Annotated in this window: 50 protein-coding genes, 1 tRNA gene and 3 pseudogenes (2 of these 54 running past the window's edge); 23 read left to right on the forward strand and 31 right to left on the reverse strand. The window is 47.0% G+C overall.

Annotation, left to right across the window (positions count from 1 at the left end; genetic code table 11):
- The 5 genes from AYY17_RS00815 to AYY17_RS21975 form a co-directional block, all read right to left on the reverse strand.
- Positions 1-488: the 5' portion of a DmsC/YnfH family molybdoenzyme membrane anchor subunit gene (locus tag AYY17_RS00815; protein ID WP_067420513.1), read on the reverse strand. It extends 373 nt beyond the left edge of the window; the window shows 488 of its 861 coding nt (coding positions 1-488); the start codon lies at positions 486-488; its stop codon lies beyond the left edge, outside the window.
- On the reverse strand, positions 489-1,106 hold the full coding sequence (locus tag AYY17_RS00820; RefSeq protein ID WP_067420515.1) for a DMSO/selenate family reductase complex B subunit: 618 nt from the start codon (positions 1,104-1,106) through the stop codon (positions 489-491).
- A gap of 10 nt (positions 1,107-1,116) precedes the next feature.
- Complete coding sequence (gene ynfF / locus AYY17_RS00825; protein ID WP_067420517.1) at positions 1,117-3,540, reverse strand: selenate/tellurate reductase subunit YnfF; 2,424 nt, start codon at positions 3,538-3,540, stop codon at positions 1,117-1,119.
- Positions 3,541-3,927: 387 nt separating this feature from the next.
- The gene (locus AYY17_RS00830; protein ID WP_235845225.1) at positions 3,928-4,566 is read right to left on the reverse strand and encodes a leucine-rich repeat domain-containing protein; all 639 of its coding nucleotides are present in this window, start codon (positions 4,564-4,566) and stop codon (positions 3,928-3,930) included.
- Positions 4,509-4,802, reverse strand: coding sequence for a leucine-rich repeat domain-containing protein (locus tag AYY17_RS21975; RefSeq protein WP_235845226.1), 294 nt, complete (start codon positions 4,800-4,802; stop codon positions 4,509-4,511). The genes AYY17_RS00830 and AYY17_RS21975 overlap by 58 nt, the downstream gene beginning before the upstream one ends.
- 142 nt (positions 4,803-4,944) lie before the next feature.
- Here AYY17_RS21975 and AYY17_RS00835 point away from each other — a divergent pair, with 142 nt between their 5' ends.
- Complete coding sequence (locus AYY17_RS00835; protein ID WP_067420519.1) at positions 4,945-5,664, forward strand: hypothetical protein; 720 nt, start codon at positions 4,945-4,947, stop codon at positions 5,662-5,664.
- 163 nt (positions 5,665-5,827) lie between these two features.
- On the opposite strand, the gene AYY17_RS00840 is transcribed toward AYY17_RS00835, so the two are convergent.
- Positions 5,828-6,754 (reverse strand): LysR family transcriptional regulator, encoded by a 927-nt coding sequence (locus tag AYY17_RS00840; protein WP_067420521.1) that lies wholly within the window; start codon positions 6,752-6,754, stop codon positions 5,828-5,830.
- A 135-nt stretch (positions 6,755-6,889) separates the two neighbouring features.
- Between AYY17_RS00840 and AYY17_RS00845 the strand changes: the two genes are divergently transcribed.
- Complete coding sequence (locus AYY17_RS00845) at positions 6,890-7,600, forward strand: SDR family NAD(P)-dependent oxidoreductase (RefSeq protein ID WP_067420523.1); 711 nt, start codon at positions 6,890-6,892, stop codon at positions 7,598-7,600.
- Positions 7,601-7,801: 201 nt separating this feature from the next.
- On the opposite strand, the gene uhpC is transcribed toward AYY17_RS00845, so the two are convergent.
- The 3 genes from uhpC to rimJ all read right to left on the reverse strand — a co-directional run bounded on the left by uhpC (position 7,802) and on the right by rimJ (position 11,837).
- On the reverse strand, positions 7,802-9,139 hold the full coding sequence (gene uhpC / locus AYY17_RS00850; RefSeq protein ID WP_067420525.1) for an MFS transporter family glucose-6-phosphate receptor UhpC: 1,338 nt from the start codon (positions 9,137-9,139) through the stop codon (positions 7,802-7,804).
- Between the two features lie 503 nt (positions 9,140-9,642).
- Positions 9,643-11,178 carry a murein biosynthesis integral membrane protein MurJ gene (gene murJ, locus AYY17_RS00855; protein WP_067420527.1) on the reverse strand — a complete coding sequence of 512 codons (1,536 nt, stop codon included), beginning with the start codon at positions 11,176-11,178 and terminating at the stop codon, positions 9,643-9,645.
- Positions 11,179-11,252: 74 nt separating this feature from the next.
- The gene (rimJ, locus tag AYY17_RS00860) at positions 11,253-11,837 is read right to left on the reverse strand and encodes a ribosomal protein S5-alanine N-acetyltransferase (RefSeq protein ID WP_067421272.1); all 585 of its coding nucleotides are present in this window, start codon (positions 11,835-11,837) and stop codon (positions 11,253-11,255) included.
- 166 nt (positions 11,838-12,003) lie between these two features.
- Here rimJ and mdtH point away from each other — a divergent pair, with 166 nt between their 5' ends.
- The 3 genes and pseudogenes from mdtH to AYY17_RS22610 all read left to right on the forward strand — a co-directional run bounded on the left by mdtH (position 12,004) and on the right by AYY17_RS22610 (position 15,592).
- Positions 12,004-13,209 (forward strand): multidrug efflux MFS transporter MdtH, encoded by a 1,206-nt coding sequence (mdtH, locus tag AYY17_RS00865; protein WP_067399976.1) that lies wholly within the window; start codon positions 12,004-12,006, stop codon positions 13,207-13,209.
- A 183-nt stretch (positions 13,210-13,392) separates the two neighbouring features.
- Positions 13,393-13,950, forward strand: coding sequence for a lipoprotein (locus AYY17_RS00870; RefSeq protein WP_067420529.1), 558 nt, complete (start codon positions 13,393-13,395; stop codon positions 13,948-13,950).
- A gap of 330 nt (positions 13,951-14,280) precedes the next feature.
- Positions 14,281-15,592, forward strand: a pseudogene (locus AYY17_RS22610) (CitMHS family transporter).
- A 64-nt stretch (positions 15,593-15,656) separates the two neighbouring features.
- Here the strand turns inward: AYY17_RS22610 and AYY17_RS00880 are convergent.
- Together AYY17_RS00880 and ghrA are read right to left on the reverse strand one after the other, a co-directional pair.
- Positions 15,657-16,259 (reverse strand): TorD/DmsD family molecular chaperone, encoded by a 603-nt coding sequence (locus AYY17_RS00880; RefSeq protein ID WP_067420531.1) that lies wholly within the window; start codon positions 16,257-16,259, stop codon positions 15,657-15,659.
- Positions 16,260-16,322: 63 nt separating this feature from the next.
- Entirely contained in the window at positions 16,323-17,264 is a 942-nt protein-coding gene (gene ghrA / locus AYY17_RS00885) for a glyoxylate/hydroxypyruvate reductase GhrA (RefSeq protein ID WP_067420533.1), read from the reverse strand.
- A gap of 335 nt (positions 17,265-17,599) precedes the next feature.
- Between ghrA and AYY17_RS00890 the strand changes: the two genes are divergently transcribed.
- The 3 genes and pseudogenes from AYY17_RS00890 (at position 17,600) to AYY17_RS00900 (ending at position 20,153) form a co-directional block, all read left to right on the forward strand.
- Positions 17,600-17,688, forward strand: a tRNA-Ser gene (locus tag AYY17_RS00890).
- 195 nt (positions 17,689-17,883) lie between these two features.
- A pseudogene (dauA, locus tag AYY17_RS00895) lies at positions 17,884-19,604 on the forward strand (C4-dicarboxylic acid transporter DauA).
- A gap of 99 nt (positions 19,605-19,703) precedes the next feature.
- Positions 19,704-20,153: a methyltransferase family protein gene (locus AYY17_RS00900; RefSeq protein ID WP_067421274.1), complete on the forward strand. Its 450-nt coding sequence runs from the start codon at positions 19,704-19,706 to the stop codon at positions 20,151-20,153.
- On the opposite strand, the gene mnmL is transcribed toward AYY17_RS00900, so the two are convergent.
- The 6 genes from mnmL to hemA all read right to left on the reverse strand — a co-directional run bounded on the left by mnmL (position 20,104) and on the right by hemA (position 26,064).
- Entirely contained in the window at positions 20,104-21,057 is a 954-nt protein-coding gene (mnmL, locus tag AYY17_RS00905; RefSeq protein ID WP_067420534.1) for a tRNA modification radical SAM protein MnmL/YtqA, read from the reverse strand. The genes AYY17_RS00900 and mnmL overlap by 50 nt on opposite strands.
- A 6-nt stretch (positions 21,058-21,063) precedes the next feature.
- A complete protein-coding gene (gene kdsA, locus AYY17_RS00910; RefSeq protein ID WP_067420536.1) occupies positions 21,064-21,918 on the reverse strand; it encodes a 3-deoxy-8-phosphooctulonate synthase in 855 nt (284 codons plus the stop codon).
- Between the two features lie 125 nt (positions 21,919-22,043).
- A complete protein-coding gene (gene sirB1, locus AYY17_RS00915; RefSeq protein ID WP_067420538.1) occupies positions 22,044-22,850 on the reverse strand; it encodes an invasion regulator SirB1 in 807 nt (268 codons plus the stop codon).
- Positions 22,847-23,683: a peptide chain release factor N(5)-glutamine methyltransferase gene (gene prmC / locus AYY17_RS00920; protein ID WP_067420540.1), complete on the reverse strand. Its 837-nt coding sequence runs from the start codon at positions 23,681-23,683 to the stop codon at positions 22,847-22,849. Before prmC ends, sirB1 begins: the two co-directional genes overlap by 4 nt.
- A complete protein-coding gene (gene prfA / locus AYY17_RS00925; protein ID WP_067420542.1) occupies positions 23,683-24,765 on the reverse strand; it encodes a peptide chain release factor 1 in 1,083 nt (360 codons plus the stop codon). Before prfA ends, prmC begins: the two co-directional genes overlap by 1 nt.
- Before the next feature lie 36 nt (positions 24,766-24,801).
- Complete coding sequence (gene hemA / locus AYY17_RS00930) at positions 24,802-26,064, reverse strand: glutamyl-tRNA reductase (RefSeq protein WP_067420544.1); 1,263 nt, start codon at positions 26,062-26,064, stop codon at positions 24,802-24,804.
- A gap of 290 nt (positions 26,065-26,354) precedes the next feature.
- Here hemA and lolB point away from each other — a divergent pair, with 290 nt between their 5' ends.
- The 3 genes from lolB to prs all read left to right on the forward strand — a co-directional run bounded on the left by lolB (position 26,355) and on the right by prs (position 28,872).
- Complete coding sequence (gene lolB, locus AYY17_RS00935; protein WP_082981209.1) at positions 26,355-26,984, forward strand: lipoprotein insertase outer membrane protein LolB; 630 nt, start codon at positions 26,355-26,357, stop codon at positions 26,982-26,984.
- Positions 26,969-27,847, forward strand: coding sequence for a 4-(cytidine 5'-diphospho)-2-C-methyl-D-erythritol kinase (gene ispE / locus AYY17_RS00940; RefSeq protein WP_067420546.1), 879 nt, complete (start codon positions 26,969-26,971; stop codon positions 27,845-27,847). The genes lolB and ispE overlap by 16 nt, the downstream gene beginning before the upstream one ends.
- Positions 27,848-27,924: 77 nt before the next feature.
- Complete coding sequence (prs, locus tag AYY17_RS00945; RefSeq protein WP_150384674.1) at positions 27,925-28,872, forward strand: ribose-phosphate diphosphokinase; 948 nt, start codon at positions 27,925-27,927, stop codon at positions 28,870-28,872.
- Between the two features lie 189 nt (positions 28,873-29,061).
- On the opposite strand, the gene AYY17_RS00950 is transcribed toward prs, so the two are convergent.
- The gene (locus AYY17_RS00950; protein WP_067420548.1) at positions 29,062-29,331 is read right to left on the reverse strand and encodes a stress-induced YchH family protein; all 270 of its coding nucleotides are present in this window, start codon (positions 29,329-29,331) and stop codon (positions 29,062-29,064) included.
- Between the two features lie 316 nt (positions 29,332-29,647).
- Between AYY17_RS00950 and pth the strand changes: the two genes are divergently transcribed.
- Both pth and ychF read left to right on the forward strand, forming a co-directional pair.
- Positions 29,648-30,238, forward strand: coding sequence for an aminoacyl-tRNA hydrolase (pth, locus tag AYY17_RS00960; RefSeq protein ID WP_067420552.1), 591 nt, complete (start codon positions 29,648-29,650; stop codon positions 30,236-30,238).
- 107 nt (positions 30,239-30,345) lie between these two features.
- The gene (gene ychF, locus AYY17_RS00965; protein ID WP_067400012.1) at positions 30,346-31,437 is read left to right on the forward strand and encodes a redox-regulated ATPase YchF; all 1,092 of its coding nucleotides are present in this window, start codon (positions 30,346-30,348) and stop codon (positions 31,435-31,437) included.
- A 291-nt stretch (positions 31,438-31,728) separates the two neighbouring features.
- Here ychF and AYY17_RS00970 read toward each other — a convergent pair whose 3' ends face one another.
- The 7 genes from AYY17_RS00970 to AYY17_RS21410 all read right to left on the reverse strand — a co-directional run bounded on the left by AYY17_RS00970 (position 31,729) and on the right by AYY17_RS21410 (position 39,309).
- The gene (locus AYY17_RS00970) at positions 31,729-33,531 is read right to left on the reverse strand and encodes a response regulator receiver domain (RefSeq protein ID WP_067420554.1); all 1,803 of its coding nucleotides are present in this window, start codon (positions 33,529-33,531) and stop codon (positions 31,729-31,731) included.
- Positions 33,524-34,039, reverse strand: coding sequence for an ATP-binding protein (locus tag AYY17_RS21995; RefSeq protein ID WP_235845230.1), 516 nt, complete (start codon positions 34,037-34,039; stop codon positions 33,524-33,526). The genes AYY17_RS00970 and AYY17_RS21995 overlap by 8 nt, the downstream gene beginning before the upstream one ends.
- Before the next feature lie 28 nt (positions 34,040-34,067).
- Positions 34,068-35,762: a histidine kinase gene (locus AYY17_RS22000; protein ID WP_235845231.1), complete on the reverse strand. Its 1,695-nt coding sequence runs from the start codon at positions 35,760-35,762 to the stop codon at positions 34,068-34,070.
- A 74-nt stretch (positions 35,763-35,836) separates the two neighbouring features.
- Complete coding sequence (locus AYY17_RS22005; RefSeq protein WP_235845232.1) at positions 35,837-36,493, reverse strand: ATP-binding protein; 657 nt, start codon at positions 36,491-36,493, stop codon at positions 35,837-35,839.
- Positions 36,490-37,701, reverse strand: a complete 1,212-nt coding sequence (locus tag AYY17_RS00980; RefSeq protein ID WP_067421278.1) for a DNA cytosine methyltransferase — start codon at positions 37,699-37,701, stop codon at positions 36,490-36,492. Before AYY17_RS00980 ends, AYY17_RS22005 begins: the two co-directional genes overlap by 4 nt.
- 105 nt (positions 37,702-37,806) lie before the next feature.
- Positions 37,807-39,102 (reverse strand): hypothetical protein, encoded by a 1,296-nt coding sequence (locus tag AYY17_RS00985; RefSeq protein ID WP_067420556.1) that lies wholly within the window; start codon positions 39,100-39,102, stop codon positions 37,807-37,809.
- 27 nt (positions 39,103-39,129) lie between these two features.
- The gene (locus tag AYY17_RS21410) at positions 39,130-39,309 is read right to left on the reverse strand and encodes a hypothetical protein (RefSeq protein WP_156656601.1); all 180 of its coding nucleotides are present in this window, start codon (positions 39,307-39,309) and stop codon (positions 39,130-39,132) included.
- Positions 39,310-39,608: 299 nt separating this feature from the next.
- On the opposite strand from AYY17_RS21410, the gene AYY17_RS00990 reads away from it, so the two are divergent.
- The 9 genes from AYY17_RS00990 (at position 39,609) to AYY17_RS01030 (ending at position 49,848) form a co-directional block, all read left to right on the forward strand.
- On the forward strand, positions 39,609-40,994 hold the full coding sequence (locus tag AYY17_RS00990; protein ID WP_412779002.1) for a TrkH family potassium uptake protein: 1,386 nt from the start codon (positions 39,609-39,611) through the stop codon (positions 40,992-40,994).
- 176 nt (positions 40,995-41,170) lie between these two features.
- The gene (gene yedE, locus AYY17_RS00995; protein ID WP_235845233.1) at positions 41,171-42,247 is read left to right on the forward strand and encodes a YedE family putative selenium transporter; all 1,077 of its coding nucleotides are present in this window, start codon (positions 41,171-41,173) and stop codon (positions 42,245-42,247) included.
- Positions 42,240-42,491 carry a hypothetical protein gene (locus AYY17_RS01000; RefSeq protein WP_067420560.1) on the forward strand — a complete coding sequence of 84 codons (252 nt, stop codon included), beginning with the start codon at positions 42,240-42,242 and terminating at the stop codon, positions 42,489-42,491. The genes yedE and AYY17_RS01000 overlap by 8 nt, the downstream gene beginning before the upstream one ends.
- A 203-nt stretch (positions 42,492-42,694) precedes the next feature.
- Entirely contained in the window at positions 42,695-43,204 is a 510-nt protein-coding gene (locus AYY17_RS01005) for a YbaK/EbsC family protein (protein ID WP_067420562.1), read from the forward strand.
- A gap of 513 nt (positions 43,205-43,717) precedes the next feature.
- Positions 43,718-44,692 carry a substrate-binding domain-containing protein gene (locus tag AYY17_RS01010; RefSeq protein WP_067420564.1) on the forward strand — a complete coding sequence of 325 codons (975 nt, stop codon included), beginning with the start codon at positions 43,718-43,720 and terminating at the stop codon, positions 44,690-44,692.
- Between the two features lie 81 nt (positions 44,693-44,773).
- Entirely contained in the window at positions 44,774-46,267 is a 1,494-nt protein-coding gene (locus tag AYY17_RS01015) for a sugar ABC transporter ATP-binding protein (RefSeq protein WP_067420566.1), read from the forward strand.
- Entirely contained in the window at positions 46,260-47,255 is a 996-nt protein-coding gene (locus AYY17_RS01020) for an ABC transporter permease (protein ID WP_067420568.1), read from the forward strand. Before AYY17_RS01015 ends, AYY17_RS01020 begins: the two co-directional genes overlap by 8 nt.
- Complete coding sequence (locus AYY17_RS01025; protein ID WP_067421280.1) at positions 47,255-48,202, forward strand: ABC transporter permease; 948 nt, start codon at positions 47,255-47,257, stop codon at positions 48,200-48,202. The genes AYY17_RS01020 and AYY17_RS01025 overlap by 1 nt, the downstream gene beginning before the upstream one ends.
- A gap of 11 nt (positions 48,203-48,213) precedes the next feature.
- A complete protein-coding gene (locus AYY17_RS01030; protein ID WP_067420570.1) occupies positions 48,214-49,848 on the forward strand; it encodes an FGGY-family carbohydrate kinase in 1,635 nt (544 codons plus the stop codon).
- Between the two features lie 198 nt (positions 49,849-50,046).
- Here the strand turns inward: AYY17_RS01030 and AYY17_RS01035 are convergent, their stop codons facing one another.
- From AYY17_RS01035 to AYY17_RS01055, 5 genes are all read right to left on the reverse strand, one after another.
- Complete coding sequence (locus tag AYY17_RS01035) at positions 50,047-51,162, reverse strand: ABC transporter substrate-binding protein (protein ID WP_067420572.1); 1,116 nt, start codon at positions 51,160-51,162, stop codon at positions 50,047-50,049.
- Positions 51,159-52,040: a PepSY-associated TM helix domain-containing protein gene (locus AYY17_RS01040; protein WP_067420576.1), complete on the reverse strand. Its 882-nt coding sequence runs from the start codon at positions 52,038-52,040 to the stop codon at positions 51,159-51,161. Before AYY17_RS01040 ends, AYY17_RS01035 begins: the two co-directional genes overlap by 4 nt.
- Before the next feature lie 5 nt (positions 52,041-52,045).
- Positions 52,046-54,220 (reverse strand): TonB-dependent siderophore receptor, encoded by a 2,175-nt coding sequence (locus AYY17_RS01045; protein ID WP_082981212.1) that lies wholly within the window; start codon positions 54,218-54,220, stop codon positions 52,046-52,048.
- Between the two features lie 124 nt (positions 54,221-54,344).
- Complete coding sequence (locus tag AYY17_RS01050) at positions 54,345-55,190, reverse strand: helix-turn-helix domain-containing protein (RefSeq protein ID WP_067420580.1); 846 nt, start codon at positions 55,188-55,190, stop codon at positions 54,345-54,347.
- Positions 55,191-55,442: 252 nt separating this feature from the next.
- Positions 55,443-55,907: an Lrp/AsnC family transcriptional regulator gene (locus tag AYY17_RS01055; RefSeq protein WP_067362781.1), complete on the reverse strand. Its 465-nt coding sequence runs from the start codon at positions 55,905-55,907 to the stop codon at positions 55,443-55,445.
- A 192-nt stretch (positions 55,908-56,099) separates the two neighbouring features.
- Here AYY17_RS01055 and AYY17_RS01060 point away from each other — a divergent pair, with 192 nt between their 5' ends.
- The gene (locus tag AYY17_RS01060; RefSeq protein ID WP_067420581.1) at positions 56,100-56,708 is read left to right on the forward strand and encodes a LysE family translocator; all 609 of its coding nucleotides are present in this window, start codon (positions 56,100-56,102) and stop codon (positions 56,706-56,708) included.
- Positions 56,709-56,777: 69 nt separating this feature from the next.
- On the opposite strand, the pseudogene AYY17_RS01065 reads toward AYY17_RS01060, so the two are convergent.
- A pseudogene (locus AYY17_RS01065) lies at positions 56,778-57,671 on the reverse strand (aminotransferase-like domain-containing protein) (it continues 524 nt past the right edge of the window).

The following is a 57,671-nucleotide window of genomic DNA, read 5'->3' on the forward strand; positions in this document are numbered from 1 at the left end:
GGCCCGGCTATCAGACTGGTCAGAATAAACTGAAGGCTGGTATAGTGATTAAACCAGGTCGGGACGGTTTCAATCTGATACACCCGGGAAATTGCGTAAATAAAGATAACGGCCAGAACGGATACCAGAAGAAGAAACGGCTTATCCGCCGCACGCGGTAATTTTTTCAGCGCACTGAGCAGCCAGTAAAAACCACCGGCGGCAAAAAATACCGAGCCGCTGACAATCTCATTACTCAACGCGGAATGCCCGAAACGGAGCATTGAATTAAACGCCCGCAGTGGTGAACCCATGTGCATCATAGATAACATGAAGCCAACACCCATCAGCGCCCATAATCCGAACATACTCAGTGTAATTTTATAGCGTTGCCCTTGCGGCATGGCACTGCATAACAGCACCGCCGTCATCAGGATAAACGCCCCTGCCACACTCTGCCCGATAACCGTAAAAAACATCAGCGGCCATTCATGTAATCCTGCCCCCATTTACACTTCCTCCGGATTCGCCAGGTAACCTGTGGTATCTCCGACAGGACGGCAATTTGCATTTAAATTAAGGATGATATTTGGTTTGGTATAGTGTGCCGCCGGTAACGGTGCAACTTCATTGATAGTGCCGTATTTTGCGCGCAGCTCCTCAACGGGTCCGAAATCCAGTGCACGTAACGGACAGGATTCTACGCAAATCGGTTTCAGTCCTTCTGCCACCCGTTCATAACAACCATCACATTTAGTCATGTGACCTTTAACTTCATCAAACTGCGGCGCACTGTACGGACACGCCATATGACAGTAGCGGCAGCCAATGCAAATATCCTCATCCACCACGACAAACCCGTCTTCACGTTTATGCATCGCACCGCTCGGACACACTTTGGTACAGGCCGGATCTTCACAGTGATTGCAGGATATGGACAAATAGTATGAAAAAACATTCTGATGCCAGGCACCATCCTGCTCTGTCCAGTCACCACCCGCGTATTCATAGATGCGGCGGAAATGCACACCGGCGGATAAATTTTTAAAGTCTTTACAGGCTAATTCGCAGGTTTTGCAGCCCGTACAGCGATTTGTATCAATATAAAAACCATATTGCTGAGACATCACGGGCTCCTTACAGTTTGGCGATTTCAACTAAGTTAGTATGCTGCGGGTTCCCTTTCGCCAGCGGCGAAGGACGCTGGGTTGTCAGAACATTAATACTGCCGCCTTTATCAATTTTATCGCCGAACATATCCGCATCCAGCCAGGCGCCCTGTCCCATTGCCGTCACACCGGGAATAATCCGCGGCGTGACTTTTGCCGCAATATGCACTTCACCACGGTCATTAAAGACCCTGACCATATCACCCTGCTTAATATTCCGCTTTTTGGCATCAATCGGGTTAATCCAGATTTCCTGACGACAGGCCTGCTTCAGCACATCAATGTTGCCGTAACTGGAGTGTGTGCGGGCTTTGTAATGGAAACCAGTCATCTGTAACGGGTATTTTTCATTCAATTTATCGCTGTAGCCTTCAAAACCTGCCGCATACACCGGCAGCGGATCGATAACATCATCTTCTGCCAGCTCCCAGGTTTCAGAAATCTCAGCCAGACGTTCCGAATAAATCTCAATCTTACCGGACGGCGTATTCAACGGATTAGCCTGCGGATCATCACGGAAAGCCTTATAGCCGATTACATGCTCATCCGGACATTTATGTTTGAAAATACCGGTGGTTTTCAGTTCTTCGTACTCCGGCATATCCGGGAAGCGCTCACGGCTTTTTTCACACAGGTATTTCACCCATTCGTGTTGTGTCCGGCCTTCAGTAAAACGCTGCTCAACATCCGGCCCCAGGCGTTTTGCAATTTCAGAGAGGATTTCATAGATAGGTTTGCGTTCAAATTTTGGCGTAGTCGCAGGCTGACCCAGGATCATGTAAGACATATTCCCGGCTGACTCACTCGGAATAAGATCTTCCTGCTCAGTCGGCATCAAATCAGGCAGCAGAATGTCACAATATTTGGCTGAGGCTGTCATAAAATGATCAATACCCACAATCATTTCACACTTGCTGTCATCCTGAAGGATTTCATGAGTCCGTGCGATATCACCATGCTGATTTATCAGGGTATTACTGGCATAACACCATAAAAATTTGACAGGAACATCCAGTTTATCTTTCCCTTTAATACCATCGCGGATAGCGGTCATTTCAGCACCACGCTCAATGGCATCCGTCCAGGTAAACACAGAAATCTGGGTTTTAACCGGATTATCCAACATAGGGAACCATTCAACACCTGAATCATAAGTCCCTTCACGGCAACCTGAATTTCCACCGCTGATGCCGACATTACCGGTGATAATCGCCAGCATGGCAATCGCACGAACCGTTTGTTCCCCGTTCGCATGACGCTGCGGCCCCCAACCCTGAACAATACAGGCCGGTTTTGCCTGACCTATTTCGCGTGCCAGCTTAATGATTTTATCCGTCGGGACGCCGGTGATTTTTGAGGCCCATGCCGGTGTTTTTGCTATTGCGTCTTTGCCATCACCCAGGATATAGGCTTTATAATGACCGTTACGCGGGGCGGAGGCCGGTAAGGTTTTTTCATCGTAACCTACACAGTATTTATCCACGAAGGCCTGATCAACCATACCTTCTGTAATAATAACGTAGGCAAGTGCTGCTGCCAGAGCACCATCAGTCCCCGGACGCACAGGCAGCCATTCATCTTCACGACCTGATGCAGTATCGTTATAACGCGGATCAATAATAATCATGCGGGCATTTGAGCGTTCCCGCGCCTGCTCCACATAATAAGTCACACCGCCGCCGCTCATACGGGTTTCTGCCGGGTTATTACCAAACATCACCACCAGTTTAGTGTTGGCAATATCATCCGGACTGTTGGCTTCCTGACCGCCGTACAAATAATTCATACCTGCACGGATTTGGGCGGTACTGTAACTGCCGTAACGGCTGAGAAAACCGCCGCAGGCATTCATCAGGCGATAAGGTACGTTGGAGTTGGTAATATTGCCGCCATCCACACCAGTGCCGTACAATACATGTACCGCTTCATTACCGTAATTTTTCAGTACATCACGCAGACTGTCCCCGACTGTATCCAGCGCTTCCTGCCAGCTTATCCGTTCAAATTTACCTTCGCCCCGCTTACCTGTCCGTTTCATCGGATATTTTAATCTGTCCGGATGATTCATCCGGCGGCGGATAGAGCGCCCGCGTAAACAGGCGCGCACCTGATGATTACCGTATTCATCGTTACCTGTATTGTCAGACTCAACCCAATATACTTCATCATCACGGACATGCAGGCGCAGCAGACAGCGACTGCCGCAGTTTACTGTACAGGAGCTCCAGACGGCTTTTTCTTCAGGTGATGATTTTGATTGTGCTGCCAGTGCCACGTTGGTGAATGGCAGTGAAATACCACCGGCTGCGGCAAGTAAGCCACCTGTGGCACCTGCCTTTATGACATTGCGTCGCGATACATTGCTCTTTAATACGTTATTTTTAATATTCATAGGTATTATCCGCTATTCCCATACAAAGGATATGGGTTATCACGGTTATCCTATCGGCGAATACCCCTGTTATATTTGCGGAATATCAAAAAATGACGACAAATGCAGTTACCCACATAAAATAAACAATAAACCAACATGATATTATTTATGTTGTTGAAATTTAATGTTAAATATTTATTTTGTAAGTCGTCATTGTTGTAATTATGTTTTATTTTTGATGTTTTTATGGCCTTTTTTATTAATTAAAGAAAATTATTCTCTTTTATTTATCTCAAACGCTATCCGGCGAAAAATTATTCCAGATATCGCGTAAAATAATATTTATTTTCTACTGTGATTTTTTATTCTTTATTTAAATAAAAACTCAGCAGCAAGAACAGGTTATTATAATAATACAATGCACCCCTGCTGCTTTAATTGCCCGACAACAGACGGAACGACTGAAAATGAATTCCAGCGTAAATCCAATTTTCTCAGGTGAGGCAGATTCACCAGGCTGTCCGGCAGCGTACTCAGCTGATTCGCCCGTAAATCCAGGTGAGTCAGTGATGATAATCCGCTGAGATCGGCCGGTAATACCGTTAATGCGTTGAAACGAAGATTAAGTGTCGTTAAATTATTCAGTGCGCTGATCCGTGGTGTAATGTAACTGACTTTATTATTGTTCAGATCGAGTATTTCCAGCGCAGACAGCGCGGCAATATCATCCGGTATTGATGTCACTGCATTATTCATCAGGTGAATTTCACGCGCCTTTTTCAGTCCGCTGACAGAAGCAGATATATCTTTTATCTGATTGTTATATAACCGGATTTCAATCAATTCTGACATCGCTGAAAACCACCTCGGCAGCACCGTCAGTTTGTTGTCGGTGGCATTGAAATAGGTCAGTTTATGCAGCCCGGAAAAGTCAGCCGGTAATGCAGAAAAACCATTCTCACTCAGATACAAAAATCGTAATTCAGTCAGCGCACCAATTTCAGGTGCAACATCTGTGATATGGTTATGCCCCAAATCCAGCATTTCACAGCGGGTAGCTGCGCAATTTGTGCAGGTATCTGCGTTATCTGATTACAGGACAGATTCAGCACCCGCAGATGATGATTCAGACATATCCCTGCCGGAAACTCACTGAGCTGGTTATTATACGCGCTGAGTACCCGCAAGGTATAAGGGGGAGTAATAAAGGCATCGATTGACAGGTGTCCGCCATTATCAAGGTTCAGTTCAGTATCAGAAATAGCATGTTGGTGCAGCATCAGGGAAGATCTCCGGCGTCAGCAGGTACAGATTAATTTTCTGCATCATGGTAACACTGTTGTTGCCCGGTTATGTTATTTTGACATCCCTCTCCTCCGACAGCCGGTGTTATCCTCCGCCAGTCAAATAACAGGAGAGCTTATGAGTGACGATAAAATATATTTTTCTGATGTAAAAATCAGCGGTGATATTGAGTTGACCACGGCGGCGGATAAATCAGTATATGGTTTGACCGGTGATAATAATGCTGATACCAGCGCGCTGTTAACCAGTTTATTCCAACTGCGTTATTTTTCTAACCGGGTTATTTATAATCAGCCGCGTACTGATGATATTCATCTGACGTTTAAACATTGTACTGAATATTCACCGGTTGCACGGCAATTACACACCGACAATTATATTATCGCTGCCGGTGATATCAAAAGTCGCTTTTTACCCTTTGTGCATGACGAAGCTGTAGTGTATCTCGCGCCTCCGGATGATGGCATGTCTGTAACGATGAGAGACCCTGACCCGGATACTCAGATGCATTTATCACAACATTACGGCAATATGTCAGATCCGGGATTTATCTCCATGCCTATCTTAATTAATCGTATCAAAGACGGCTACAGTGAATTTACCGATAGCGAAAACCTGGCTGAGGTAGACGGTACGGTGTTTATCTGCATGCTGGAAGAACACCTGAATACAGAATGGCTGGAACATTGTATGTCATTACTGCAAGCCGTTTTCCCGAACACTATTTTTTATCTCACCACACAGTCACCGGTTGTATTATCACAGCTGGAGGACGGTGAGGCATACTGCTTATTCCGTGATACGGATAATGTTATCCGTACGCAAAAAACGGTATAGGGAGCCCCCGCTTATTCCGGCGGTATCCTGACCGGACACAGGGTATGAGTCATCGGGAAATTGCCGGAATAACCTCCTGATAATAATTAAATAGGATTTTTTATTGGAATCCCCCGATTCGGGTTACGGAAAAATGCCACTTAACTCACATTTATACGTGCCGTTATTTTTCGGGGAGATGACCATCACGCTTGCTTATTAAAAAATCAATAAAAACTCTGAGACGTAAAGGCATAAGTTTGTTACCCGGATACAAAATCGTATAAGGCCTGGTCGCACCACTGTAATCCTTTAATACTTCCACCAGGCGACCGGCTTTGATGTCCTCTTCGGCAAATAAGCGGTAGGATTGAAACAGCCCTGCTCCGTTAACAGCCAATGTGACTCCTGCCACCAAGTCTTCACTGCATCGGAAACTCCCTTTAGTATTGACCTCGCACAGGCCGTCGGCGGTATTGAAAATCCAGGGTATATTTATTCCGGTACTGGGCAATTTAAATTGAATGCAATCATGATATGCAAGATCTTCTAATACCCGTGGGATTGGGCGGGAAGATAAATACTCAGGGGACGCGATAGTGATTAAATCCAGATCCTCAAAGTGCCTCGCAATTAATGATGAGTCTGGTTGCTGTCGTACTCTGATACTTATATCGTAACCTTCGCCAATAAAATCAACATTACGATTGCTCAGGTTTACGTCAAATAAAACATCCGGATATAAAGCCTTAAACTCGGTTAGTAACGGAAATATCCTGATATGACCATAAGTAACAGGCAGACTGATGCGTATTAATCCAGCGGGCTTATTTTGTCTTCCCATTACGGACTGTTCCGCATCAATTAATTGAGCGAGTGCGTGACTGCACTGTTCAAAATACTGTTGCCCGGCATCGGTCAGGTTTACACGCCGGGTAGTGCGTGAAAATAGTTTTACCCCCATCCGGCTCTCCAGTCGTCCGATTGAACGACTCACAGCTGTTGGCGTTACGCCAGCTTCAGCCGCAGCAATTGTAAAGCTTTTGTGCTCAGCAGCCAGACAGAACAGCTCGATGCTACCTATTTGCATATCATTAAAATGTCTTTTCATTTATTACACCGTGTAATCATTGATGTTACATAAGTGCTATTTTTCTTACCCAATGTACTAAATATACTTAGCTTATTCCAGCCGCAGTAGCACGGCTCAGTCACAATACGTTTTATATAACGATTGGAGAAAAAAATGCACGGAAACAAAGTTGCTATTGTAACAGGCGCATCTCAGGGTATAGGCAAATCAATAGTCACCGCATATCTCAATAAAGGGTATTCCGTCGTGGCGACATCCAGAAGTATTGAGCCACATGACAGTGACAATTTAATTACTATCCCGGGCGATATTTCTTCAGCAGAAACCGTTGACCGTGTAATTGATGCCACATTAAAGAAATTCCGACGAATTGACACTTTAGTTAATAATGCTGGTGTATTTTTGACAAAACCATTTACAGAGTTTAATAGCGATGACTGGAATAAAAATATATCAACAAATCTCGGTGGTTTCTTTTACATCACTCAACGGACAATTGATCAAATGAAACAACAACGCGGCGGTCATGTTATACAGATAACGACCAGCCTGGTGGATCAGCCAATTAAAGGGGTTCCGAGTGTATTAGCGTCTCTGACCAAAGGTGGATTAAATGCAGCAACCCGATCTTTAGCTATTGAGTATGCTGATACCGGTATTCGTGTTAATGCCGTTTCTCCCGGGATTATCAGAACGCCAATGCATCAGCAGGAAACTCATGATTTTTTCAATGCCCTGCACCCAATCGGCCGGATGGGTGAAATTGAAGATATTGTAAATGCAATTATTTTTTTAGAGGATTCTCCGTATATCACGGGTGAAATCCTGCATGTTGATGGCGGACAATCCGCTGGCAGATGGTAATAGATATCAGTTAACAAAGAGCAGGAGCCAGAATTAATCAGATAACTCTCCGCAATTAACGCTACCAACATAAATGAAGTAAGTACTGATAATTGGATTATACCCTTATCCATTCAAGCTACAGGTTCGTTGGCTGCACTCAGCCAGCCTGCATCTTGAATGACATCGGGTATAATCTGCCATATCACAAATAGTGTTAATTTAACCAGCCTGTTTTTTCAGCCTTTTTGCTTTGGCCGCCTGCAATTGCATGGCAATTAACAGTAAGACTACCAGCACGACTGACAAGATTAATAACAGGGAATAGAAGCCGTTCCACTGGTAATTTTCAATCACTTTTGACAGCGGATATCCGGCAACAGATGCCCCGATATACGCAAATAAGCTGACAAATCCGGTAGATGCACCGGAAGCATATTTATGAGAGTTTTCAGCTGCCGCCATCGCGATTAAAAATTGTGGTCCGAAAATAAAGAAACCGGTCATAAAGAAAAGTGCGGAGAAAACGTATTTATTGTCAATCGGTACCGCCCATAAACACAGAGCGGAAATAACGATCCCGAGTGTATAAATAACGTTCATCTGCGAGCGGTTGCCTTTAAATATTAAGTCAGAGCCCCAACCGGCAATAATCGCACCAAAGAAACCGCCGATTTCAAACATCATCACGGTGGCATTGGCGGTTAATAAGTCATAATGGTGCGTTTCAATAAGATATAAGTTACCCCAGTCGTTGATGCCGGTACGGATGATATAAATCACCGCATAAGAGAGCGCCAATACCCAGATTATCTTATTTTTGAAGATATATTCTTTCAGGATTGTCCAGCGGGACAGCCCCATACCTTGTTCTTCGTGCGCTATTTCCACCTGGTCGTCACGCCATTCACCAACAGTCGGCAAGCCCATAGAGCGCGGGCGGTCACGCAGGAAAATACAGAGAAACACCCCGACAATAATGGCAATAATACCGGGGATTATCATTCCGTAACGCCAGCCCAGCCACAGTGCCACACTCCCTGACAAAATAGGGATAATCGCCCCGCCGATATTATGAGAGGTATTCCAGATAGACCACCAGAAGCCGCGTTCATTACGTGAATACCAGGTATTCAGTATTTTAGAGCACGGCGGCCATCCCCAACCCTGGAAAAACGCATTAACCATCCATAATGCAATAAATAACGGAATTGATGAGGTTAAGCCAAACAGAATATTTACCACACCGGTCATAATCAGACCCATTCCCATAAACCAGCGCGGATTAGAGCGGTCACCGATAATACCGGAGAGAAACTTTGATGCACCGTACGTTAAATAGAATGCAGTTCCCACCATCCCGATATCACCTTTGGTGATCCCGAGATCTGCCAGCATTTCCGGCATCACAAAGTTAAAGCTTTTCCGGGTGAAATAAAATACGGCATAACCGATATAACTCACGATCATCAAATGTAAACGCCAGTAGCGATATGTTTTGTCAATCTCGGGTTTACTCATGGTAACCGGTTTGTCCGGTGATTCAGAAAATAGTGCCATCACGTTCTCCGCGTTGTAATTATAAGTAATAATACTGTTTGTATATAAATATCATTCTGTTTCACAACAGAGCGGACTGTTTTATTACAGAGGGATAAATAAAGACGTGATGGTATTCAAGCTACAGTGTAAACGTGGTTATTCACCTGAATAATGCCGGGGTTCAGTGAAATATGATTTTTCTTTATTATGAGTCAACACTGACCCATCCCGGATAATTATATTATTATTCCCGTAATGATATGATGATTATCTGTCAGAGTTGCATTTGACGATGCTTTTTCTGATATTTCAGCGGAATAATTCCACTTCGCTAGCTGAATCGATAAACCTAAAAATGCAGTTTTATTTAATTACTTTAAAATCAAAACGATAGTGAAGAACAATCTAAAATCAATTAATTAGTAACATTAATATATTAATATTTGTGCCGCCGGATCAAAAAAACCGGCTCCTGTTATCAGGTGCCGGTTTCCGGTTTGATTAATATGATTTAATCAGGCTTATAAGCCGCGCTGTGCAAAGTCCCGCAAACGAAAGCCCAGTGCATAAAGTGCCGCAAAATACGCTGTTGCACCTGCTATCACCACACCTATCAGGCGCAGCATACGCAGTGTCATGCCGTCCTGCGACCACTCCGGCAGCACATACAACATCCCCAGCAGAACTACGACCATAAACAGCATCGCGATAACCAGTTTCAGGAAGAATTTTCCCCAGCCCGGCAAGGGTGTAAAGATATTTTGCTTGCGCAGTTGCCAGTACAGTAAAGAGGCATTAAAGCAGGCCCCGATCCCGATAGACAGCGCCAGACCGGCATGTTTAAACGGTCCGATAAACACCAGGTTCATCAGTTGGGTCAGGATCAGGGTTGCAATAGCAATTTTTACCGGTGTTTTAATGTTCTGGCGGGAATAGAAGCCCGGCGCCAGCACTTTAATCATAATCATGCCCATCAGCCCAACACAATATGCCATCAGCGCCTGCTGCGTCATCAGTGCATCAAAACTGGTGAAATTTTTGTACTGGAACAGGCTGACAGTCAGTGCCTCTGCCAGAATTGCCAGCGCCACCGCACACGGCAGAGCCAGCAGGAAACACAGTCGCAACCCCCAGTCCATCAGCTTGCGGTACTCTGTGGTATCCCCTTTGGTAAAACTTTTCGCCAGTGACGGCAGCAAAATGGTACCCAGTGCCACACCCAGCACACCGGACGGCAGCTCCATCAGGCGATCGGCGTAATACATCCAGGAGACAGAGCCGGAGACCAGGAATGAGGCAAAAATCGTGTTGATAATCAGGGAAATCTGACTGACTGACACCCCGAGAATAGCCGGTCCCATCAGTCTCATCACCCGCCAGACACCGCTGTTGCGAAATGAGATCCGCGGTAACACCAGCATACCGATTTTTTTCAGATGCGGAAGCTGATAAGCAATCTGTAATACGCCGCCAACCAGTACCGCCCACGCCATCGCCATAATCGGCGGGTTAAAATACGGCGCGGCAAACAGGGCAAAACCTATCATACTGACGTTAAGCAGCGTCGGCGCAAATGCCGGAACAGAAAACCGGTTCCAGGTGTTAAGGATCCCGCCAGCCAGTGAGGCAATAGAAATCAGAAAAATATAGGGAAAAGTTACCTTCAGCAAATCCGTCGTCAGGACAAATTTATCCTGATCATCAACAAAACCGGGGGCGGTGACATAAATAATCCACGGCGCGGTGAATATACCGATAACCGTCACTATCGCCAGGATCAGTGTCAGCATCCCGGAGACATAGGCGATAAAGGTTCGTGTCGCCTCTTCACCCTCCTGCGTTTTGTATTCCGATAGAATCGGTACAAATGCCTGGGAGAATGCCCCCTCAGCAAAAATACGTCGTAACAGATTTGGCAGTTTAAAGGCGACAAAGAAGGCATCGGCGGCCATCGACGCCCCGAAAATCCGGGCAATAATTGCATCGCGGATAAAGCCGAGTACACGCGAGAACATCGTCATCGAGCTTACTGCGGCGAGAGATTTCAATAAATTCATGCTGAATATGCTGGTCAGATAACAAGGGCGGAAATAGTATCACGATAACGCGGGCGGGACAGAAAAACCCGCCGTTAACGTGGCTTAACCCAATCCCGGGTGGTCAGTACGGTCAGAACATGGTCACGCCACTGCCCGTTGATCATCAGATAATCCTTCGCATAGCCCTCTTTTTCAAACCCGAGGCGCGTAAGGAGTTGTCCGCTGCGCTGATTATGCGGCATATAATTTGCCATGATACGGTGCATACCCTGCTGGCGCTGCATAAAACGGATGGTCGGCTCCAGCGCTTCCTGCATATAATGCTTTCCCTGCCATTTTTCGCCGAGTGAATACCCCAGATAACAGGCAAAAAAGACACCACGGATAACATTACTGTAATTTGCCACCCCCATGACTTCATTTTCCTGCGGATCCAGCAGCAGAAAATGAAATGCGCTTCCCTGACGGTGCATGTCTGTCATCAGTTGCAGGCGGGAAGACCAGCCGGAAGGATGATAATGGCTGCGATCGCGGATAGGCTCCCAGGGTTTCAGATAGGCTTCATTTTCACAATAATATTCACTGATACGGTGTGTATCCCGTTCATGTGCCAGACGGACAACCAGTCTGTCTGTCGCAAAACGAACCAGCGGAGTGTTAGCGCGATAGCCAAACAGCATAATCCCTCACTCAGAGAACCCGGTTAAAGCAGGCTTAACAGCGGTTCGTCGATAAAAAAATATCATCCTGAATCCGCTATCTTAATAACTGCATTCAGTAGAAAATAAAGACGATTATCATCTCCCTTTTTTCTTTCCCTTTCAACGTTTAATGTGGTGTTTAATGTCACTCGTCAGACAGGCCCGGACGCTGGGTAAATATTGGTTGCTTGCGGACAATTTACTGGTTGTTCTCGGGTTCTTTGTGGTCTTTCCGCTGATATCCATCCGTTTCGTTGAACAACTGGGCTGGTCCGGGATTGTTGTGGGGTTTGCTCTGGGGTTGCGCCAGTTTGTCCAGCAGGGGCTGGGAATTTTCGGCGGCGCTATTGCTGACCGGTTCGGTGCCAAGCCGATGATTGTCATCGGCATGTTCCTGCGCGCCGGCGGATTTGCACTGATGGCAATGGCGGATGAGCCCTGGATCCTCTGGCTCTCCTGTGTGCTGTCCGCGCTCGGCGGTACCCTGTTTGATCCGCCGCGTACCGCGCTGGTGATAAAACTGACCCGCCCGTATGAACGCGGTCGTTTTTATTCTCTGCTGCTGATGCAGGACAGCGCCGGTGCGGTGATTGGTGCGCTGCTCGGCAGTTGGTTGCTGATGTATGATTTTCATCTGGTCTGCTGGGTCGGTGCCGGTATCTTTGTGATAACCGCACTGTGTAATGCCTGGCTGCTGCCGGCGTACCGCATCTCAACCACCCGCACACCGATTAAAGAAGGCATGTCCAGGGTACTGAATGATAAACGCTTTTCCCGTTATGTCCTGACACTGACCGGCTATTTTATTTTGTCGGTTCAGGTGATGCTGATGTTCCCGATTATTGTCAATGAACTGGCAGGCACACCGGCGGCGGTCAAATGGATGTACGCGATTGAAGCCGCCCTGTCACTGACACTGCTTTATCCGCTGGCCCGCTGGAGTGAAAAACATTTCCGCCTGGAAACCCGGCTGATGGCCGGACTGTTTCTGATGAGCATGAGTATGTTCCCGGTCGCCCTGACTCATTCACTGCATGTATTGTTTCTGATTATAGGTTTGTTTTACCTGGGGTCGATTATTGCCGAGCCTGCGCGTGAAACGCTCAGTGCTTCGCTGGCCGATCCGCGCGCACGCGGCAGTTACATGGGTTTCAGCCGTCTGGGGCTGGCATTCGGCGGCGCTATCGGCTATACCGGCGGTGGCTGGCTTTACGATCTTGGTAAAGAAATGCAATTACCTGAACTTCCCTGGTTTTTACTCGGTACAATCGGACTTATTACGCTGTTTACACTCTACCGTCAATTTAACCCGAAAAAGGTCAGCCCGGCGGTATTGCCGGAAAACTAACCGGTATTGTGTGATTAATCATAGCGTTAATACCCGATATCACTCAAGATACAGACAAGTGACCTGCGGTTTGAATGAATATAAAGGTATATACCCAACGTCATTCAAGATGCAACCAACACACCTGCAGTTTGAATGAATAAGGGTAAGTTAGTATCGGAGACGTATTCAACAGGAGATACGATGAGAATGTTCCTCTGTGTTGCCGCACTGGTGTCGGTAACGATTTTAACAGGCTGTGATAAATTAACCGAAATAAGTATCAGTGAAGAGACTATCAACAGTACCATTGCTGATAAAATTCATCTGACAAAACGCATTGGCGTGGACGGTGTGGCCGATGCGGATTTCACACTGGAAAAATTGCTGGTTGAAATCGGCCGTGAAGAGCCCGGAAAAGTAAAATTAAATGGCATCGGCTCATTAAAGTTGGTGTCTCTGTTCGGTTCGCGTGATTTTACCATTTCGATGACTCTCCGTGCCGCACCCTATTTTGATGCCACCAGCGGATCGATTTATATGCGTGATATTGAAATCACCAATTACAGCCTGAACCCGGACAAATGGGACACGCTGATTTCCGCCCTGATCCCCTACCTTAACAGCACACTGAGCACCTTCTTTGATATTACTCCGGTCTATGTACTGAGCAGTGAAAATACCGCCGAAGCTGCCGCCAGAAAATTTGCCAAAGGAATTGAAATCAAACCCGGGCGGATAGTTATTCCGTTAACTGAGTAACATTCCATAAAAATTTTTAATTGTGCTACGAAACAATTAAATGACTGAATTATGATGTCGTTACTTATGGAACGGCATCCGCTTCAGGTTTATAACGAAACCGGTCTGTCCCGCCTTCTTCTGTTCATCCTGTTTTCAGCACGGTAAACCGATTTTTTAATAATTCCCCTTGCGCTGCATAAAATTAATTTCTGGTCAGCAATAGGATTACCCGTATTTTTCATCACTATTTTTAATGCGTCGCATCACAATTAATACACAAAATTAACACACATCCTTATCTGTTCAGTAACATCGGAAAATAAAATTATTTGTGATAAGGATTGTCTGATGCTCACACTGATTGGATTACTGATCATTATTGCCATTGTCACCCTGCTGATGACCGGCAAAACCAGCCCTGTTATAGCAATGTCGGTGGTTCCGCTGCTTGGCGCACTGTTAGCGGGCTACTCTCTGACTGAAATTTCTGCTTTTTTTGACTACGGAATAAAAAAAGTGGCGAATGTCGCCACTATGTTCCTGTTTGCTATTCTGTTTTTCAGCATCATGAAAGACTTACATATTTTTAATCCTTTTATCCGCCTGATGGTCAGCCTGACACGCGGCAACGTGGTGATTGTCGCCATGGTCACCGCACTGGTTGCGGCCGTTGTGCATCTGGACGGCTCGGGTGCGGCAACATTTCTGATTATCATTCCGGCGTTCCTGCCGCTGTACCGGCGGCTGGGCATGAGCCGTATCTGATGCTGCTGCTGATGTGTCTGAGTATGGGCGTGATGAATATGGTGCCGTGGGGCGGACCGCTGGGACGGGCATCCGCCGTTACCGGAATTCCTGCCGCCGAATTATGGCAGCCGCTGATACCTGTGCAAGTCATCGGGATTGTGGCATCCGTTCTGGTTGCCGGTCTGTTCGGGTTGCGTGAGAAACGCCGTATTGCACGTGCAGCGCAGTACGGTACCACACCTTATGAGCAGGACTCTCTGCTGAAACTGTTTGATGAAGAGAGCCATGATACCGGCACGGAAAAACCACAGCGGTTTCTCCTCAATATCAGCCTGATCCTGCTGGCGATTATCTGCCTCGCACTGGCTGGTTATCCGCGCCGTATATCTTTATGCTCGCTCTTTCTGCCGCGCTCGTGGTGAATTATCCAAAACCCAAAGATCAGGTTGCCGTGATAAACCACCATGCGCCACAGGCGTTATCTATGGCCGCCATTATTCTTTCCGCCGGGGTATTCCTCGGAGTTATGGATAAAGGCGGAATGCTGGAGTCCGTAGCGCGGGATCTGCTGCTGATTATTCCGGAAAACCTGGTCGCGCAGTTTCATATTATTATCGGGCTGATCGGCGTTCCGCTGGATATTTTTACCAGCACAGATGCGTATTACTTTGCTCTGCTGCCGATTGTGCGGGATATTGTGGCATCAGCGGGTATTCCGCCGGCAGATGTGGTGTATGCGATGGCTATCGGTAATAACGCGGGGACATTTGTCAGCCCGTTCTCACCGGCAGTCTGGCTGGCAGTGGGTATTGCCGGGGTAGATATGGGCCGCCATCTGCGCTACTCCTTTTTCTGGATCTGGCTGTTCAGTTTAGTCACCCTGACAGCCGGCTGGTTGCTGGGTTTGTTTTGAAAATGATAAAAAAAGCCCGGTGATTAAACCGGGCTGCTTCAGCATGAAGTGACAACGTCACGAATTAATGATTATCTTCACCGCCATCATTCTCTTCACTTTCACACTCTTCAGTATCACCGGCATCTTCCTGACTTTCCGCCAGTTCTTCCCACAGCCCTGCAAGGGCTTCACGGGTCAGAATAGCCAGTGTGCGGTAAAAACCTGATTGTGCGTGAGATTCCATTTTGCCGAGGAAACTGTCACTCCACGGCAACAGGAAATCTGCAAACAGGGCTGTCTGCGCGCTGACTTCATCTTCCTGTGACTGATCTTCCAGCCAGGAGGCTGCCAGCAACAGTGCACCGAAACTGTCTGCGGCGGCGTCAGGAACCGTCATGCCGCGCTCACTTAAAAATTGGCGGACATCATTTTCCGGTTCACCGGTGTAGTCAGAACGATGTACAACAACCGCACCGTCGGTAAACAGCTGCTGATAGTCTGCCGTCAGCACCGCGCTGTCACACTGCTCTGCCAGGCGCGTCAGCAATGCATCCTGCTCCAGCGGCCAGTGTGCTTTAAGCTGTCCCTGTTTGATCATATTCAGTACCGGCAACAGCACAGGATCTGACGGCGGGCGGTTAAACAGGGTTCCGAGCAGGCGGCAAACCAGTGAAAATTCATTCATACATCAAATCCTTATTACATAATTTGCCACTATTGTCCGGATTGCTGTTATCCGTGTAAAGAATTAATAGCCTAATTCCATGTTCACCACGCCATGCGGCGCTTCGCCCCTCTCGATCCGTTCAATATTAGCGGCGATCGCTTTCATGGCTTCGGCCGGGATAGTAAAGGCCGCAATATGCGGTGTGATATCGACCCGCGGATGTGTCCAGAACGGGTGCATTTCCGGTAACGGCTCGGTGGCGAATACATCCAGGCTGGCACCGGCAATCTGCCCGTCATCAATCGCTTCCAGTAAATCGTTCTCAACAAGATGCGACCCGCGCGCCAGGTTAATAAGATAAGAACTCTGAGGCAGTTTGCTGAACAGTGACTGATTGAGGATCCCGCGGGTTTGCGGGGTATCCGGCAGCAGATTAATCAGCAGGCGGCTGTGGCTGAGGAATTCATCCAACTGGTCATTACCGTGAAAACTGGTAACACCCGGGATGTTTTTGGCGGTCCGGCTCCAGCCATGTACTTTAAAACCAAATTCAGTCAGTTTTTCCGCCACAGCGCGGCCCAGTACGCCCGTACCCAGTACGCCGATTTCAAATTCATCAACGGTAAACGCCGGTTGTGCTTTCCAGATCCGCTGCTCCTGCTGACGTTTATAGATATCCATTTTGCGGAAATACCAGAGCGCCTTGACCACCGCATACTCCTGCATCTGCGCCCCCATCCCGGTGTCTTCCAGGCGCACCACCGGCACACCGGCGGGCAATGTGCCGGGATTGGCCTGTTCCTGCTTCAGAATAGCATCCACACCTGCGCCCAGCGCAAAAATACCTTTCATGGCGGTTCTGTTCGCCAGACATTCATGAGGCGGCAACCAGACCAGAGCATAATCAGCCGGCTGATTATCACCCGGCTGCCATTTGCGGATAGTGGCCTGCGGCAGGTATTTTTTCATGCCGTTTATCCACAGATCAGAATTAAAAAAAGGATGGTAGAAAATGATATTCATGCAGCGCTCCTCTGTTTTTTTACCAGCCTGATAGCAATCCTTACATAATTCAAGCCCGGACTGATTTTCACGCTGTTAAAATGTTGTTATTGTTAACTGACCTGCATAATTTCCGGGTATCTTGTCAATTGGCGAAAATATTTTTACGCTTGTTTTTTGCGCAACATATCATTCACCCCGGCAGGTTTCGCTGTGTAAATCGCCAATGTGCTGATTTTTTAGTTAAACGCACGAAAAAATACGTTTTTTTTTCATGTGTTGTATTGACGCTTTACGTCGCTTCCCCTATAGTTACGCCCCGTTGCAGCGAGATATCAACGCAACGGAAGTACACCGGTGAGATGTCCGAGTGGCTGAAGGAGCACGCCTGGAAAGTGTGTATACGAGAAATCGTATCGAGGTTCGAACCCCTCTCTCACCGCCATATTAAAAGAAACGCCTGTTGAGAAATCAACGGGCGTTTTTTTATTATATTTTGTTTTGATTTAATCTTAACACCCTCTATTTTGCCTCATTTGATGTATCTCAGCGTAATTTCTCTTTATTTTGCGTACACTATTGTACTTTGGCGTCTGTTTCTTCTCTCACTCATATAGCTAAAGGTGACAATTGTCCCGAAATGAAAATATCAACGTTTAAAGGATTACCTCTTTTTTCTGCACTAATTGACTCATGCCGGAATCAGCCTTATTCCGCTACCCGCTTACTCAAAGATACCATTGCCGGTATTACTGTCGGGATCATTGCTATCCCGCTTGCGATGGCGCTGGCTATCGGCAGTGGTGTTGCCCCTCAGTACGGCCTGTATACGGCGGCTGTCGCCGGTATTGTGATTGCCGTAACCGGCGGCTCCCGCTTCAGTGTCTCCGGCCCCACGGCCGCCTTCGTGGTTATCCTTTATCCCGTCTCCCAGCAATTTGGTCTGGCAGGCCTGCTTATAGCCACACTGATGTCCGGGTTTATTCTGCTCGCGATGGGGCTGGCACGCTTCGGCAAGCTTATCGAATATATCCCCATCTCTGTGGTGCTCGGCTTTACCTCGGGGATTGCCATTACCATTGCCACCATGCAGGTAAAAGATTTTTTCGGGCTGACACTTGCGCATGTGCCTGAAAACTATGTAGATAAAGTCGTCGCGCTCTCAGGTGCCATGCCGACAATTCATCTTGCAGATACCTTAATAGGTCTGACCACACTGCTGGTGCTGATTTACTGGCCTAAACTCAAGGTTCGCCTGCCGGGACACCTTCCTGCGATTATCGCCGGGATGCTGGTCATGGTTATCCTGTCATTCTTTGATCAGGACGTCGCCACCATCGGCTCACGCTTTAGTTATACCCTGCCGGACGGCACACAGGCGCGGGGATCCCGGCGATCCTGCCGCAATTTATTTTGCCGTGGAATTTACCCGCTCCCAATGGCGCTCCTTTTGATTTGAGCTGGGCAACCATTACCGCCCTGATGCCTGCTGCGTTTTCAATGGCCATGCTGGGGGCGATTGAATCCCTGCTCTGTGCTGTTGTGCTGGATGGTATGACCGGGAAAAAACATAACTCCAACGGGGAATTACTCGGTCAGGGACTGGGCAATATCGCCGCACCGTTCTTTGGCGGGATCACCGCGACTGCCGCCATTGCCCGCTCGGCGGCTAACGTGCGCGCCGGGGCAACCTCACCGGTATCCGCCATTGTTCACTCCCTGCTGGTTCTGCTGACACTGCTGGTGCTGGCTCCCGTGCTTTCTTATCTGCCGCTCGCTGCGATGTCTGCACTGCTGCTGATGGTTGCATGGAATATGAGTGAAGCGGCAAAAGTGATTGAGTTAATCCGCAGTGCGCCGAAAGACGATATTATCGTGCTGCTGCTGTGTATGAGCCTCACAGTGCTGTTTGATATGGTGATCGCCATCAGCGTCGGGATTGTACTCGCATCCCTGCTGTTTATGCGCCGTATCGCGAATATGACCCGCCTGAGTGAATCACCCTTCACCAATAACGATAAAGGATTATTGGTTGTCCGCGTCAACGGTCCGTTGTTCTTTGCCGCGGCTGAGCGTATTTTTGATGATCTGAAAGTAAAAAGTGCCGGTTATCATACTATTGTTATGCAATGGGATGCGGTACCGGTACTCGATGCCGGCGGGCTGAAAGCCTTCCGCCGCTTTATCGATGAAGCCGGTGTTGATACTCATATCGTGGTATGTGATATTCCGTTCCAGCCACTGAAAACCCTGGCCCGGGCGGGAATTGTCCCTGTTGATAATAAAATCAGCTTCTTCCCGACTGTGACAAAAGCGCTGATTGACCTTGATCTGATGGACGGTGTGATTTCAGAGCCCTGATCGCAGGACAGCACGGTAAACAGGATACAAAACATGACTAACGGCGGGTAAAGGCACCGCCGTTATGATATGAAAAAGACGGCAATGAGAGAAAACAATATGGCGATATTCAGATTACCGTTTATTAACTGGCTTATCCTCAACGGGCTGGCGGCGGGCTGGCTGTATCTTAAAGGCGGGCTGATATTTCAGTTCAGTGGCTGGACCGGTATTCTGGCGCTGCTTACGGGGCTGGAAAGTCTCGGTTGGATTGGTGCATCACTGGTGTATTTCCGCCGTCACAACACCACGGTAAACCCGCTCGGGGAAGCAACCAGCCTTATCACCGGCGGGCCGTTCCGGCTGTCACGTAACCCTGTGTATCTGGCGCTGACCACTGCCTGTATCGGCTTCGCGTTATTAACCCATTCGTTTTATTTTCTGGTTGCCGGGCTGATTTTCTGGCTGATAACCGATTTGTTCAGCATCCCGCAGGAGGAACAATTTCTTGCCGGACGCTTTAAAGAGCAATGGATACAGTATTGTCAGCAGACCCGCAGATGGCTTTAGCATCATACGCACTGCCCTGACCGCCGTGTTCTGACAAATACTGCCATAGCCCGTTCATCCCGTGCCAGTGGTTACTGCACCAGTCAGGTGCCAGCAGTGTCGGATAGCGCGCACTGGCACAAATGCGGTGATAAACCACCTCACGCGGTGTACGGCGGATCATCTCACCGGCAATATAAATATAGTCTTCCAGAGAAATAGTCGGTAAACGCCCTGCACGCCAGGCTTTTGCCATAGTGCTACCCTCCACAATATGCAGCGGATGCAGTTTGATACCTTCTGTACCGGTTTCCAGCACGCGTTCAAGAGTGACCAGATTGTCCTGCGCGGTTTCGCCGGGCAACCCGACAATCAGATGGCAGCAGACATTCAGTCCGCGTGCACGGGCAGCACGGGTTGTCGCCTGATAACAGGCAAAATCATGCCCGCGGTTAATGCGTCTGAGGGTTTTATCATGCGCGGTTTGTAATCCCAGCTCCAGCCATACTTCATAACCCTGCTGCTGATAATGCGCTAACAGATCCAATACCGCTTCCGGTACACAATCCGGACGGGTGCCGACACACAGTCCCACCACATCTGCCTGCGTCAGTGCGGATTCATACATCTGACGCAACAGTTCAACTTCTGCGTATGTGCTGGTATAGGCCTGAAAATACGCAAGATAGCGTTTTGCACGGGTGATTTTGCCGGACTGCTGATTAAGCTGATCCTCAATAGAATCATACTGTGTGTTTTCATCAGCAAATGAGGCAACATTGCAGAATGTGCAGCCGCCGCGCCCGAGGGTGCCGTCGCGGTTAGGGCAACTGAAACCGCCGTGAAGGGTAATTTTATGGATTTTTTCGCCATAACGGCGCTGAAGGTCAGCGCCGAACATGTTTACAACATCATGAAGCTGCATCTGTTCTTATTTTTCAGTATCCAGTACAGGGAAGCTTTTTACCAAATCATCAATCGCTTTTATCTGTTGCAGGAACGGCTCCAGTTTTGCCAGCGGCAGTGCAGACGGACCATCACAACGCGCATTATCCGGGTCCGGATGCGATTCCAGAAACAGACCGGCAAGACCCACGGCCATTCCGGCACGAGCCAGTTCCGCAACCTGACCGCGGCGACCACCTGATGCCGCGCCAAACGGATCACGGCATTGCAGTGAATGCGTCACATCAAAGATAACCGGGCAACCACCGGAGGCTTTTTCCATCACTTTAAAGCCCAGCATATCGACAACCAGATTGTCATAACCGAAGTTTGCACCACGATCACATAAAATAAGCTGGTCATTGCCGCCTTCACGGAATTTATCCGCAATATTACCAACCTGCCCCGGGCTGATAAACTGAGGTTTTTTGATATTAATGACCGCACCCGTTTTAGCCATCGCTTCCACCAGATCAGTCTGACGGGCTAAGAATGCCGGTAACTGGATAACATCAACAACTTCAGACACAGTCTGTGCCTGGCTTGCTTCATGAACATCCGTGATCGTTTTGACACCAAATGTGGCTTTGATTTCTTCAAAAATCCGCATTCCTTCCTCAAGACCCGGACCGCGGTATGAATTGATAGAAGAGCGGTTAGCCTTATCAAAAGAGGCTTTGAACACATAAGGAATGTTAAGCTTCTGCGTGACGGTAACGTAATGTTCGCAGATTTTCATCGCCAAATCGCGGGATTCGAGTACATTCATTCCGCCGAACAGGACAAACGGCAACTGATTGCCGACACGGATATCCCCGATATTTACGATTTTCTGTTGCATTCTATAACCTTTTGACAGAGGCAATTATACCCTTATTCATTCAAACTGCTGGTTCGTTGGCGGCAACCTGAATGACGTTGGGTATATATTGCGTTTATGGAAACGGTAAAAACAGCACCCGCTATTTAATGTAAAACAATATGCTGTTGCTCATAGGTGTGGATCTGCATTTTTATCATCTCAGATACCGGGTCTTTAGGGCATTGTTCAACAAAATAATTCAGGTCTGAAATCGCGATATGGCTGCAATCCAGCTGCGCATAAATCAGTCCGCGATCGCGGATTTCATAAGGGTCATCCGGATCAAACAGTAAAATGGTTTCGCTGACTCTCAGCGCCTGCTCCATTTTTTTCTCTTCCATCAGGGACACTTTAATACTCTCAAGATACTTGCGCACCACATGGCTGTTCTCGGCTTCTTCCAGATCCCCGCCGGTCAGATGCTGTGCCGGACTGAGAGTGCCTTTTATCCAGACATCCAGCGTGTGCTGATCCAGTATTTCACCGTTAATCGGGTTAATAAACAGTGTTTCTTCTTCCAGATCCGCGCGCAGAATCAGCTGAGTCGGAAAAACAACCGGTGAAACCGGCAGCCCGACTGACTGAGCAATATGGATAAACAGGATCCCGAGTGAAACCGGCGAGCCGCGCTGTGTGCGCAACACGGTGTCCAGCCAGAGTGTCTCAGACAGGGAATACACACCGCTGGCTCCGCCAAACTGCCATTTCTGGTAAAAGAGTGTGATGAGTGTCTGTAAACAGGTGCGGTCATCCGCCCCCGGCGGGAGGCGTTTACGGGCCTGACGGATAAGTTCATTGATGTGCAGTTCAGCCTGCGGCTGATCAAAATCAGGGCGGACAGTTTTTAACACTAACAGAATACCGTTCAGTAACGACGCCCCGTTGAACTCAAAATCAGCAATGCTTTTCATTTCTCTTCCCGTTGACCTAAAGTAACCCGCTCATTTCCACCATAATCGCGGCGGGTTTCCACCCGGCAAAATCCGTTTTTCCGGAACAGTTCACGAACGGCATCACCCTGCCGCCAGCCATGCTCCACTATTAACCACCCGCCGGATTGCAGATAACCCGATGACGCCTGCGCAATATCCGCTAAATCGGCAAGTCCGTTCTGTCCCGCAACCAGTGCGCTGCGCGGCTCGAAACGGACATCACCCTGTGCCAGATGTTCATCATTTTCATCAATATAAGGCGGGTTACTCACTATCATAGCAAATTGATGGATCGCCAGTGAAGCAAACCAGCAACTTTCTTTAAAGGAAACATTATTAAGTGCCAGCTGAGTGGCATTGAGACGTGCCAGTTCCACCGCACCGGGCTGAATATCCACCCCGGTGACAGTACAATCAGGGCGTTCTGATGCCAATGCCAGCGCGATAGCCCCGGTGCCGGTGCCGAGATCAAGAATATCGCAGGCGCCCGCAGGTAACAACTCAAGTGCGGTTTCCACCAGACATTCGGTATCCGGCCGCGGAATAAGTGTTGCCGGTGATACCTGTACCGGGAGCGACCAGAATTCACGGGTGCCGGTGATATACGCCACCGGCTCGCCCTGCTCACGCCTTATCAGCAGCGACTCAAGCTGCTGCTGTTCATCATCACTCAGTGCAGTTTCATCAAACGCAAAAATATAGCTGCGGGTGCGCCCGGTAACATGCCCGAGTAAAATTTCCGCATCGCGTTTCGGGCTGTCACTGTGACAAAGACGTATGATTGCCGCCGCCAGCCAGGTACGGAAAGTCATCAGTCCTGATCAGACAGCGCCGCGAGCTGATCTGCCTGATATTCATTAACCAATGGCTGGATAAGCGTATCTAGCTTGCCTTCCATCACTTCATCCAGACGGTAAAGAGTCAGGTTGATGCGGTGATCCGTTACACGCCCCTGCGGGAAATTATAGGTACGAATGCGGTCAGAACGGTCACCGGAGCCGAGCAGATTACGCCGCTCAGAGGCTTCGGCTTCATGGCGTTTTGCCTCTTCCGCCGCTTTGATACGCGCCGCCAGAACAGACATGGCTTTGGCTTTGTTTTTGTGCTGCGAACGTTCGTCCTGGCACTCAACAACAATTCCGGACGGAATATGGGTAATACGGATAGCAGAGTCAGTGGTATTAACGTGCTGACCACCGGCACCGGATGAGCGGAAGGTATCAATGCGCAGATCCGCGGGGTTGATGTCGGTTAATTCAGCCTCCGGCACTTCAGCCAGTACCGCGACAGTACAGGCAGAGGTGTGAATGCGCCCCTGTGACTCGGTTTCCGGCACACGCTGTACACGATGACCGCCGGATTCAAATTTCATTGTTCCGTAGGCGTTATCACCGACAACTTTAAAAACAATCTCTTTATAGCCGCCGTGTTCGCCGTCATTGCTGTTCATGATTTCAATTTTCCAGCGACGGGTTTCAGCATAACGGCTGTACATCCGGAATAAATCACCGGCAAACAGGGCTGCTTCATCACCGCCGGTACCGGCACGGACTTCCAGGAAGCAGTTACGTTCATCATCCGGGTCTTTCGGCAGCAATAAAACCTGCAATTCCTGCTCTGTGATTTCATTGCGCAGTTTTGCTTCTTTAAGCTCTTCTTGTGCCATCTCCTTCATTTCAGGATCATCAAGAAGCAATTGCGCGGTTTCGATATCATCCTGAATAGCCTGCCAAGTTTCAAAACACTTCGCGACATCAGACAGTTGCGCGTATTCTTTTGATAAGGCACGGAATTTATTTTGATCAGCGATAATATCGGCATCCGCAAGATGCGCCTGAATTTCTTCAAAACGTTCTTTTAATGCTTCCAGTTTTGCGACAATAGAAGGCTTCATTCGTAGTCTGCTACCTTAAAATAATAATAGAGGAAATTAATGGTGCTCCAGCCCGAGGCTGTCGCGTAACAGCGTCAGACGCTCAGTGTCACCGTCACCGGCGGCTTCCCTGAGTGATTTGGTCGGTGCGTGGATGAGGCGGTTGGTCAGTTGCTGTGTCATCTGGTTGATAACATCCGCGGGGTCATGTCCCTGCTGAATCAGACTGACAGCCCGTTCTGCCATCGCGGCGCGGATCTCTTCAGCCTGTTCACGGTATTCACGGATAGTGTTCACCGCGCCCTGACTGCGCAGCCACTCCATAAAGTGCCCACTTTCCTGAGCAACTATTGATTCTGCCTGCTGTGCGGCAACCTGACGCTGCGCCAGATTATGCTCAATAATAGCCTCAAGATCATCCACAGTATAAAGATAGACGTTACTGAGCTTTTCAACATCAGCTTCGATATCACGCGGTACCGCAATATCCACCAGCAACATCGGACGGTTTCGCCGCGCTTTCAGCGCACGCTCTACCATCCCTTTACCGATAATCGGCAGCGGACTGGCGGTGGAGCTGATAACAATATCAGCTTCTGCCAGCCGGCTGTCGATTTCCGGCAGTGTGATCACTTCCGCATTGACTTCCTGCGCCAGAATGCGGGCGCGTTCACGGGTCCGGTTGGCGATCATCATGTGTTTCACGCCGTGCTCGTTCAGATGACGGGCAACCAGTTCAATGGTTTCCCCGGCACCGACCAGCAGAATATTCAGCTTGGCTAAGGATTCAAAAATCTGACGCGCCAGCGTACAGGCGGCAAACGCCACAGAAACCGCATTTGCGCCAATGTCTGTTTCTGTCCGCACACGTTTGGCGACAGAGAATGATTTCTGAAACAGACGTTCCAGTTCGCGTGAGAGTGACTGATGTGTCTGTGATTGTGCAAAGGCTTTTTTGACCTGCCCCAGGATCTGCGGCTCACCGAGTACCAGAGAGTCCAGTCCGCTCGCCACCCGCATCAGGTGACTGACAGCCTCATTACCCTGATGCCAGTACAGGCTGGACATCAGTTCCTGCGGATTGATATTGTGATAGCGGCACAACCAGTTGATCAGTTGTTCCCGCTGATCACCCTGTTCATTCACACTAAGATAAATCTCAGTCCGGTTACACGTAGACAGCACAACACCGCCGCTCACAGCCGGCTGTTCGAGCAGATTAGCTAACGCCGCTTCCATGCTGTCCGGTGAAAACGTGACTTTCTCACGTAACGCAACAGGCGCGGTTTTGTGGTTAATGCCGAGTGCTAATAGAGTCATATCTGCAATGCGAATCAGGTAAGTGTGTGAAACACCGGCAGAGTATACCGGAAATCAACACCCTTACTAAGGATAACTGCAGGCATTTTAGCAGTCGGTTCACCGCAATTAAAGCGCTAAACCCGAATCCGTGATAATAAGCAGTTAGTATAGTACAGCTCATGCGGTCCATCCGCTATTAATAGGCCTGATATTTGCGTAAATCAGCGTAAGAGAGGTAGGAAATAGTGGTCGGAACAGGCACAATATTCCCATTGATTACGTTTTCAGTTGTTAAAGGAAATTACAACGTGGCTCTTATACAATTACCACGCGTTATCCGGTTATTACCATTATGCAGCCTGATCCTGGCTGCCTGTACTCTGCCGGATACGGCAGAAAAAGGCGATGTCTCCGCAACATCGGCCGGCTGGAAGAACCATGTGGAGAAAGTAAATAATCTCACCCGTTACCAGACCCGCGGTTCGTTCGCCTACATCGGCGAAAACCAGAAAACGTTTGCCCGCTTTTTCTGGCAGCAATATTCCGCTGACAGCTACAAGCTGCTGCTGACCAATCCGGTCGGCAGTACTGAGCTGGAACTGATTGTCCGCGATGGTCAGACTCAGCTTACGGATAATAAAGGGCAGAAACATTACAGCGATGATCCGGACAATATGATCTATCAGCTGACCGGCATGACCATCCCGATGGAAAACCTGCGTCAGTGGATAACCGGATTACCGGGCGAGGCCCAATCCTATGCCATCAGCAATGAATACCACCTCAAAGCCCTGACCTGGTCACAAGGTATGGAGAAGTGGAAAGTCAGTTATCAGTCTTATAACGATAAAATCTCACCGCAACTGCCGGACCGCCTGGATATCGAACAAGGCAGCAACCGCATTAAGCTGAAAATGGATTCATGGACACTCAATTAACGTCTCTGACCTGGCCGTCCCCTGCCAAATTGAACCTGTTTTTGTATATCACAGGCCGCAGGGAAGATGGCTATCATCTGTTGCAGACGCTGTTTCAGTTTCTCGACTACGGTGACAGTGTCACAATCACTCCCCGCACAGATGATAATATCCGGCTGCTGACACCACTGACCAGTGTGCCGGATGAGCAAAACCTGGTTGTTCGTGCCGCCCGGTTGTTACAACAATATGCCCGCGAACAATGCCTGACGGGTACCCCGCTCGGTGCGGATATTGCTGTTGATAAAATTCTGCCTATGGGGGGCGGGATCGGCGGCGGCTCATCCAATGCCGCCACTGTACTTATCGCTCTGAATTATCACTGGAAGTTACAGTTACCGGATGAAACTCTCGCGCAGTTGGGTGTTACCCTGGGTGCCGATGTCCCGGTATTTGTCCGCGGGCATGCCGCATTTGCCGAAGGAATCGGTGAAATTCTGACCCCGGCATCACCACCGGAGTGCTGGTATCTGGTCGCACACCCGGGAATTTCGGTTCCGACACCGTTAATCTTCACAGATCCACAATTAATTCGCGACACTCCGATCCGCTCTCTGCCCGCATTATTAAAGGCTCCGTTCGCAAATGACTGTGAACCGACCGCAAGAAAACGTTTCCGTGAGGTTGATGAACTTCTTTCCTGGCTGCTACAATATACAACGTCACGCCTGACCGGTACGGGTGCATGTGTGTTCGGTGAGTTCGAAAACCAGGCAACCGCCCGACAGGTGTTAAGTAACGCGCCGGCGTGGGTGAAGGGCTTTGTGGCACAAGGTGTCAACATATCGCCGCTTCATCAGTTCCGCGCCGGCATTAAACTGTAATTGCCCCTGATTTCGTCCCCCTGACGTTTTCAGGTGTACAATTCACTCTCTCTGGACGCATGCCTGAGGTTTTTCTCGTGCCTGATATGAAGCTTTTTGCTGGTAACGCCATCCCGGAACTGGCACAACGTGTTGCCAACCGCCTGTACACTAACCTCGGAGATGCTGCGATTGGTCGTTTCAGCGACGGTGAAGTCAGTGTTCAAATCAATGAAAACGTGCGCGGTGGTGATGTATTTATCATCCAGTCTACCTGTGCACCGACCAATGATAATCTGATGGAACTGGTTGTGATGGTCGACGCTCTGCGCCGTGCTTCTGCGGGTCGTATCACCGCGGTAATCCCGTACTTCGGTTACGCCCGTCAGGATCGTCGTGTCCGCTCAACGCGTGTGCCAATCACCGCGAAAGTGGTTGCTGACTTCCTTTCAAGTGTGGGTGTTGACCGTGTGCTGACTGTTGATCTTCACGCTGAACAGATTCAGGGTTTCTTTGATGTCCCGGTTGATAACGTCTTCGGCAGCCCGATCCTTCTGGAAGATATGTTGCAGAAAGATCTGGATAACCCGATTGTGGTTTCTCCGGATATCGGTGGTGTGGTACGTGCGCGCGCCATTGCCAAACTGCTCAACGACACTGATATGGCTATCATCGATAAACGCCGCCCGCGTGCGAACGTTTCTCAGGTGATGCATATTATCGGTGATGTGGCGGGTCGTGACTGTGTACTGGTTGACGATATGATTGATACAGGGGGCACGCTGTGCAAAGCTGCGGAAGCACTGAAAGAACGTGGTGCGAAACGTGTATTTGCTTACGCAACTCACCCTATCTTCTCCGGCAACGCAGTAAACAACATCCGTGATTCAGTAATTGACGAAGTGATTGTCTGTGACACCATTCCGTTATCCGCTGAAATCAAAGCACTGAGTAATGTCCGCTCACTGACATTATCCGGGATGCTGGCTGAAGCCATCCGCCGTATCAGTAATGAAGAGTCTATCTCCGCGATGTTCGAGCACTGATTCATCTGAATCAGGCGCATATATTGCGTGTCAAACCCGTTGCTGATTACAACGGGTTTTTTGTTGCCCTGCTCTTATCTTATTCAGACCACACTTATTGAGACTGCGTGTGTTAATCCGATCCTATCCGATACGACATTTATTCAATAAGACCAGTAAGATTACGGCAGAGCAAAATGTGCGGATTTATTACGGCATCCGGCGACGATAACGACTGTGGAAATTACGCAGCCAGTAATATTTATCTGCGATACATTCACGACGTCCGCCCATACCCGCCCCGCCTAACCAGATTAAGGCACCGATAAAGATCCCCATCAGGGATGCTTCAGAATAAATATCAGGCACAGGAAGCACAAAGATAAGAACGCCGACAGTGAAAGCCATACTGCCGACCATCAGTAACATACCGACAATCATCAGCAGGTTACCCACTAATAAGGTTAGTTTACGTTTCATAGGAACCTCCGTCACTCATTTGTCTGTAAACAATGAAAAGTACGAAAGCAGGAATTCCTTCTTGGTATAGATTATAGCCCGTATTTTCACGAATATGTTGCGTATGAGATCACACAGACAAAAAATAACCGGTTTTATTTGACTAATAGTGCCAAAAAAGAAAGATTTAATAGTTCCTCCCTGAATTATACCCAATATCACCATGTTACATCATCACACTTACCGGCCCGGCGTTTATTTTTGTACTCCGTGCTTCAGACAGGTAGAATATCCCTCTTTGTATTAAAACCCTGCCTGAACAACAAGTGAAAACAGTGTGAGTCAGATTAAATTAATTGTGGGGCTGGCAAACCCCGGTGCGGAATACGCCCAAACGCGCCACAATGCCGGTGCCTGGTTTGTTGATGAGCTTGCCCGTCGCCATAATCAGTCATTAAAATCAGAAAGTAAGTTTTACGGCTATACCGCGCGCCTGAATATTCAGGGGAATGATGTCCGCCTGCTGGTGCCTGTCACCTTTATGAACCTGAGCGGCAAAGCCGTCAGCGCCATCGCCGGTTTTTATCAGATTGCCCCGGATGAAATTCTGGTGGCTCATGATGAGCTGGATCTTCCGCCCGGTGTGGCAAAAATGAAGCTCGGCGGTGGTAACGGCGGGCATAATGGTCTGAAAGATATTCAGAGCAAACTCGGTAACAACCCGAACTTTTATCGTCTGCGTATTGGTATCGGGCATCCGGGTGATAAAAGCCAGGTTGTTGGTTTTGTGCTGGGTAAACCGCCGGCCAGCGAACAGCAATTAATCGATGACACCATCGATGAAGCCGTGCGCTGCACTGATGTACTGATGAAAGACGGCATGGCAAAAGCGGTAGCCCGTTTACATACGTTTAAAGCAGAGCGCTGAGTCGGGAAATGTCGTCTGTTTAGCCGCAACCGTGTATAATCAGCGGCAATTATTTAACGTGCTTGCAGACCGTGCCGGTCTGCTGTCATTTTTAAGGTGAAGAATTTATGGGTTTCAAATGTGGTATCGTCGGCCTGCCGAACGTTGGTAAATCAACGCTGTTTAACGCGCTGACCAAAGCAGGTATTGAAGCGGCGAACTTTCCGTTCTGTACAATCGAACCGAACACCGGTGTTGTTCCTATGCCGGATGCCCGGTTAGATGCCCTCGCGGAAATCGTTAAACCACAGCGTATTCTGCCGACCACCATGGAATTCGTCGATATCGCAGGACTGGTGAAAGGCGCATCCAAAGGTGAAGGTCTGGGTAACCAGTTCCTGACCAATATCCGCGAAACGGAAGCTATCGGTCACGTTGTCCGCTGTTTTGATAACGACAACATTATCCATGTCGCTGGTTGTGTAAATCCGGCAGATGATATTGATACCATCAATACCGAACTGGCACTGGCGGATCTCGATACCTGTGAGCGTGCAATTCACCGTGTTCAGAAGCGCGCCAAAGGCGGCGATAAAGACGCAAAACTCGAGCTGGAAGTGCTGGAGAAATGCCTGCCGCTGCTGGAAAATGCACAGATGCTTCGCAGCCTGACCCTGAATAAAGAAGAAATCGGTGCTATCCGTTATCTGAGCTTTCTGACACTGAAACCAACTATGTACATTGCCAATGTCAGTGAAGATGGTTTCGAAAACAACCCGTATCTTGAACAAGTGCGTGAAATTGCAGCAAAAGAAGGTTCTGTGGTTGTGCCTGTATGTGCGGCAATTGAGTCTGATATTGCTGAGCTGGAAGATGGTGACCGCGAAGAGTTTATGGCGGACCTGGGTATTGAAGAACCGGGTCTGAACCGCGTGATCCGCGCCGGTTATGCCCTGCTCGAGCTGCAGACTTATTTCACCGCCGGTGTAAAAGAAGTCCGCGCGTGGACCATCCCTGTCGGCGCCACCGCCCCGCAGGCCGCCGGTAAAATCCATACTGACTTTGAAAAAGGCTTTATCCGCGCCCAGACCATCGCCTATAACGATTTTATTCAGTACAAAGGTGAACAAGGCGCAAAAGAAGCCGGTAAAATGCGCGCAGAAGGCAAAGAGTATATTGTCCAGGATGGCGATGTGCTGAACTTCTTGTTTAATGTGTAAACTTATACTGTAGTCTCACGCCGCACCAAGCATCGGCCCACAAAACAGCATGAAATTCATACAATTAACTTAATTTCATGCTGTTTACTGCTACACTAAATATCATAAAAACTTGTCCGCTCCCTCTTGTCTTGTCCACTTCCCCCTATCTGAAACAGTCCTGATTAGAGTTTTCCAGTTGCTTCCGGTAAATCGCAGACGGAAGATTATTCAGGCGTTCATGGGGTTGTCCACTCCCCCCTTTTCTTTACGTGCTCAGCGGGTAGATACTAAATGATATTTTTCTAGTATCTAAGCCCAAATATTATTATTTTCCTGAAAGCCAAGGCCTACACGTGTTTGCGAGGAACCAAATTTATGTAGTAAATTAAGAGCATATTCATAACGAAGCTCAGCAATAGCAAAAGCCTGTAACGTTTTCATCACAAGTGGCTTACCTTCAACTGTAATATCTTCACGTACTCCTGCAAGTGATATTTTATAACCATCACCATAGCACCCTAATGCTCCGGCATAAAATGTATCCCAAGAAGGATTATCGCTGCCTAACCAGTATGCTTCGGGTATACCATCGACATTAAGATAAATATATTCATTACGATTCGCCTTTCCATTTGCAGTTTCCAACTTAACACTATCAAATTTCACGGCTTTAAAAACTAAATGAGACTCTCCAATGCGTGACTGCCACTGAGCAATTTTTTGCCCTGGTACTAGATCACATGCAGGGGTAATGCATACCCATATTTCCCCTTCAATATTCAATACGGTACCAGTTATAAGGTGATTATTACTGACAGGCATAGAACAAGAAAAAGCATTAAGATGACCTAAAGCCAAGTCTTTTTTACCTATGCATTCATCGAAGAATTTTTGAACAAATCTTTGGACATCAGCTTGGCAATCGATATTAGCAACACCCATAATTTTTTTAGAGAAATCACGAAGAACCAAACGTGAGGCTGTAGCCAGTTGCTCCCAGTGTAAATTAATCGCCTTATCATGTGCGGAGTCATTATCAGCATTTTGAAGTAGATTATATAACCAGCCAGCTTGAGCATATCGATTACTAATAATTCTTGATGCTTGCTCAATTCCGTTTTCGTTCAATTCATAGCGCATTTTTGCCATCAATAGGTGCATTGGTGACGCATTATGCTTAGTCAAAGCAGTACTAAGCGAACCTATGAGTTCATCCTCTGGATTCTCAGCACTCTTTCTGATAACAGAAATAAACATTTTACCTGTGCTAATAAAATTAGTATCTTCATCCCAATACCACTGCAAATCCAGTCGAGCATCGGCCTCGAAAGTCACTCCATTTGTTTTTAATATGTCAGAAAACCGCCATTTCATGAGATCACTACATGACAGTCCTGCTTCCTCGGCCACTTTATTTATATCTGTAATGAAAGCATTTAAGGGGTGTGTCGGCTTACGTGGGTTAATACACTTTTCAGGTTCTGGCGAAAAATAAATATCAAAAATAGTTCGTAACTTGATATCTGCGTTCATCCACTGATAGGCCCTACCATCTTCATTTGCATCCATCCACTCTTCCATATTATTAACAACCGTTTCAGATGGAAGAAGAGAATGAGAAGGCTCAATACGAATAAAATCTTTCAGAATTTCTACAAAAACAGTTTCGATCTCACCTACATACCCTTTTGTATGCACCAGTGTAAGATTATAGTGATTATTCTGGTCAAGGGATTGGAGAATCTTTCTAGCACGCATACCATTATCTACGTCCGCATCGCCATCGAGGTGATAGTCCAGAACAATCAAGTCGCTATGATGAATATGTGGTGGTATTTCCTCAGTTCCTCCAAAATTAGGAGTATGTCCATCAAAAACATCGATACTCCACTGATAACTGGCATGGCACATGCCAATAATTTTCTTGAGCCGCTCAATATTTGCACTATTCGTTTCAGCTACAGTTGCTATATTCTCGCCCAAAGGCCGATTTTGTAGGTCTATTAGCGATAAAAGTGTTGGATACTCATCATCAATAACCGTGACGTTACGAATCGGATTTATAAAAGCTTCCTTTATCAGATCAGGATAGGTCAGTGTCATTTCAGTCATTGGTTAATCCTTTAAAAGCAATCACAAAATTAGCACCACTAAGCACCTTAAAGTCATCTCTAGCTTCATAACGAATACTATGTCCGCCAGCCATCAGATTCTGTTTGCAAAGATAAAGCCCTACGCCCCTACCACCCTTTTGTTTACGTGTGAAGAACAACGTAAATAGACTGTCTAGATCATCGCTATCCACGCCAGGTCCATCATCACATATAAAAACTTCATTATTATCAAAGGTTAGGATAATCTCTCTTTTATTATCATCTCGCCGCTGCACCCAATATATTGAATTATTAATTATATTTATGAACACCGGATATATACGTGATTGCAAGTCCATAAGGGACATTTTTCTGAATGCAGGTGTACATGAAAGCTGAATACCTGCTGATACAAGTTGCTTTGAAAAATACCCAGCAATGTATTCTTCAATTCCTTCGCCTGTTATTCTCTGAATCTCTTTTTTTCCAGATAGTTTGAGTGGCGATAGAAAGTTAAGTTTATCCATTAAAGAACTATGACAATGTAAAGCTCTCTCAATATTTTTTTTGCTGAGATAGTGTTAATTCACCATCACTAATAACTTTCAAAGCGTGTGTCAGCTCCTGATCCAAACCATCAAGTTCATGTCCAATAATTTCAACCGTTATGCCAAGTTGGGCTAGTGAGTGCAACCGCGCTAACTCATCCCGATAACGGACAGTCTCGTTCATGCTATGAATGGCTAAACTTTCTAAGTCTATTTGTTCATTGATACGTTCAAGGGCTGTTACATACGGAGATAACTTCTGAGTATTTTCGATTTCTATTCTTTGTTGTTCTGCATCCAGCTTATCAAGCACGATCGGCAATGTAATATTAGCAAGCTTCAAGTCCTCAAGGCTTTCCTCCATAATAAGCTTATACTGCTCACGGCAGTGACGAATAAGTTCCTCCAGCTCAACCTGCTGTTTAAGGAGCATCTCTTTACCACGAGCAGCATAACGGGTAATTGCATTATTGATGCTTGAAAGCTTACTGCGATAGACTTCATATGCCTTTTCGTAGTCACTTTTTTGAGTGGAGTCTGCAATAGCTTTGTTTATCACATAAGTCAGATCTTTAATGATCTCTTTGCAGCGCAACTCCTCTTTCCTATAAGTACGGTATTCATCCTCCAAACGCCCTAAATTTGTAGGTAAAGGACTTAATGAATAACCTTGAACTGTTTCAGAGAAATCGTCAGTTGTTTTCTTAAGTGCATGAAGATCATCGATAGAGTCCAAGCTTAGTCTTCCTGAAAGACTTTCACTAAATTCAGACAACGTTGATACCAAAGAGGTGAGTGAACTTATATTACGCTTCATTGACGTACGTATACGTTTGCGCTCTTTGTTGAGTAGCTTATTTCTGTCTTCCTCAGCCTTTAATGACGCTTTCTTTTCTCTTATATCCTCAAGAGCATCTAGCCTACCTTTAGCATTACGTCCGAAATGCTTATCCGCAGAATCCAATAAAATCTTTTCTACAATTTCACGAAATAACTTCGATGCACGATTCTCAATGAAACCTTCCCGACCAGCCTTATCTTTTAAGTTTGGGTTATTCTCACGAGTAATAGCAATACGTCCAAACATCCGTCGACCAGACCAGAAGTATCGGCCTGCATTCTTAGAACGGCGTTCATCAATTGCAAAATAATCGCTATCAGCCCTTCCATATGGCATTACTCGTAACCCATCGCGATAAACTCTAAACCCCGAGTATTTCTCCGACTGTTCAATAAAATGTGCATGTTGAGAGGCGTTCAGCGAAGAACTATTAAAGTTCATCTCAAACGCACCTATACGCAAATGGAAGGGACCGAATGCACTATCTTTACGAGTCTTATATATCTGTTTTGGTTTTATTACATAATCTTCAATCCATTCTCCAAACACTTTAACCCTCCCCTTGAAATACCCCTCGCTATCAACTTGCCCTTCAATAACGTGTTCTATGTCTTCAAGGTTACGAAGATCAAACTCTCGCTCCTGACCGATTATTACCCGTGGAGCACTATTTACCCAACCTATAACTCTATAAGTAAAGTCATCTATCAGCGGTTCACCTTCTCGAGAAAAGGGATCTGTGAAATTCGAGAGTGTTTGGAAAAATCGTTCACGAGTACTTTTCTCCGTATCATCAGCTTGATTAAGTGGCGTGTTAGACAATTGGATGTAGAGATCATACTGTACATCAGCAATAAACATGGCAGTCCCATGTTGGGAATCACCCGACCATACTGACCATTTACTGAAGTGCTCATCTTTGAATACATCCTGAATCAGCGTATGTTCAATTTTTCCTGCGTCGTGCTTTCCAATCCATCTTCGATTTCCTGTTTGCTGAATGCACTCCAGGCATCAGCAATCCTCTTTGTCCGTTCTGGATCATCCGATTCTCCCCAGATGTTCCCCATCATTTGGTCGAACAGCAATGGAAGAGCTTCTGATAGGTCATTTTTATGGCTAAACTCTCTGACCGGTATTCTGACATCGCTCAGATACAAAAACGGATTTTCAAATAATCGCCAGTCTATAAGCGCCACAACAAAATCACTATTTTGACGTTTCGAAATTAGTAATAGAAGCGGGCCAAGTGCAGCAGAGGATAATCGTCCGATACCTTTTTGACCTTGCTTGGGGCGCTCAAGAAGACCATCACGGTCGGTTTCAGGGATCGAGAAACCATTAGTTTTAGATTCTGTACCGACTATCAACCATTTAGATTCAAATTCATCACGGTTCATACCGTGTCCATCATCCACAATGGCTGAGATATTCATCTCTCCATCAAAAATATGAAGGTTAACCTGTCGGGCATAGGCATCGTAAGCATTCTTCCACAGTTCCGATATAGCTGTCGGACAGTCAGCTATTTGTTCGCGTCCAAGGTGGTCAATCGTTCTTGCTCGAGTTTGAAACGTAACATGTTGAGTCATAATGTACATTCCTTATCACAATCAACTTCCCCAATACAGTTTTCAATCCTTGGGGAAGATTTCGTCAATAATAGTTGAATTATTGAAACCAGCAGTATCTCACCAAGCTTCACAGGAACCGCATTTCCAATTTGTTTCGCAACAGCCATTGACCCACCCTGAAAAACATAGTCATCAGGAAAAGTCTGTAATCGAGCCGCGTGCCTTAACGAAATACCCTGAGGTAACCAAGGGTGAACAAAACGGCCTTTCGATGGGTTATTGCACCCTGTCGTAACTGTATTTGAAGGTATATGAGGATAAATCCTTCCATATACGTCCAAATGTCCGCAGTAATTTTTATGACAATCTAACATTCTCCCTGATTCCGTTCTGTCACCAAGGAGAGGTGTGTTCTCAAAAAGAGCAATCATTTCTGCCGAATGCATCATGTGAACATTACCAGGATCATTGGATGCAATAGCCTCACCCCATACCAACTGACTGATACAATTTTCTGCCATTTCAACTGTAAAGTTAAATTTCTTAATCAACCTTTCTTTAAACTCAATCAACACTGATTGAGAGGGGCGTTCAAATACAGTAGAGGACTTCACCCAAGATATTGAGCCTGACTTAGTATGCGTTGCTTTTGGAGGCCATTCAAAACCATTGGTACATATATCCTTTCTGACTGCGAGTATGAAAGCACGCTTACGATTCTGTGGTACGCCATAGTCTCTGGCATTCAGAATAAAAGGTTTACCACCAATTATATGATAGTCATGCTCTCTTGTAAGAGAGATAAATTTATTCAAATATTCAGCATGGCGGGGCCAAAGTAGGCCTGGTACGTTTTCAACCAGAAAAACCTTCGGCCTAAGTTTTTTAACGAAGTCAAAATAGCGTATCAGAAGAGCATTTCTTGGATCATCTTTCCCTGCATCGTTAATACGATGCGTCGAAAAGCCTTGGCACGGAGGACCTCCTAGCAAAATATCAAGTTCACTCTGTTTGATACACTGGTACTTCATCAGGGAATCAATATCAACATCATTGATATCTTGTGAGAACACCTGAGTCTGCGCACCGAGCTTACCAACAAGGTTGCTGTAATATGTCTCAGAAGCCTGTTTATCGAGTTCAATTGCAGCCTGAACATCAATACCAGCCTTTAAGGCTGCAAGAGAAAGACCGCCCGCTCCTGCAAATAAATCAATTGCTTTCAGTTTATACATACTTATAATTTTAAAGTTGAGATTCTAACATTATACGTGACATTTGTGGCAAATGTCCCCCGCTGATGTGATCCTAACCAGAAATCCTGTACAAGCTCATCTTTTGCTTAACTTCTCTTTCGGCGTTTCCCACTTCAACAACCGTTCAATCGCCGTATCTTCAGACATGAACTGACGGGCTAGTTGCAGACGTTCCATGATCTGTATCTTCTGCTGCTCATCAAGCATTGCTGCGTCTAACTCTGCTTCGTGAAAAAACTGTTCCAGCTGTTTGTCTTCAGTCCACTGAACCATGATGGACTTCAGCTCAGTACGACTGGAGCTGTACGCTTCCTTTTCCCGAGCTATCCGCTCCTTTTCCAGATATATAGAATGTTCCCGCTCACGCTGAATGCGCCACTCATCGGCTTCAATTCTGGCCTTTTCTAACTGCGTTGAAATTAGCGGAACAGCCTCCTGCATAGCAGAAATCATTTTAGGGATCTGACTAATCAACCCACACTGCTTTGTCTGCCGGAACTGAAGTAACCATTTAGCGGAAGAATAAGGTGAGTAAAGCTGCAACAGGAATCGCCCTGTAGGCAAAGTATGTTTCGATACGTGACGAAAAAGCTCACTATTTCTTCCCCGCGTCCACCGTCCTATCTGTTCGTCACGTACATAGCGGTTTTTAACTTTTTTCGCTGGAACATACTCCGTCATTTCAGCAAGATTAAACGCAAAGCACATATCCTCAACATAAATAATACTTGGCTTATAAGGCCGCCATAAATTGTCCCAACGATATCCTTCCCCTTTCGGGTCTTCCTTAATATCAATATCCGCACGATGCAGCATTGCTACCGGCACATCCAGCGTAACACGGTACCCCTTTTTCCCCAGGGCATCAAAGAAGCGACTCAGAAACTCTATTGCACTATCAAATCCCGTATCAGAAACGTTGAGATCCAGTAATTTCTTTTTAGTAGGCTTGTAATAGCCATCTTCTGTAACCGGGGAGACTGGCAGATACGTTTTGAGATCATTTATCAATCCATAGCCATTCCCTGTAACAAGAACTTGCTTTCGGGTTACTAAAGGCGCTGGTTTTGGTACCACAATGCAGGGCGGTTGCACTGATGGGTTGTTATTCTTAAGAGTCTTTACCACCTTATCCTTTTTCAGAGCAGGCAGTGCCGGGATTGCCGGCGCAATCCCTTTCGCCAGAGCTTTCCAGTAACCGGCAAGCGGCCTGGGTATCCGCATTTCACTACATCGTTTCACCAGTAACTCAGTACTAATGCCATACAGCGCAGTTATACGCTCCGCAGGCTCGCGCCAGACCAAATGATAGAGAGTTTCCCGATCTTGGGGAAAGATATGTACAGAATCGTGTGAATTAATCTCTGACATTGCGTATCCCTTTTTTGGCTAACATAATCAGAAATCTTTGCCTGCTGCTTTTATTTCTTTCAGAGAATCATTAAATGGTTGCTCTTGAGAAAAAATAAAATTATTAAAATCATTAGCGGAGATCATATCCCCGGAGCAAATTTCTTCACTTGAATATGCATTATAAGAAACACCACATATCAGACATAGCAAAAATAATTTTCTCAAGACCAATATTCCTTGTAGTACAGTGAACTGTTAATGTATATGAATTATAGAGTGATAATCACTTGCTGTAATGCGCATTATTATGTAGTGCATTACTATACCATCCAACCGGGCTCTGCTTATATATCTCCCTGCATCCTACCTTAATTAATTCACCATCAACGACTATTTTACTGATACAATTCGCTATTAAATAAGAAAAATCAGGTGGTCACCCTGTGCTCTCAACCCGCTCCCGAGTAATCATCCATCTGAGCAGTTTTCTGATTGTGATATACAGCCTGACGCTGCTGTTGCCGATGCTGGTTGCGCTGGCCGCCGGGGAGCAGAGTTTTTTTGCATTCGCGACCAGTTTTCTGATTTTCTTTCCGGCAGGGATAGTTTGCTGGTATCGCAGTAAAACCACAGAATTACAATTGCAGACCCGCGATGGCTTTCTGGTCATTGCTGTGTTCTGGCTGTTATTTTCAATTATCAGTGCCATGCCGTTCTGGCTGGATGATCACCTTAATATGGCATTTGAAGATGCATTATTTGAAGGAATTTCCGGTATTACCACAACGGGTGCCTCTGTTTTTCATAATGTCACCGATTTGCCCCGCTCTGTTCTTTATTATCGTGCTCAGCTTAATTTTATCGGCGGATTGGGTGTTATTGTCCTCGCCGTCGCGATATTTCCCCTGCTCGGGATAGGCGGGATGCGGTTATATCAGTCTGAAATGGCCGGTCCCTTTAAAGATGAACGCTTAACACCGCGCCTGGCAAGCTCTGCCCGTAATTTATGGTTCACGTATTTATTGCTGGGTTTCCTCTGTATTGTCGCTTTTAAATTTGCCGGAATGTCGTGGTTTGATGCCTTATGTCACGGGTTATCAACCGTTTCTCTCGGTGGCTTTTCAACCTACAGTGAAAGTATCGGGTATTTTAACAGCTCTGCTATTGAGTTAGTTGCGGGAATATTTTCTTTATTATCTGCGGTGAATTTCACACTCTATTTTATGGCACTGGCAAAGCGAAGCCTGAAACCCCTTTTCAGCAGTACTGAGTTACGGTTCTATTTTGCCGTTGCTGCGTTTATTATCGGATTGGTATTTTTTGAAGTCTGGCGGGCAAATATGTACTCCTCAGCGGAAGAGTCTTTTGTTCATGCTTTTTTCCTGACCAGTTCAATGCTGACAGATAACGGATTAGCTACCGCTGATTATGCACAGTGGCCGTCTCATATTATTGTATTACTGCTGTTTGCCAGCTTTTTTGGTGGTTGTGTCGGTTCTACCTGTGGTGGTATTAAAGCTATCCGTTTTCTGATTTTATCCAAACAGAGCTGGCAGGAAGTCTATTCGCTTATCCACCCGAAAGCACAAACGCGGATTAAAATCGGCGATACCGTGATTCAGCACCGGTTAATCAATTCCGTTCTGAGCTTCTTTTTTCTCTATATTATCTGTACCTGTATTTTTATCTGGTGTCTCAATCTGATGGGATACGATTTAATGACCTCTTTTGCCAGTGTGGCCGCCTGTATTAATAATATGGGATTGGGATTCGGATTAACGGCTCCGGGTTTCGGTGAAATATCACCGGCAGCAAAATATCTGCTCTGTTTTGCTATGTTATTAGGCCGCCTGGAGATTTATACCCTGCTGGTGCTGTTTTCTGTCAGTTTCTGGCGTAACTGGCCGTAATGATATTTATTCTGTTTACCGCGCTGTTAGCCTGATCACTAAATATAATTTAGGTTTCATCCTATCCGTAATATTTGACCCGGATACAAGATATTAATGTTCACTGCTGTATATTTACTCTGTACTTAATAGGTTCTATTAGTCAGGAGATAACATCTCCGTAACGGAGTTACATAATGTCAACAAAACTCATCTTAATTATCGCTGGTATTATTATCGGTGCCTGTGCATTAATCCTCGGAATATACGGAAACCCACCCAATATGGGGGTTTGTGTTGCCTGTTTTATCCGTGACAGTGCCGGTAGTATGGGGTTACATAATACAGAAACCGTCCAATACCTCCGCCCTGAAATTTTCGGTTTTATTCTTGGCTCATTTGGTGCCGCTGTTATTTTTAAAGAATTTCAGTCTAAAGCGGGATCGGCACCCGTTATCCGTTTTACCTTAGGTTTTCTGATGATGGCCGGTTGCCTGGTTTTTTTAGGCTGTCCGCTGCGAATGATCCTGCGGATAGGTGCCGGGGATTTAAATGCCGTTGTCGGGTTATTTGGTCTTGTTGCCGGAATATGGGGAGGCAGTCTGTTCCTTAAAAAAGGGTTTTCATTACCGCGTAATTATCAGCAATCCGCAGCAGAAGGTCTGATCCTGCCGGCTATTTGTCTTGTTCTGTTCATTATGTTTATTGTTGACAGTACAATATTCAAATCCAGTGTAAAAGGTCCGGGGGCAAGCCACGCACCGGTCTGGATGGCCATTTTTGCCGGTCTTATTATCGGTGTGATTATCCAGCGTACCCGGTTTTGTTTTATTGGTATGGCGAAAAATATTTTTCTCTCGCGTAATTATAATATGGCTATCGGCGTTATTGCCCTGCTCATCATTATTATTGCCGGAAATGCCCTGACAGGAAAAATTAATATCGGATTTGAAAACCAGCCGATTGCACATACTGATGGCGTGTGGAATTTTCTGTCCATGATGCTTGTCGGCTTATGCGGTGTCTTTATTACCGGGTGTCCGCTGCGTCAGTTGGCGAATGCCGGTCAGGGTAATACAGACGCGGCGGTCAGTGTCCTCGGTATGCTGATCGGGGCTGCTTTTGCACATAATTTTTCTTATGCATCCAGCCCGGCAGGTGTTACCGGAAACGGTAAACTGATTGTTATTATTGGTTTATTATTAACGGTATCTATCGGTATTATCTATACCCGCATGGCCAATAAAAAAACAAGGGAAGAACAGAGTGTATAATTATTTGTTTTTATTCCATGCTCAGCATGGTGTAAAAAAACTTAAAAGCCAATTACACGCCAATGCCGTAGAATCCTCTGTGACAGATGCGCCCCGCAAGGTATCGACAGAATGTGAAACCGCGCTGATTGCCGGTTTTAATACTGAAAATGCCTATCTGGATTATACCGGTGAAGATATCAGGGAAATCTGGCGGGTATCCGGTTCGGATTATAAACAGGTCTGGATGGATAAAAACGCGTAACTGTATCGAATAAACAGAAAGGAGCAGTACATAGCTGCTCTTTTCTGATCAATTATCACAATATATACCCAACGTCATTCAAGATGCAGGAAGGCGGCAAGCTCCGATTGCCGGGGAGCATACACAAGTATGTGACTCGTCTGGCTTCATGCCGCCAACGAACCTGCAGTTTGAATGAATAAGGGTATATAAGAGGAAACAACATGTCGGCACCAGATACTACTCTTTATAAAATCACTACTCTTAATAAAATCACTGCCCTTTTAGATAAACACCACGCCCGTTATGAAATAATGAGCCATGATGCGCTCGGGTTTACCTCCGGTGAAGTCGCGCAAATGCGTGATGTAGAGCTGGGTCAATGCTCCAAGGCCGTTATTCTTAAAATAAAAGGTAATGGCGTAAAGAAAAATGTGCTGGCAGTACTGCCGGGTGATGAAAAAATTGATGGTGAAAAATTGACCGGTTTTTTCGGCGGAAAGAAAATGTCCTTCGCAACCGCCGATCAGGTGAAGGAATTAACAGATTGCGTGCCCGGCGCACTTGCGCCTTTTACCTTTAATCCGGATCTTGAATTGGTTATTGACCCGGTATTATTTGAGCGCTATTCCGAGATTGCCTTTAATGCCGGAACATTAACCGAAACCATCGTATTGAATGCAGAAGACTACCGGGCCATTGTGAAACCGCAGGAGCTTAGTTTTATTCTCTGATACTGCGCGTCTGGTTTAGCCGGTGTAAAAAAGAATATTATTCATTAATAATCAAACAATAATATAAAAATAATAATATAATGTTCTTTTATTACATCATCAGAGTGGTTCAACTGCACCGCAATGTGATTAATATCACATTATTATGAAATTCGAACTTTAATTACATTGCAAACAATCGGTTCAGCCTGTTTTTATTGTATTTAATAATCTTTACTTAAAATGTCAATAATTAATTCATTTCGGCATTAACATTGTCCCGCCGATTTTGTTATTAAATATGATTTATTTTGTTAATTAATGATTAAAGTGATAGTTTTATATGTAGTTTTATTACATTTAAATTCATTTGTAACATTTTTGCATCTTTAATTTAACCAATGGATATCATTTTCGGACATAGATCACATTTCTCGCACTCCCCCTCCTTTTCCTGCTGTCCCGCACCTATAGTCAGGTTTCATTTTGGTCTCCCTACAACACTCTCTGTATCTCTATAAAGGGTCATTACCGATGAAGAAAGCCTATTTTAAAATCGCGGCATTATCTGTTGCTCTCTTTTCTGCCAGTGTATTTGCAAAAGAATATGAAATCGTCAACGTTGTCAAAGTCTCCGGTATTCCATGGTTTAACCAGATGGATAAAGGGGTTCAGCAGGCAGCAAAAGATCTTGGCGTGAATGCCTATCAGGTTGGTCCTTCCACTCCGGATCCGGCTCAGCAGGTTAAAATCATCGAAGACCTGATCGCCAAAAAAGTGGATGCCATTACCGTGGTGCCTAATGACGTTACCGTTCTTGAGCCTGTCTTTAAGAAAGCCCGCGAACAGGGTATTGTCATCCTGACTCACGAAGCACCGGATGGCCATAACGCTGACTGGGATATCGAAACTATCGATAACGATGCCTACGCCAAAGCCACCATGGATGAACTGGCAAAAAATATGGGCGGCAAAGGCGGCTATGTGATTTATGTCGGCTCACTGACCGTTCCTCTGCATAATAACTGGGCTGATCTGGCTATCGAATACCAGAAAAAAACCTACCCGGAGATGTTCGAAGTCACCAGCCGTATGCCGGTCGCAGAGAGTATTGATGCCTCTTTTGCCGCGACAAATGACCTGATGAAAGCTCATCCTGAAATGAAAGGGATTGTCTCTTACGGTTCACTGGGTCTGATCGGTGCCGGTGAAGCTATCAAGAAAAAACGTGCTAAAAATAAAATCAGTACCGCAGGGATCCTGATGCCGGCGCAGGCTGCACCTTACCTGAAAGGCGGTGAAATCAAACGTGGTTTCCTGTGGAACCCGGCTGATGCGGGCTATGCCCTGGTCTCTGTCTCCAAAGATATGCTGGATGGCAAGAAAGTCACTGACGGCGTTGAAGTGAAAGGTCTGGGTAAAGCAGAAATCGATACCAAAAAGCAGGTAATTAAGTTTAATAAAATCCTGGAAGTTGACAGCAGCAACGCGACCTCACTCGGTTTCTGATTTTTTAGTCATTCTGCCATTTCCGTATTTCCGTTTGTTTATTAAAAGGGCAGCGCAGCTGCTGCCCTTATGGGCTTGTATATGTCAAAAGATGCACTGATTACCTTAAAACAGGTTTCAAAACACTTCGGCTCCGTCATTGCTCTCGACAGCATTAATCTGACGTTTAACCGGGGCGAGGTTCATTGTCTTGCCGGTAAAAATGGCTGCGGCAAAAGTACCTTATTCAAGGTTATCTCCGGCGTTCATTCACCGGAAAATGGTGCTGAGATTATTATTGACGGACGAAGCTACAGTAAATTAACGCCGCAACAATCTATCGCGCAGGGAATTCAGATAATTTATCAGGATCTCTCGCTGTTTCCGAATTTGACCGTTGCTGAAAATATTATTATTCAGGAACATGTTAAATGGTACAAAGGGCTGGCAAACCGCCGGCATCAGCTGAAACAGGCACAGGCTGTTACGGACCGTATTGGTCTTTCCCTGCCCCTGAATAAGCGTGTTGAACAACTTTCTATTGCTGAATGTCAGCTGGTCGCTATTTGCCGTGCCATGGCAAATGATGCCCGGCTGGTGATTATGGATGAACCGACCGCGTCTCTGACCCGCAGTGAGGTCAATCAATTGATCCGCGTGGTGGCTGATTTAAAAGCCGCCGGGGTCACTGTTGTGTTTGTCAGCCATAAGCTGGATGAAGTGATGGAAATTTCAGACCGGATTTCTGTTATCCGCGACGGAAAATTAATCGGAACCTATAACGCCCATGAGATGAACAGTGATGAGCTGGCTTACCTTATGACCGGACAGCGTTTCGAGTTCACACCATTACCCGCGTACAACACCGGGGGAAACCTATGTCTCTCCACCGAAAAACTTACAAAACAAAAACAATTTTATGATATCGACCTGCAACTGCGCGCCGGAGAAGTGGTCAGTATTACCGGACTGCTCGGCTCCGGGCGCACAGAGCTGTGCCTTGCGTTATTCGGCATGACAAAACCGGACAGCGGCACAGTGCAGATAAAGGGTTCACCGGTCACATTACGCTCCAACCGGGACGCGATTAACCACGGCATCGGTTATGTGTCAGAAGACAGAATGAGCACAGGACTGGTAATGGCTCAATCTATTCATGACAACACCACATCCGTGATGCTGCCGCGTCTGACCCGCAAAAGCGGATTACTCGACAACACCAGGGCACATCAATTAGTCAGCGAACTGATAGAGGCACTACAGATAAAAGTGTCCGATCCTGCATTGCCGGTCACCAGTTTATCCGGCGGTAATGCCCAGCGGATAGCGATCGCCAAATGGATCGCTGCCAAACCCGATATTCTTATCCTCGATTCACCGACAGTCGGGGTGGATGTCGCAAACAAAGAGAGTATTTATCAGATAATCAGGATGCTGGCTGATGAAGGCATGGCTATTTTGATGATCAGTGATGAAATTCCGGAAGTATTCTATAACAGTCACCGGGTTATTGTGATGAAAGAAGGTCGTTTTACCCATGAATTCAGTCCGTTAACATCGACAGAGAAAGAGATAATGGAGGCTGTCAATGCTTAATTCACTGCGGGGGCTGTTACAGCACCACGAGTTCTGGCTGGCAGTATTAATTGTACTGCTCTGCCTGTTCCTCGGCGTCACCAATGAAGATTTTATGACGTTGGGCAATGTTTTTGATATGACCACCAGCACGGCAATCCTTGCCATTATGGCCTGTGGTTTGTTTGTGGTACTGGTTTCCGGCGGGATAGATATTTCGTTTCCGGCAACGGCGGCCATCTCTCAGTATGTAATGGCGACGTATGTTCTGTCTCAGGGCGGCAATTTCTTTATCGCTTTTGCCATTGCCGCGGTCACCGGACTGTTGCTCGGGTTGATTAACGCCCTGCTTATCTATCGCCTGAAAGTGCCGTCCATCATTATTACTATCTCCACACTGAATATCTTTTTTGGTCTGCTGATTTATTTTACCAACGGCGAGTGGCTGTACGGCTTCCCGGAATGGTTTATGGATGGCGTGGAAGTGATGTCATTTACCGGCACTGATGGTTACGATTACGGGCTTTCCCTGTCGATACTGACTCTGATTGCGGTGATTATATTTACCGGTTTTCTGATGAGCAAAACCCGCATCGGGCGCCAGATTTACGCGGTCGGCGGCAATGCTGATGCCGCAAAGCGTGTCGGTATCAGTCTGTTGGGTGTCATGCTGTTTGTTTATGGTTACATGGGTGCGCTGGCAGGTATTGCTTCTGTGGTACAAACACAGATAACCCAGTCTGTGGCACCGAATGCCCTGATGGGATTTGAATTAACCGTGCTCGCCGCCGTGGTTCTGGGCGGGGTGAGCATGTCGGGCGGAAAAGGCTCGCTCACCGGTGTGATTCTGGGGGTTGCGCTGCTGGCTGTCGTGAAGAACGGACTGACACTGACGGGCGTTCCGTCTTACTGGCACACGGTTCTGACCGGTTTTATTATTGTAATCAGTATCAGCCTGACCGCGTACAATGAAAAACGCCGGGCGGCTAACGGAGGTCATCTGTCATGATGTCAATGCTGAATCTGCGGAGCGACCGCAATATTGTTTATCTGCTGGTCATTATGGCGGGGATCCTGATTTTACAGGGGATTTTTAACGCCGGGCCATTTTTCTCTCTGTCCAACTTTCAGTCAATGACCTCACAGATGCCGCTGCTGGGTATGCTGGCGCTGGCCATGTCGGTCTGTATGCTGACCGGCGGGATCAATCTGTCCATTATTGCCACCACCAATGCCAGCGGGCTGGTAATGGCAAGTGTGCTGGCACTCAGTCCCGGTGATGGCGCGATGCTACTGCCTGCACTGCTGGCAGGATTAGTGACCGCCATTGTGATCGGGCTGATTAACGGGTTCCTGATCGCCAAAGTGGGTGTCTCCCCTATCCTTGCCACACTCGGCATGATGACGTTAATCAACGGGCTGAATGTGCTGGTTTCCGGCGGTACAGTGATTTCCGGTTTTCCGCCGTCACTGTTATGGCTGGGTAACGGCACACTGGCCGGTATCCCGATGCCGCTTATCCTGTTCCTGCTGTTTGCGTTTCTGCTGTGGGGCTTACTGGAATATACCCCGCTGGGACGCACTGTTTATCTGATGGGCTCGAATGAAAAAGCGACCCGTTTTTCCGGGCTGAATACACAGAAAGCCATTATTGCGGTGTATGTCATTTCATCCGTTCTGTGCTGGGTTGCCGCCATTATTATGATGGCAAAATTTAACTCCGCCAAAGCCGGTTACGGGGAATCCTATCTGCTGATCGCCATTCTTGCCTCGGTGCTCGGCGGCGTCAATCCGGATGGCGGCTTCGGGCGCATTATCGGGATCGTACTGGCCTTATTTGTCTTACAGATGCTGGAGAGCGGGCTGAACCTGCTGGGTGTGAGCAGCTATCTCATCATGGCGTTGTGGGGCGGTATTCTTATCTTATTTATTGCATTGCAGAAAGCCCGGTCATAAGGAAGCGAATTATGAGTGTCTATTTTATTGGTGTGGATGTCGGGAGCGGCAGCGCCCGGGCCGGTGTTTTTGATGCCGCAGGGCGTAAAAAAGGTGAAGCAAAGCGGGATATCCGCCAGTTTAAACCGCAGGCAGATTTTGTTGAACAATCGTCTGATGATATCTGGCAAAGCGTATGCCTGGCGGTAAAAGATGCCGTTGCCCAGGCGCGTATAGATCCTATTCAGGTCAAAGGGCTGGGCTTTGATGCTACCTGCTCTCTCGTGGTTCTGGATAAACAGGGACAGCCGCTGACCGTCAGCCCGACCGGGCGCAGTGAGCAAAATATTATTATGTGGATGGATCACCGCGCCATCAGTCAGGCACAGCGGATAAATGATACAAAGCACCCTGTGCTGGCCTATGTCGGTAACCGAATTTCTCCGGAGATGGAAACGCCGAAACTGTTATGGCTCAAACAGAATATGCCGACCACCTGGGCAAAAGCGGGTTATTTCTTTGATCTGCCTGATTTTCTGACCTGGAAAGCGACATACACTAACAGCCGTTCTCTCTGCTCCACCGTCTGTAAATGGACATACCTCGGTCATGAAGATCGCTGGGACAGTCATTTTTTCCGCCAGATAGGTCTGGCTGATTTACTGGAAAATGACGCACAGATTATCGGGAGTCAAATCCGTCCGATGGGTGAACCTGTCGGTAACGGGCTGACACCGAATGCCGCCGCAGATCTCGGTCTTATACCGGGCACGCCGGTTGCGACCTCTATTATAGATGCACACGCAGGCGGTATCGGCGTGCTGGGTGCGGCGGATGCCACCGGTGCAAAACCGGATTTCAACACCCGGATGGCGCTGATTGGCGGAACATCCTCCTGTCACATGGCGGTGTCAAAAAATGCCCGCTTTATTGACGGAGTCTGGGGGGCGTATTACAGCGCCATGATCCCGGGTTACTGGCTCAATGAGGGCGGACAATCTGCCACCGGCGCGCTGATTGATCACATGATCACGTCTCATCCGCAATATCAGGATGTGCAGAAACTGGCAGCGCAGCAACATCAGACGGTTTATCAGTTTCTGAATGACCGCCTGCTGGCGCTTGCCGGGTCAAAAGAAGATATCGCCCTGCTGACGCGCCATATTCATGTGCTGCCCTATTTTCACGGCAACCGCTCTCCGCGGGCGAATCCGAACCTGCGCGGTGTTGTAACCGGGCTGCGTATGACTCAGACGCCTGATGACCTTGCGCTGATTTATCTGGCAACTATTCAGGCGATTGCCCTGGGTACGCGCCATATTATTGAAGAGATGAATAAAGCCGGGTATGCCATTGATACTATTATGGGCTGCGGCGGCGGGACCAAAAACCCGATTTTTATTCAGGAACACGCTAACGCCACAGGTTGCGCAATGTTGTTACCGGAAGAGAGTGAAGCGGTATTGCTCGGCTCTGCGATGCTCGGATCTGTTGCTGCCGGGTTCTATGCCTCTATTCCGGAAGCCATGCAGGCCATGAGCCGCATCAGTAAAACCGTGACACCACAGGCGGAAAGCATTAAACGATTTTATGATGCCAAATACCGCGTATTTCATCAGTTATATCATGATGACCAGCGCTACCGGCAATTAATGTCTGAAGTATAATAACCAACAGGTTCCGGCGAATACTTAGTCACCGGAACCTGCAGTTTGAATGAATAATGAATAAGAATATATACTCTAAATAATTCGGGATGCATGTAGGCGACAAGCAAAGCTCGCCGGGGAGCATACATAAGTATGTGACCCGGCGGGCTTTGCGCAGTCAACACCCAGGCATCCTGAAGTATGACGAGTATATTATTATTTTTCCAGCGTCACTGAAAACACCCCCGTCGCCGGGATCGGCATAAACTTCTCATATAATTCTTTGCGGGTCGCTTCGGGATCTAAATCAGTAAACAGTTCCGGATGCAGCCATTTCGCTAATGCCTGAAGGGCAATAATATTCTCAGGCGAATCATAGAAAATATGCCATAAGCCATGAACCCTGCCTTTTTCAACGGCGGATAATTCACCAATCGGGTTACGCTGAGATATTATTTTCAGACTGCTTTGTGCCGCCTGAGGTGTTGCCGAATAGCCTAATGTCACGCCCCTGCTGCCTTCGGGAAATACACCGGTGGCAACATAGACATCCGGGTGACGGCTTAAAATATATTCCGGGTTTAATTTACCGATAGCGCCCGGAATAATCGCTTCGCCAATCGCCGTGCCGCCGGCAAGATTAATCATATCCGTCAGACTGCCTTTACCGGGTGAACCGCAGCATTCCTGTAAACCGGGTAAATAATCCACAAAAATAACCGGTTTCTTATCTGCCGGAATATCAGCCGGGATACGGGTAATCACATCATCCATTTTTTGCTGATAATACTGATTAAACCGCTCCGCCTCTGCTGTTTTTCCGATAGCCTGCCCGAGAATACGCATACTTAATTGAGTATTTTTTACCGGATGCTGGCTGAAATCCACATGAATAACCGCAATACCCGCTGATGTTAATAAGCGTGCGGCTTCACTGCCGGCACCCGGACCATGTCCGCCGGTCATGGGTAAAATAACCAGATCAGGCTGTAATGCTAATGCTTTTTCAACACTGAAGGTGTCTTCTGAGCCACCGCCGACCACAGGAATCGCATCTGTCTGCGGAAATACCGCTTTAAACGCTGCATAACCCTGAACATCCAAATCACGGAAATCGCCCTGCCAGCCCGCAACCCGCTTAAATGGCGCGTCCTTTTCCAGTATGGAGAGCGGATAAATCATCCGGCCCTCGCCCAGTAAAATTCGTTTTACATTATCCGGCACATCGACCTGACGACCGGTAATATCAGTGACCATGACCGCCTGAGAAAACAGCGGGCACATTAACAGCCCCGCAGATAAGGCTATTTTCAGTTTTGTTAATACTGTCATTTTATATTCCCGTTGACAGAAGAGGTGTGATTACGCTGAGATTTTCTTTTTTTCCACCAGATAACAATACCGCTGATATACAGCAGCGGTAATAATATGCCGGAAATAAGCGCGATAATAATACCGGGGATCCCGATACCCATATCGCGGTGTAACTGAGTAATAAGAGGTTTATATTCCGCTATTATTGACAACATATCAGGGCGCGCCAGAAAAATACCGGTCACCGCGAGAAGTAACAGCGGCAGAGAAAAATAGACAGCAAAAAAATAGTGCCACTGCCGCCACTTTGCCGCGCCTTGTAATCCCGTACGGAATAAGAACAATGCAGATATAAACTGAAGCCATCCTTTACGCGGCCACCACAAAATAATCCCGCTGATAACAGAGAGGGTCAGAACAATGCCGGATATAAAGACCAGCCAGCCGCCGGAAACCGGTGGTAATAAAAGAGTCCGGTGCAGGGAAACAATCTGTGAGAATATCAGCTCATCAAAAACAATAAACCCTTTCGGTGCACCACTTACCGGGTCAATAAAGGCGATCCCCAGTTTGTCAGAATGAGAAACTGAACCAAAAACCATCGCATTTGTTGCCGGAATAAAGCCGCGCCCCGGAGCGGCTTCTCCCATAACGCGGGAAAGCTGCGGATAAGCCGTCTGCGCATTCTGCCGCCAGATATCCGGCGACAAAAAAGCAGTGGTTCCGGTTACCGGCGGCGCATAAAGCACCGCTTTACCGATTTCCCATTCCAGCACCGGTTTTTTCAGTAATAACACCGCGCCGGACATTCCGATCAGTGAAATAAAGAACCCGATAATAATCCCCGGCCAGAAATGTAATCTGAGCCAGTTTTTACGTGTTATATACTGAGCCATACCGGTTACCAGTTATAGCGCAGTGATGCGATGATTGTTCTGTCAAAACCGACGGAACAGCCACCCATTGAACAACTGGTGTAATATTTTTTATCCGCTACATTATTGACGTTAATACCGGCACGCCAGTTTTTAAAATCAGGATTGATTCCGCCCAGATCGTAATGTGCCGCCATATCAAATAAGGTATTTGACGGATTGGAAATACTGCCGTCGCTGTTAACCGGTGAAGAGCCGGTATAGCGTGCGCCCGCAGCAAGACCTAATCCCTGTAAATGACCGCCCTGAATAGTATAATCCGCCCATACTGATGCGGTGTGTTCCGGCAAACCGGTCGGACGCTGTCCTTTCTCTTCCGGATCTGTCGTTTTGGTATTTTCCAGTTTATTAAAGGTATAAGCCGCCGTCAGGTTCAGCCCGTCGACCGGCATATAGGTTCCCTGGAGTTCAACACCGCGGGAGCGGACTTCCGCCGTCTGAATACTGTTTAAATTATTATCCGGATCTGTTGTCAGCATATTTTGCTGAGTCAGTTCAAAGACCGTAAGAGTGGCATTAATATTTCCGCCTTCCGGCTGATATTTAAGACCGGCTTCCGTCTGTTTGGCTGTAACAGGTTTATAGGTGTCCCCGTAGAAATTAACACCCAATTGCGGATTAAATGAAGTTGAATAACTGACATACGGCGCTAACCCGAAATCTGTCTGATACATTGCCGCCGTGCGATAGGTAAATTTGCTGTCACGCTGGTCACTGCTGTTATTTGTTTTGCGGTTTTTGGTTTTACTGTCAGACCAATCTTCCCTGCCGCTTAATACCAGTATGATGCCGTTATCAAATTTCGCCTGCTGCTGTAAATAAATGCCTGCCTGATCACTGGTCTGAAGTGTATTCGCCATCATATTATTAACCGGACCGTACTGACCGCCGTAAACCGGGTTAAAAATATCAATCGGCCCGGCTTTCCCGGACATCAGTAAATAATCTTCGCGGGTATGGCGATAATCGACACCCGCAAGGGATGTCATTTCCGTATCTTTCAGCCACCAGTCTGCTTTTATATTATTATCCAGGCTGAGCACATCACCTTTAATCCGGAAATGATAGGCCGCACGGTTAAGTGTGCGCATATCCGGCGATAAATATAATCCCTGCGCAATATTGGTATTTAAATCAGTATGACTGAACCGCGCACCTGAGTGTCCGGAAAAAGTATCATTAAAGGTATGATCTAACTGATAACCCAAAGAGGCCTGGGTACGGTCGTTTTTTAATCCCGGTTCATCCAGGAAAACATTCGGATCTACTTTGCCGTTCGGGTTGGGTAATAATGTGCCAGCAAGCGGTAAAAACGGGCGCGGTGCGCCAAATTTATCATGGCTGTAATCCGCTAAAACAGTCAGTGTCGTATCGTCATTTGGCACCCAGGTAAACGCCGGGGCAATATAGACTTTATCATCTTTAACATGATCAATTTGCGTATCACTTTTACGGACAAGCCCGGTCAGCCGGTAAAAATAATGGTCGCTGTCACCCACCGGACCACTTAAATCGCCCTGAATCTGTTTGCGGTTATTATTACCGCCCTGCACTTCAATTTCATGAAAGGGTTTATACAGCGGACGTTTTGTAACCTGGTTAATAATGCCGCCGGGTGAGTTCTGCCCGTATAATACGGATGCAGGCCCGCGGATCACATCAATACGCTCAAGTCCGTATTGTTCCGCTTTCGGCCACGCCTGTGCGGTTGTGCTGCGCAGCCCGTCCCTTAACATCCCGGTACTGGTAATATTAAAACCACGGATACTTAAATTATCAAAGCGGGAAGATGCGGCATCGTTTGTCTGTAACACGCCGGCGGTATAGCGCAGCGCTTCGCTGACAGACTGCGCATTATGCGCGGTCATTTCATCACGCGTTAACACCGTGACCGATTGTGGTGTTTCAATAAGCGGTGTATCCGTCTTGGTCGCACTTACACTGCGGGTTGCAATATAACCGTCAATTTTACCGGCGGGCGACTGTGCCGGTTTGGCAGTGACGATGATTTCATCTTTTTTTTCGCCTGACTGACTTTCAGAGGCAGCAACTGAAGAAAAAAGCAGCGGTAAGAGGGCAATACACACCGGAGAGAGTGTACGACCGGAGATAACCGGATAATAAGAAACAGATTTTTTCATTGAAATACGAACCCGCAGAGAGAATAAATATAAGAATGATAATGTATCTCATTTACGTATTTATCTTCTGCCGGAGACTTTCGCTGTTATGACTATTTGTTTATCAAAAACGCTATCCACCTGATCAACATAACTCTTTAGGTGAAAAACCAAACCGCCTGCGGAAAGCAGTTGAAAATGCCGCAGGTGAATAACCGACCTGCCAGGCAATCGCTGATACCCGCATGTCACCGGCACAAAGCAGACGATGTGCTGATTGTAAGCGCTCTTCCTGAATAAATGACGCGACAGACAAGCCGAACAATTGCTTAAAACCAAAACTGAGTTTGCGCATATTCAGCCCGGATTGCCGGCTGAGCTGATATACCCCGGGCGGGTTGGCTAAATCGGCTAAAATACAGTCTCTGATTTCATACAAACGGCGTATATCATTTGTGGCCAGTTTAGGATGATGAACCGTCCGGGTATTTTGCTGAATGTGCTCAAATGATATTGCACATAATTCAAGAATTTTGCCTGTCAGATACATATCTCCGGGCGCACCGCCGAGCGGATTATTCAGGATCTGGTTTCCCAGCGCGGTTAATACATTTCCCGCTTTTCCGGAGAGTAATTGCGGTCCGCGCGATGCGGCTTCTGTTAATAAAGGCAGCGGTGCGATTTTAAATGCCTCCATCAGACTGTCAGATAAACAGACTGAAACAAAGCGGATATCTTCTGACTGTAAAAAACGCTGACGGCTTTCCTGTTCATCATGATTATTGGCAATAACACATAAGGAAGCACCGGAAAGTGAAACACTGTTTTTATTATCCGGCTGACATTCCAGTTCACCATTCATCATCAGAACCAGTTTCAGTCCTTTCCATAACGGCTCGCTGACCCACTGTCCGGCATCCGGTGTCATTTTTCCGCAATAAAAAAATGAATCTGCACCGGGTAGCAATGCATTCATATTACCACTGTGCATGATATTTCACCTTTTACCCCACAAATAAAAGCGAATAATAACCATTATCAGATTTAATTTCCACACCGGTTATTTCAGACGCACAGGTTGTTATAGCGCACTTATTCATAAAGACAGTTATTTTAACCATGACAAATAATACTTCCTGCACAGCTGCAATATGATCGGAGTCACAAAATCACCGCGCAATCCTGTTGCTTAAAACCTGTCTCAGTGCACAATTACGTTGCGTTTCGTGATTAGGCTCACATTCTACAGGGGTAATGCATGTGTAACTTTCAATGTTTCCATTGGCACTTCCGTCTTAACACTTTGAATACTAGGTATTTGTGTCAGGTGATCCGCATGAAATCGCCGGTATGACGTTAAGTCTTTAGTCACAATCCGTATCATGGCATCACACTCACCCGCCATCAGATGACACTCAACAATTTCCGGCATTTCATTGATGGCAGCAACAAAATCATTGATAGTCTGTGCGTCCTGCCCCTTGAACCAAATGCGGGCGTAAAGCATCAGTCCCGCGCCTATCTTGCTGCCGTCAAGAATCGCCGCATAGCGCTTTATAATGCCGTTTTCCTCAAGTCTTCGTACCCGCCTCAGACAGGGGGACGGTGATAGTCCGACCTCCCGCGCCAGCTCCACATTCTGAATTTTTCCGTTGCGTTGCAGTTGATCGAGGATCCGCCGATCCATCTTATCCAGTTCAATTGACATTTAAATCACCACCTGACTATTTCTGCGCAATAATATTGCTAAGAATAGTTTTTTCCTGCCAATTTAACAACCTAATTTCCCGCAAAGCCCCGTATAATTCACATAACAAACAAAGACGTCGCAATCTGAATAAATATCTGGATATTCAATATATTGCGAATTATTAATATATTATTGAATTTGGGGTGTTGTATGGTCATAAATACTTTGATGGTTTTTGGCGTAACCGTATTACCCATTGTATTTGCACCCGGTCCCGATATTTTATTCGTTTCATCGCAAGGACTGGCAAGTGGTTCAAAAGCGGCGCTGAAAGCCAATATGGGCGTGCTTCTGGGTTACGCTATGCACTCCGTCTTAGCGGCTTTCGGGCTGGCAGCCGTTGTGGTGGCGTCACCTGTACTGTTTAATGGTATGCGCTGGTTCGGTGTTGCCTATATTGCGTATCTGGCGGTGCGCATGATGATGTCATCAATGCATAAAAGTGACATGCCGCAGATGCAGCCTGCCGCCAAAGCGGTTATCACCAAAGGTTTTTTCACCAGTTTCCTGAATCCGAAAGGTCTTCTGGTCTACTTTGCCATTCTGCCTAACTTTATTTCCGGCAGCGAAAGTGTCGCGGTTCAATCCTTGTTATTATCCGGTGTCTATATTGCCAGCTGTGCCGTGGTTTACAGTGCGGTCGCCCTGATTTTCGGTCAGATGAGCAAAGGCGAATATAATGATAAACGCCGCCGTATCGGCGAAGGCGTTGCCGGCGGGTTATTAGCCACTGCCGCGATGAGCCTGGCATTTAGTTAATCTACTGATTATTTAAACAAAAAACGGGAACCTAAGGTTCCCGTTTTTTATTTCTGTTTTTATTTGTTTCTATTGCGTCTTTTGCAGCACATAACACAACTTACCCAACACTTTCATTGCATTATCCATGCGCTCGTTCCATTCAAAAGAACAATTCAGCCGGAAGGCGTGATTAAACTGTTCACTGGTCGAGAACATGCTGCCCGGAGCGATACTTATCTGCTCATTCAGCGCCATCTGATACAGTTTGGTGGCATCAAACGGTGGTTCAAATTCCAGCCAGAGAAAATAACCACCTGCGGGCAATTAACCTTCACATTCGACGGAAAGTGCTCGCTGATAGCATAGAGCATCCGGTGCTGGCGCTGCTCCAGCTGCTGGCGCAGTTTCTTCAGGTGCGCATCATAGCCGCCCTGTCCCAGATATTCCGCGATCGCCTGCTGTGTCGGCATACTGGCGGAAACGGTACTCATCATCTGCAACTGCTGGACTGTCCGTGCGTGTTTGCCCGCAGCCACCCAGCCGACACGAAAGCCCGGCGCAAGACACTTGGAAAATGAGGAGCAATGAAAGAAATTGTTCTCTTTATCCAGGCTTTTCGCGGGCTGTGGCGCGTTATTGCCGAAATATAACTCGCTGTAAACATCATCTTCAATAAGCGCAATATTATGGCGCGTCAAAATATCCACCAGCCGGTGTTTATTTTCCGCAGGCATTGTGCCGCCGAGCGGATTCTGGAAGTGTGTCATCAGCCAGCAGGCTTTTATGTCATAACGCCCGGCAACATCTTCAAGGGCATCAAGATCGATCCCCGTCTGCGGGTCGGTTTTAATCGCCACCGCTTTCAGGCGCAGACGCTCAATCGCCTGTAATGCCCCGTAAAATGCCGGTGATTCAATTACAACCCAGTCACCCGGCTCAGTTACCGCCTGAAGGCTGAGAGACAGAGATTCCATAGCACCG

Source organism: Morganella psychrotolerans (assembly GCF_001676055.1).
Lineage (GTDB): Bacteria > Pseudomonadota > Gammaproteobacteria > Enterobacterales > Enterobacteriaceae > Morganella > Morganella psychrotolerans_B.

What these genes read in the sequence shown, in the direction of transcription:
- ispE (WP_067420546.1), top strand. Translation starts at nt 26,969, where the DNA reads ATGGACACTCAATTAACGTCTCTGACCTGGCCGTCCCCTGCCAAATTG.
- AYY17_RS00880 (WP_067420531.1), bottom strand. Translation starts at nt 16,259, where the DNA reads ATGAATGAATTTTCACTGGTTTGCCGCCTGCTCGGAACCCTGTTTAAC.
- AYY17_RS00820 (WP_067420515.1), bottom strand. Translation starts at nt 1,106, where the DNA reads ATGTCTCAGCAATATGGTTTTTATATTGATACAAATCGCTGTACGGGC.
- prfA (WP_067420542.1), bottom strand. Translation starts at nt 24,765, where the DNA reads ATGAAGCCTTCTATTGTCGCAAAACTGGAAGCATTAAAAGAACGTTTT.
- AYY17_RS01015 (WP_067420566.1), top strand. Translation starts at nt 44,774, where the DNA reads ATGTCAAAAGATGCACTGATTACCTTAAAACAGGTTTCAAAACACTTC.
- AYY17_RS01050 (WP_067420580.1), bottom strand. Translation starts at nt 55,190, where the DNA reads ATGCACAGTGGTAATATGAATGCATTGCTACCCGGTGCAGATTCATTT.
- AYY17_RS00870 (WP_067420529.1), top strand. Translation starts at nt 13,393, where the DNA reads ATGAGAATGTTCCTCTGTGTTGCCGCACTGGTGTCGGTAACGATTTTA.
- AYY17_RS01060 (WP_067420581.1), top strand. Translation starts at nt 56,100, where the DNA reads ATGGTCATAAATACTTTGATGGTTTTTGGCGTAACCGTATTACCCATT.
- AYY17_RS00830 (WP_235845225.1), bottom strand. Translation starts at nt 4,566, where the DNA reads ATGCTGGATTTGGGGCATAACCATATCACAGATGTTGCACCTGAAATT.
- AYY17_RS22005 (WP_235845232.1), bottom strand. Translation starts at nt 36,493, where the DNA reads ATGACTCAACATGTTACGTTTCAAACTCGAGCAAGAACGATTGACCAC.
- hemA (WP_067420544.1), bottom strand. Translation starts at nt 26,064, where the DNA reads ATGACTCTATTAGCACTCGGCATTAACCACAAAACCGCGCCTGTTGCG.
- ychF (WP_067400012.1), top strand. Translation starts at nt 30,346, where the DNA reads ATGGGTTTCAAATGTGGTATCGTCGGCCTGCCGAACGTTGGTAAATCA.
- AYY17_RS00990 (WP_412779002.1), top strand. Translation starts at nt 39,609, where the DNA reads ATGCTGGTTGCGCTGGCCGCCGGGGAGCAGAGTTTTTTTGCATTCGCG.
- AYY17_RS00900 (WP_067421274.1), top strand. Translation starts at nt 19,704, where the DNA reads ATGGCGATATTCAGATTACCGTTTATTAACTGGCTTATCCTCAACGGG.
- AYY17_RS01055 (WP_067362781.1), bottom strand. Translation starts at nt 55,907, where the DNA reads ATGTCAATTGAACTGGATAAGATGGATCGGCGGATCCTCGATCAACTG.
- AYY17_RS01045 (WP_082981212.1), bottom strand. Translation starts at nt 54,220, where the DNA reads ATGAAAAAATCTGTTTCTTATTATCCGGTTATCTCCGGTCGTACACTC.
- AYY17_RS01040 (WP_067420576.1), bottom strand. Translation starts at nt 52,040, where the DNA reads ATGGCTCAGTATATAACACGTAAAAACTGGCTCAGATTACATTTCTGG.
- AYY17_RS01030 (WP_067420570.1), top strand. Translation starts at nt 48,214, where the DNA reads ATGAGTGTCTATTTTATTGGTGTGGATGTCGGGAGCGGCAGCGCCCGG.
- AYY17_RS22000 (WP_235845231.1), bottom strand. Translation starts at nt 35,762, where the DNA reads ATGTTTATTGCTGATGTACAGTATGATCTCTACATCCAATTGTCTAAC.
- sirB1 (WP_067420538.1), bottom strand. Translation starts at nt 22,850, where the DNA reads ATGAAAAGCATTGCTGATTTTGAGTTCAACGGGGCGTCGTTACTGAAC.
- AYY17_RS00835 (WP_067420519.1), top strand. Translation starts at nt 4,945, where the DNA reads ATGAGTGACGATAAAATATATTTTTCTGATGTAAAAATCAGCGGTGAT.
- murJ (WP_067420527.1), bottom strand. Translation starts at nt 11,178, where the DNA reads ATGAATTTATTGAAATCTCTCGCCGCAGTAAGCTCGATGACGATGTTC.
- kdsA (WP_067420536.1), bottom strand. Translation starts at nt 21,918, where the DNA reads ATGCAACAGAAAATCGTAAATATCGGGGATATCCGTGTCGGCAATCAG.
- AYY17_RS00840 (WP_067420521.1), bottom strand. Translation starts at nt 6,754, where the DNA reads ATGAAAAGACATTTTAATGATATGCAAATAGGTAGCATCGAGCTGTTC.
- AYY17_RS01005 (WP_067420562.1), top strand. Translation starts at nt 42,695, where the DNA reads ATGTCGGCACCAGATACTACTCTTTATAAAATCACTACTCTTAATAAA.
- AYY17_RS00845 (WP_067420523.1), top strand. Translation starts at nt 6,890, where the DNA reads ATGCACGGAAACAAAGTTGCTATTGTAACAGGCGCATCTCAGGGTATA.
- mdtH (WP_067399976.1), top strand. Translation starts at nt 12,004, where the DNA reads ATGTCACTCGTCAGACAGGCCCGGACGCTGGGTAAATATTGGTTGCTT.
- AYY17_RS21995 (WP_235845230.1), bottom strand. Translation starts at nt 34,039, where the DNA reads ATGGATAAACTTAACTTTCTATCGCCACTCAAACTATCTGGAAAAAAA.
- AYY17_RS01010 (WP_067420564.1), top strand. Translation starts at nt 43,718, where the DNA reads ATGAAGAAAGCCTATTTTAAAATCGCGGCATTATCTGTTGCTCTCTTT.
- AYY17_RS00970 (WP_067420554.1), bottom strand. Translation starts at nt 33,531, where the DNA reads ATGACTGAAATGACACTGACCTATCCTGATCTGATAAAGGAAGCTTTT.
- uhpC (WP_067420525.1), bottom strand. Translation starts at nt 9,139, where the DNA reads ATGGCACTATTTTCTGAATCACCGGACAAACCGGTTACCATGAGTAAA.
- AYY17_RS01035 (WP_067420572.1), bottom strand. Translation starts at nt 51,162, where the DNA reads ATGACAGTATTAACAAAACTGAAAATAGCCTTATCTGCGGGGCTGTTA.
- prmC (WP_067420540.1), bottom strand. Translation starts at nt 23,683, where the DNA reads ATGACTTTCCGTACCTGGCTGGCGGCGGCAATCATACGTCTTTGTCAC.
- AYY17_RS00985 (WP_067420556.1), bottom strand. Translation starts at nt 39,102, where the DNA reads ATGTCAGAGATTAATTCACACGATTCTGTACATATCTTTCCCCAAGAT.
- yedE (WP_235845233.1), top strand. Translation starts at nt 41,171, where the DNA reads ATGTCAACAAAACTCATCTTAATTATCGCTGGTATTATTATCGGTGCC.
- AYY17_RS01020 (WP_067420568.1), top strand. Translation starts at nt 46,260, where the DNA reads ATGCTTAATTCACTGCGGGGGCTGTTACAGCACCACGAGTTCTGGCTG.
- mnmL (WP_067420534.1), bottom strand. Translation starts at nt 21,057, where the DNA reads ATGCAGCTTCATGATGTTGTAAACATGTTCGGCGCTGACCTTCAGCGC.
- ghrA (WP_067420533.1), bottom strand. Translation starts at nt 17,264, where the DNA reads ATGAATATCATTTTCTACCATCCTTTTTTTAATTCTGATCTGTGGATA.
- AYY17_RS21975 (WP_235845226.1), bottom strand. Translation starts at nt 4,802, where the DNA reads ATGCTGCACCAACATGCTATTTCTGATACTGAACTGAACCTTGATAAT.
- ynfF (WP_067420517.1), bottom strand. Translation starts at nt 3,540, where the DNA reads ATGAATATTAAAAATAACGTATTAAAGAGCAATGTATCGCGACGCAAT.
- AYY17_RS01025 (WP_067421280.1), top strand. Translation starts at nt 47,255, where the DNA reads ATGTCAATGCTGAATCTGCGGAGCGACCGCAATATTGTTTATCTGCTG.
- AYY17_RS00950 (WP_067420548.1), bottom strand. Translation starts at nt 29,331, where the DNA reads ATGAAACGTAAACTAACCTTATTAGTGGGTAACCTGCTGATGATTGTC.